At 67.9% G+C, this 57,671-nt stretch carries 44 protein-coding genes and 1 tRNA gene (2 of these 45 running past the window's edge); 19 read left to right on the top strand and 26 right to left on the bottom strand.

The features are described from left to right. Positions 1 to 551, top strand: partial view of a TetR/AcrR family transcriptional regulator gene (locus AC07UK_RS18245; protein ID WP_436222968.1) — the 3' portion only. Its footprint begins 82 nt before the window's first position; 551 of the gene's 633 nt are visible here — the last part of the coding sequence; its start codon lies beyond the left edge, outside the window; it ends in the stop codon at positions 549 to 551. On the opposite strand, the gene AC07UK_RS18240 is transcribed toward AC07UK_RS18245, so the two are convergent. Further along, positions 552 to 1,505 carry a delta(1)-pyrroline-2-carboxylate reductase family protein gene (locus tag AC07UK_RS18240; RefSeq protein ID WP_494686541.1) on the bottom strand — a complete coding sequence of 318 codons (954 nt, stop codon included), beginning with the start codon at positions 1,503 to 1,505 and terminating at the stop codon, positions 552 to 554. A 59-nt stretch (positions 1,506 to 1,564) separates the two neighbouring features. After that, positions 1,565 to 2,578, bottom strand: a complete 1,014-nt coding sequence (locus tag AC07UK_RS18235) for an aldo/keto reductase (RefSeq protein WP_494686542.1) — start codon at positions 2,576 to 2,578, stop codon at positions 1,565 to 1,567. Between the two features lie 100 nt (positions 2,579 to 2,678). Between AC07UK_RS18235 and AC07UK_RS18230 the strand changes: the two genes are divergently transcribed. After that, positions 2,679 to 3,602 carry a LysR family transcriptional regulator gene (locus AC07UK_RS18230; protein WP_436222971.1) on the top strand — a complete coding sequence of 308 codons (924 nt, stop codon included), beginning with the start codon at positions 2,679 to 2,681 and terminating at the stop codon, positions 3,600 to 3,602. On the opposite strand, the gene pbpC is transcribed toward AC07UK_RS18230, so the two are convergent. The 4 genes from pbpC to AC07UK_RS18210 all read right to left on the bottom strand — a co-directional run bounded on the left by pbpC (position 3,592) and on the right by AC07UK_RS18210 (position 13,181). Next, positions 3,592 to 5,817 (bottom strand): penicillin-binding protein 1C, encoded by a 2,226-nt coding sequence (gene pbpC, locus AC07UK_RS18225; protein WP_494686543.1) that lies wholly within the window; start codon positions 5,815 to 5,817, stop codon positions 3,592 to 3,594. The genes AC07UK_RS18230 and pbpC overlap by 11 nt on opposite strands. Next, positions 5,814 to 6,518: a lysoplasmalogenase gene (locus AC07UK_RS18220; RefSeq protein ID WP_436222973.1), complete on the bottom strand. Its 705-nt coding sequence runs from the start codon at positions 6,516 to 6,518 to the stop codon at positions 5,814 to 5,816. Before AC07UK_RS18220 ends, pbpC begins: the two co-directional genes overlap by 4 nt. Next, on the bottom strand, positions 6,515 to 12,586 hold the full coding sequence (locus AC07UK_RS18215) for an alpha-2-macroglobulin family protein (protein ID WP_494686544.1): 6,072 nt from the start codon (positions 12,584 to 12,586) through the stop codon (positions 6,515 to 6,517). Before AC07UK_RS18215 ends, AC07UK_RS18220 begins: the two co-directional genes overlap by 4 nt. Before the next feature lie 109 nt (positions 12,587 to 12,695). Next, positions 12,696 to 13,181 (bottom strand): Lrp/AsnC family transcriptional regulator, encoded by a 486-nt coding sequence (locus tag AC07UK_RS18210; protein ID WP_013958424.1) that lies wholly within the window; start codon positions 13,179 to 13,181, stop codon positions 12,696 to 12,698. 169 nt (positions 13,182 to 13,350) lie between these two features. On the opposite strand from AC07UK_RS18210, the gene phhA reads away from it, so the two are divergent. From phhA to AC07UK_RS18190, 4 genes are all read left to right on the top strand, one after another. Continuing rightward, positions 13,351 to 14,280: a phenylalanine 4-monooxygenase gene (phhA, locus tag AC07UK_RS18205; RefSeq protein ID WP_436222975.1), complete on the top strand. Its 930-nt coding sequence runs from the start codon at positions 13,351 to 13,353 to the stop codon at positions 14,278 to 14,280. 149 nt (positions 14,281 to 14,429) lie between these two features. Next, complete coding sequence (locus tag AC07UK_RS18200) at positions 14,430 to 14,729, top strand: 4a-hydroxytetrahydrobiopterin dehydratase (protein ID WP_010811305.1); 300 nt, start codon at positions 14,430 to 14,432, stop codon at positions 14,727 to 14,729. A 158-nt stretch (positions 14,730 to 14,887) separates the two neighbouring features. Next, a complete protein-coding gene (locus AC07UK_RS18195) occupies positions 14,888 to 15,592 on the top strand; it encodes a response regulator transcription factor (protein WP_013958427.1) in 705 nt (234 codons plus the stop codon). 128 nt (positions 15,593 to 15,720) lie between these two features. Then, positions 15,721 to 17,349, top strand: coding sequence for a sensor histidine kinase N-terminal domain-containing protein (locus AC07UK_RS18190; RefSeq protein ID WP_494686545.1), 1,629 nt, complete (start codon positions 15,721 to 15,723; stop codon positions 17,347 to 17,349). 43 nt (positions 17,350 to 17,392) lie between these two features. Here the strand turns inward: AC07UK_RS18190 and AC07UK_RS18185 are convergent, their stop codons facing one another. Next, positions 17,393 to 17,908, bottom strand: a complete 516-nt coding sequence (locus AC07UK_RS18185; protein WP_436222977.1) for an SET domain-containing protein — start codon at positions 17,906 to 17,908, stop codon at positions 17,393 to 17,395. Between the two features lie 1,175 nt (positions 17,909 to 19,083). On the opposite strand from AC07UK_RS18185, the gene AC07UK_RS18180 reads away from it, so the two are divergent. Next, positions 19,084 to 19,362 carry an HU family DNA-binding protein gene (locus AC07UK_RS18180; RefSeq protein WP_012354324.1) on the top strand — a complete coding sequence of 93 codons (279 nt, stop codon included), beginning with the start codon at positions 19,084 to 19,086 and terminating at the stop codon, positions 19,360 to 19,362. A 239-nt stretch (positions 19,363 to 19,601) separates the two neighbouring features. Continuing rightward, complete coding sequence (locus AC07UK_RS18175) at positions 19,602 to 20,621, top strand: DUF2272 domain-containing protein (RefSeq protein WP_494686546.1); 1,020 nt, start codon at positions 19,602 to 19,604, stop codon at positions 20,619 to 20,621. A 74-nt stretch (positions 20,622 to 20,695) separates the two neighbouring features. On the opposite strand, the gene dinB is transcribed toward AC07UK_RS18175, so the two are convergent. The 4 genes from dinB to ltrA all read right to left on the bottom strand — a co-directional run bounded on the left by dinB (position 20,696) and on the right by ltrA (position 26,016). Then, positions 20,696 to 21,775: a DNA polymerase IV gene (dinB, locus tag AC07UK_RS18170; protein ID WP_436222979.1), complete on the bottom strand. Its 1,080-nt coding sequence runs from the start codon at positions 21,773 to 21,775 to the stop codon at positions 20,696 to 20,698. Positions 21,776 to 21,828: 53 nt separating this feature from the next. After that, the gene (gene rarD / locus AC07UK_RS18165; RefSeq protein ID WP_436222980.1) at positions 21,829 to 22,734 is read right to left on the bottom strand and encodes an EamA family transporter RarD; all 906 of its coding nucleotides are present in this window, start codon (positions 22,732 to 22,734) and stop codon (positions 21,829 to 21,831) included. 152 nt (positions 22,735 to 22,886) lie between these two features. After that, positions 22,887 to 24,023, bottom strand: coding sequence for a TRAP transporter substrate-binding protein (locus tag AC07UK_RS18160; protein ID WP_436222981.1), 1,137 nt, complete (start codon positions 24,021 to 24,023; stop codon positions 22,887 to 22,889). Positions 24,024 to 24,306: 283 nt separating this feature from the next. Then, on the bottom strand, positions 24,307 to 26,016 hold the full coding sequence (gene ltrA / locus AC07UK_RS18155; protein WP_494686547.1) for a group II intron reverse transcriptase/maturase: 1,710 nt from the start codon (positions 26,014 to 26,016) through the stop codon (positions 24,307 to 24,309). Positions 26,017 to 27,321: 1,305 nt separating this feature from the next. Here ltrA and AC07UK_RS18150 point away from each other — a divergent pair. Then, positions 27,322 to 29,139 carry a carbohydrate porin gene (locus tag AC07UK_RS18150; RefSeq protein WP_494686548.1) on the top strand — a complete coding sequence of 606 codons (1,818 nt, stop codon included), beginning with the start codon at positions 27,322 to 27,324 and terminating at the stop codon, positions 29,137 to 29,139. Here the strand turns inward: AC07UK_RS18150 and AC07UK_RS18145 are convergent. The 10 genes from AC07UK_RS18145 to def form a co-directional block, all read right to left on the bottom strand. Then, positions 29,123 to 29,848: an aquaporin gene (locus AC07UK_RS18145; protein ID WP_494686549.1), complete on the bottom strand. Its 726-nt coding sequence runs from the start codon at positions 29,846 to 29,848 to the stop codon at positions 29,123 to 29,125. The genes AC07UK_RS18150 and AC07UK_RS18145 overlap by 17 nt on opposite strands. A gap of 276 nt (positions 29,849 to 30,124) precedes the next feature. Beyond that, positions 30,125 to 30,616 (bottom strand): hypothetical protein, encoded by a 492-nt coding sequence (locus tag AC07UK_RS18140; protein ID WP_494686550.1) that lies wholly within the window; start codon positions 30,614 to 30,616, stop codon positions 30,125 to 30,127. A 294-nt stretch (positions 30,617 to 30,910) separates the two neighbouring features. After that, positions 30,911 to 30,986, bottom strand: a tRNA-Phe gene (locus AC07UK_RS18135). A gap of 60 nt (positions 30,987 to 31,046) precedes the next feature. Next, positions 31,047 to 31,757 (bottom strand): response regulator, encoded by a 711-nt coding sequence (locus tag AC07UK_RS18130; protein WP_494686551.1) that lies wholly within the window; start codon positions 31,755 to 31,757, stop codon positions 31,047 to 31,049. A gap of 52 nt (positions 31,758 to 31,809) precedes the next feature. After that, positions 31,810 to 34,242: a sensor histidine kinase gene (locus AC07UK_RS18125; RefSeq protein WP_436222986.1), complete on the bottom strand. Its 2,433-nt coding sequence runs from the start codon at positions 34,240 to 34,242 to the stop codon at positions 31,810 to 31,812. Further along, positions 34,239 to 35,132, bottom strand: a complete 894-nt coding sequence (locus tag AC07UK_RS18120) for a DUF4390 domain-containing protein (protein WP_494686552.1) — start codon at positions 35,130 to 35,132, stop codon at positions 34,239 to 34,241. Before AC07UK_RS18120 ends, AC07UK_RS18125 begins: the two co-directional genes overlap by 4 nt. 9 nt (positions 35,133 to 35,141) lie before the next feature. Beyond that, positions 35,142 to 36,563 (bottom strand): 16S rRNA (cytosine(967)-C(5))-methyltransferase RsmB, encoded by a 1,422-nt coding sequence (gene rsmB, locus AC07UK_RS18115; protein WP_436222988.1) that lies wholly within the window; start codon positions 36,561 to 36,563, stop codon positions 35,142 to 35,144. A 132-nt stretch (positions 36,564 to 36,695) separates the two neighbouring features. Next, positions 36,696 to 37,556: a zinc metalloprotease HtpX gene (gene htpX / locus AC07UK_RS18110; protein WP_013958442.1), complete on the bottom strand. Its 861-nt coding sequence runs from the start codon at positions 37,554 to 37,556 to the stop codon at positions 36,696 to 36,698. 186 nt (positions 37,557 to 37,742) lie between these two features. Next, positions 37,743 to 38,756 carry a methionyl-tRNA formyltransferase gene (gene fmt / locus AC07UK_RS18105; RefSeq protein WP_494686553.1) on the bottom strand — a complete coding sequence of 338 codons (1,014 nt, stop codon included), beginning with the start codon at positions 38,754 to 38,756 and terminating at the stop codon, positions 37,743 to 37,745. A gap of 152 nt (positions 38,757 to 38,908) precedes the next feature. Continuing rightward, positions 38,909 to 39,415, bottom strand: coding sequence for a peptide deformylase (def, locus tag AC07UK_RS18100; RefSeq protein WP_013958444.1), 507 nt, complete (start codon positions 39,413 to 39,415; stop codon positions 38,909 to 38,911). A 160-nt stretch (positions 39,416 to 39,575) separates the two neighbouring features. Between def and AC07UK_RS18095 the strand changes: the two genes are divergently transcribed. The 4 genes from AC07UK_RS18095 (at position 39,576) to AC07UK_RS18080 (ending at position 45,272) form a co-directional block, all read left to right on the top strand. Next, a complete protein-coding gene (locus AC07UK_RS18095) occupies positions 39,576 to 40,757 on the top strand; it encodes a LysM peptidoglycan-binding domain-containing protein (RefSeq protein ID WP_494686554.1) in 1,182 nt (393 codons plus the stop codon). Between the two features lie 7 nt (positions 40,758 to 40,764). Beyond that, a complete protein-coding gene (gene dprA / locus AC07UK_RS18090) occupies positions 40,765 to 41,964 on the top strand; it encodes a DNA-processing protein DprA (protein ID WP_494686555.1) in 1,200 nt (399 codons plus the stop codon). 68 nt (positions 41,965 to 42,032) lie between these two features. After that, positions 42,033 to 42,437, top strand: a complete 405-nt coding sequence (locus AC07UK_RS18085) for a thioredoxin domain-containing protein (protein ID WP_018312051.1) — start codon at positions 42,033 to 42,035, stop codon at positions 42,435 to 42,437. Positions 42,438 to 42,584: 147 nt separating this feature from the next. Next, entirely contained in the window at positions 42,585 to 45,272 is a 2,688-nt protein-coding gene (locus AC07UK_RS18080) for a DNA topoisomerase III (protein ID WP_436222992.1), read from the top strand. A 73-nt stretch (positions 45,273 to 45,345) separates the two neighbouring features. On the opposite strand, the gene AC07UK_RS18075 is transcribed toward AC07UK_RS18080, so the two are convergent. Beyond that, positions 45,346 to 46,293, bottom strand: a complete 948-nt coding sequence (locus tag AC07UK_RS18075) for a LysR family transcriptional regulator (RefSeq protein ID WP_494686556.1) — start codon at positions 46,291 to 46,293, stop codon at positions 45,346 to 45,348. Positions 46,294 to 46,493: 200 nt separating this feature from the next. Between AC07UK_RS18075 and AC07UK_RS18070 the strand changes: the two genes are divergently transcribed. Continuing rightward, positions 46,494 to 46,748 carry a hypothetical protein gene (locus tag AC07UK_RS18070; protein WP_494686557.1) on the top strand — a complete coding sequence of 85 codons (255 nt, stop codon included), beginning with the start codon at positions 46,494 to 46,496 and terminating at the stop codon, positions 46,746 to 46,748. A 292-nt stretch (positions 46,749 to 47,040) separates the two neighbouring features. On the opposite strand, the gene AC07UK_RS18065 is transcribed toward AC07UK_RS18070, so the two are convergent. The 3 genes from AC07UK_RS18065 to AC07UK_RS18055 all read right to left on the bottom strand — a co-directional run bounded on the left by AC07UK_RS18065 (position 47,041) and on the right by AC07UK_RS18055 (position 50,004). Next, on the bottom strand, positions 47,041 to 47,493 hold the full coding sequence (locus AC07UK_RS18065; RefSeq protein ID WP_436222995.1) for a YMGG-like glycine zipper-containing protein: 453 nt from the start codon (positions 47,491 to 47,493) through the stop codon (positions 47,041 to 47,043). A gap of 223 nt (positions 47,494 to 47,716) precedes the next feature. Beyond that, a complete protein-coding gene (locus AC07UK_RS18060) occupies positions 47,717 to 47,911 on the bottom strand; it encodes a YbdD/YjiX family protein (RefSeq protein ID WP_013958452.1) in 195 nt (64 codons plus the stop codon). 23 nt (positions 47,912 to 47,934) lie between these two features. Continuing rightward, positions 47,935 to 50,004 (bottom strand): carbon starvation CstA family protein, encoded by a 2,070-nt coding sequence (locus AC07UK_RS18055; protein WP_436222996.1) that lies wholly within the window; start codon positions 50,002 to 50,004, stop codon positions 47,935 to 47,937. A gap of 408 nt (positions 50,005 to 50,412) precedes the next feature. Between AC07UK_RS18055 and AC07UK_RS18050 the strand changes: the two genes are divergently transcribed. Both AC07UK_RS18050 and AC07UK_RS18045 read left to right on the top strand, forming a co-directional pair. Beyond that, the gene (locus AC07UK_RS18050; RefSeq protein ID WP_494686558.1) at positions 50,413 to 51,819 is read left to right on the top strand and encodes a cache domain-containing protein; all 1,407 of its coding nucleotides are present in this window, start codon (positions 50,413 to 50,415) and stop codon (positions 51,817 to 51,819) included. Then, positions 51,816 to 52,493 (top strand): response regulator, encoded by a 678-nt coding sequence (locus tag AC07UK_RS18045; RefSeq protein WP_114135480.1) that lies wholly within the window; start codon positions 51,816 to 51,818, stop codon positions 52,491 to 52,493. Before AC07UK_RS18050 ends, AC07UK_RS18045 begins: the two co-directional genes overlap by 4 nt. A gap of 60 nt (positions 52,494 to 52,553) precedes the next feature. Here the strand turns inward: AC07UK_RS18045 and AC07UK_RS18040 are convergent, their stop codons facing one another. Continuing rightward, positions 52,554 to 54,410 (bottom strand): phosphoenolpyruvate carboxykinase (GTP), encoded by a 1,857-nt coding sequence (locus AC07UK_RS18040; protein ID WP_436222998.1) that lies wholly within the window; start codon positions 54,408 to 54,410, stop codon positions 52,554 to 52,556. 462 nt (positions 54,411 to 54,872) lie between these two features. Between AC07UK_RS18040 and AC07UK_RS18035 the strand changes: the two genes are divergently transcribed. The 3 genes from AC07UK_RS18035 to AC07UK_RS18025 all read left to right on the top strand — a co-directional run. Continuing rightward, complete coding sequence (locus AC07UK_RS18035) at positions 54,873 to 55,898, top strand: D-2-hydroxyacid dehydrogenase family protein (protein WP_494686559.1); 1,026 nt, start codon at positions 54,873 to 54,875, stop codon at positions 55,896 to 55,898. 225 nt (positions 55,899 to 56,123) lie between these two features. Then, positions 56,124 to 57,296: an MFS transporter gene (locus AC07UK_RS18030; protein WP_494686560.1), complete on the top strand. Its 1,173-nt coding sequence runs from the start codon at positions 56,124 to 56,126 to the stop codon at positions 57,294 to 57,296. 166 nt (positions 57,297 to 57,462) lie between these two features. Continuing rightward, on the top strand, positions 57,463 to 57,671 hold the start of the coding sequence (locus AC07UK_RS18025) for an MOSC domain-containing protein (protein WP_211982363.1). The gene runs 430 nt beyond the window's last position; 209 of the gene's 639 nt are visible here — the first part of the coding sequence; the start codon lies at positions 57,463 to 57,465; its stop codon lies off the right edge, out of view.

Genomic DNA, 57,671 nt, shown 5'->3' with positions numbered 1-57,671 from the left:
TCATTGCCGTGACGCGCGGGCTGATCAGCGCGCACGGCTACGCCGAGGTGACCCTCGACCAGATCTCCGCCGAGGCCGGCGTGGCCAAGAGCAGCCTGCTGTGGCATTTCGGCAGCAAGGAAATGCTGCTGGCGGAAGCCGCAACCAGCTTGTTCCGGGATATCGGCGAGGGGCTGAGCGCAGAGCCGCACCAGGGCAAGACCGCGGCGCGGCGGCTGGAAAACGCCTTCGACCGGGTGGCCGACTATTTCACGGCCAATCCGGAAGCCAAGGGGGTCGTGCTGGCCCTGCTGTTCTCAGGCAGCGTGCCGCCCAGCGTGCGCGAGGAGATCCGCCGCAGCTGGGACGCGCATGTGCAGGACCTGGTCGATGCGCTGTCCGCACCCGGGCGCCCACTGCCCGCGCCGATGGCGCGCCTGATGGTGGCGACCATCCATGGCTGCTACTGCCACTGGTATGCCAGCGACCGCAGCGAACCGATCGCCGGCTTCCTGGCGCCGGCGCGCGAGCTTTTCAGCGACTGGCTGCGCGCCAGGGACGGCGGCGAGTAATCAGCCGCGGCTGGCCAGCACGCAAGCGGCCAGGTCCCACAGCGCGTAGCCCACGCTCTTGAACACCAGCGGGCTGCCAGCCTGCGCACGGATGGCATCGGCCTGCAGGATCGCGGTCTCGAACGGCTGCACTTCGGCCCAGTCGATGCCGGCCTGCAGCAGGTCGCCGGCCTCGTCCTCGATTCCGAACAGGGTATCGGCCAGCAGCCGGCCGCTATCCGCGGCCGCATGGCATAGCGCCGGCGGCAGTTCGCACATGTCAGGCCGGAACGCACCGACCGCCGCAATGAAGTGATCGTCGCGCCAGAGGCCGCTGTCCAGGTCCGGCAGCACCGGGCTGCGGCTGGACGTGACCGTGGCCACCATCGATACACGCGGCAATACCGCCGCGACTGACTCGGCCACCTGCGCTTCCACGCCCAGCGTGCGCGCGTGCGCGGCCAGCGCGTCGGCCTTGTCGCGCGTGCGCGAATGCAGCCACACCTTGCGCACGCCCAGCCCGGCCACGAAGGCCTCCAGATGCGTCAACGCCTGCACCCCGGCACCGACCACCAGCAGCTCGCCGTCCGTGCGCGCGGCAAAACACTGCGCCGCCAGCAGCGACACGGCCGCGGTGCGCCGTCCCGTCACCGTGGGGCCGTCGAGCATGGCGATGCGCTCGCCGGTGTGCGCGTCGGCCACCACCACCTCGCCGAGGATATTGGGCAGCCCGCGCTGCGGGTTGCCGGGATGGACGGTGATGTTCTTGGTCATCACCAGGCTGCGGTTGCGCGCGGGCATCACCAGCAGCGTGCCTTCGCCACCTTGCGCATCGCCCACCGGCAGCGCAATGCGCGGCGGCGCCATGGCGGTGCCGTCGCGCAGCTCGGCCAGCATGCCGGCGATGGCATGCGCCAGTTCGGGATACGGCAGGCGCGCCGCCGTGCTGGCGGCATCGAGGGGGACGAGGGACATGCTCTGGCTCCGGCAAGATGTTGCGAAGCGCCATTATTGCGCATGCCCGGCCATGCGCTTCAGCGCGCCAGCAACGCCATCACCTGTGCGGCATAGCGCGTACCCGCCGCTGCGCCGGCCGGGAATACGGCGTCGATGCCGGCCAGGTCCTGCGCATCCAGCCGCACCGCCAGCGCACCGAGGTTGTCGTCCAGGTTGGCGATGCGGCGCGTGCCGGGAATCGGCACCACCTGCGGCCCGCGCGCCAGCACCCAGGCCAGCGCCAGCTGCGCCGGCGTGCAGCCCTTGTCCGCGGCCAGCTCGCCCACTTTGTCGACCAGTGCCAGGTTGCGCGCGAAATTCTCGCCCATGAAGCGCGGGTTGGTGCGGCGGAAGTCGTCCTCGTCGAAATCCTCCGGGCTGCGGATCGCGCCGGTCAGGAAGCCGCGGCCCAGCGGGCTGTACGGCACGAAGCCGATGCCCAGGCGCTCGCAGGCCGCAAGGATGCCGTCCTCGTCCGCGTCGCGGGTCCACAGCGAATACTCGCTCTGCAGCGCCGTGATCGGGTGCACCTGGTGGGCACGTTCAAGCGTGGCGGCACTGGCTTCGGACAATCCCAGCCAGCGTACCTTGCCGGCCTTCACCAGGTCCGCCATGGCCCCCACGGTCTCTTCGACCGGCACGGCCGGATCCACGCGATGCTGGTAGTACAGGTCGATATGGTCCGTGCCCAGCCGCTTCAGGCTGGCCTCGCAGCTGGCACGCACATAGTCGGGGCGGCCATTGACGCCACGCGTGGCCGGGTTAGCCGGGTCGCGCACCAGGCCGAACTTGGTCGCCAGCACGACCTGGCCGCGCCGCCCGGCGATGGCGCGGCCCACCAGTGCCTCGTTGGTGTGCGGGCCGTAGATATCGGCGGTGTCTAGCAGGTTGATGCCGCGTTCCAGCGCGTGGTGAATGGTGCGGATCGACTCGGCGTCGTCATGCGCGCCATAGAAGTCGCTCATGCCCATGCAGCCGAGGCCGAGCGGATAGACGCTGGGACCGGTCTTGCCCAGCTGGCGGAATGGAGTGGAAATGGCGTTCGCAGTCATCGAGGGCTCCTGTTGGCCGGTCGGGCACCGGCGGTGCATGGGATGGGGCAAGTATGGGCACTCGACCCGCGTGGAAACAGCGTGCTACGCTGCATGCATCATGAAGCCAGACTTCACAATCGATATCGATTCCCTGCCCGCGCTGGCCGCGTTCACGCGCGTGGCGCGGCTCGGCAGCTTTACCGCCGCCGCGGCTGCGCTGGCGGTCAGCCCCTCGGCGGTCTCGCAGACCATTCGCCAGCTGGAAGCGCGCCTGGGCGTGCGGCTGCTGCAGCGGACCACCCGCAGCGTCGGCCTGACCGAAGCCGGGGCCGCGTTGCTGGCGCGCGTGGAGCCGGCGCTGGCAGAGATCGGCGCCGCCACCGACGATATCCGCCAGCAGCGCGACATGCCCGCCGGCACGCTGCGGCTGACCACCCCGACCACCGCCGGCGCGCTGGTGCTGCGGCCGCTGCTGGCCGACTTCATGCGCGCCTGCCCCGGCATCACCGTCGACGTGGTCACCGACGACCGCTTCGCCGACCTGGTGGCCGAAGGCTTTGACGCGGGGCTGCGCCTGGGCGAGGCCCTGCAGCGCGACATGGTCGCGATCCCGGTCACCGGCCCGCTGCGCATGGTGGTGGCCGCCTCGCCCGATTACTTTGCCCGCCATGGCACGCCGCGCCATCCGCGCGAACTGCACGCGCATGCCGGCCTGCAGTACCGCTTTGGCCCGCACGGCAGCGTCTATCGCTGGGAGTTCGTCGAGGACGGCCGCACCGTTACCGTGGCCACGCGCCCCGCGCTGATCGCCAACGACAAGACCCTGCTGCATCAGGCGGCGCTCGACGGCATGGGGCTGATCTACGAATTCCCGGTCCATATCCAGCCGGCGCTGGACAGCGGCCGGCTGGTCACGGTGCTCGACGCCTGGCTGCCGCCGTTCGACGGCTTCTACCTGTACTACCCGGGCCGCGTGCTGATGCCGCCCAAGCTGCGCGTATTCGTCGATTTCCTGAAAGCGCGCGCCGGCCTCAGCGCTTAGCCGCAGGCACAGGCGCGCGCACCGACGCGCCGCGCACTTCGATGCCGATGCGGTCCACCACCTTGCCTGAGGCATCGAGCAGCTCCACCTGGTGCCGCCCCGGCCACGGCAGCCATGCCACCTCGCCGCCGCGCCCCAGCGGCTTGCCGTCCATGCGCCAGCTGACCGTGCGCGCGGTCTGGCCGGCCACGCCCTCGGCATGGAACCAGACACGCTGCGCCGCGGGCGGCATGTCGGGGTCCAGCGCAAACACGGTGCCGTCGGCGGGATTGGCGATCACGGGTGCGGTCGGGCGCGCCGCGGGTGCACTCACGCTGACGCGCCGGATCGCGGTACCAGCCAGAAAGACTTCATCGCGCGCTGGCTCCAGCCCGTCGCCGAAGCTCAGCGCCACGCGCTGCACGCCGGCGGGTATGGCGGGGGCCTGGCTGGCGCGCGTGCGGTGCAGCGCTTCCATGATGTCGTGCCAGACCGGCGCTGCGCCCGATACGCCCGAGACCTCGTGCATGCTGGCGCCGCTGGCATTGCCGACCCACACGCCCACGGTGTAATGCTGCGACCAGCCGATGCACCAGTTGTCGCGCATGTCCTTGCTGGTGCCGGTCTTCACCGCGGTCCAGAAGCGCGTGGTGAGCGGGCTGTCCAGACCGAAGGTGCGCGCGCGCGCATGACGGTCCGACAGGATGTCGGCGATCACGTAGCTCGCGCCAGGCTGCATCACCGCTGTCATCGATGCGGCCGCGGCCCCTTCCTGCAGCCGTGGCGGCGCGTAACGCCCGCCATTGGCCAGGGCGCGGTACGCATTGGTCAGCGCCAGCAGCGACACGTCGGCGCTGCCCAGCGCCAGGCTGAACCCGTAGTAGTCGCCGGCCTCGGTCAGCGGCAGCCCCAGCGCCACCAGCCGCTTGTGGAAGCGGTGCGGAGTCACCATCACCAGCGTGCGCACCGCGGGCACGTTCAGCGACGCGGCCAGTGCCGCGCGCAGGCTGACCCAGCCGGCATAGCGGTGATCGTAGTTCTGCGGCACGTAGAGCCCGCCGCCCACCGGCAGGTTCACCGGCCGGTCGTCCAGCAGCGAGGCCGCCGTCAGCCGCTTCTCTTCCAGCGCCTGCTCGTACAGGAAGGGCTTGAGCGTCGAGCCCGCCTGCCGCAGCGCCGCCGCGTGGTCCACCTGCGCGGCGCCTGACAGCGTGCCCGACGAGCCCACATAAGCCAGCACGTCGCCGCTGGCATTGTCGATCACCACCACCGCGCCGTCCTCGACATTGCGCCCGGCCAGTTCGCGCAGGTGCCGGTCCAGGCTGGTGGCAGCCGCGCGCTGCAGGCGGGCATCGAGCGTGGACGTGATGCGCGCAGGCATGGGTACGCCCGCAGCCAGCTGCGAGCGCGCCTCGCTGACCAGGCGCCGTGCCAGGTGCGGTGCCAGCTGCGGCGACGCCGCCGACGGCGCGGCCGCCGCGGCGCGCTGCGCCACCGGCCCGGTACGAAGCAGCGCCAGTTGCGCAAAGCCTTCCAGGCCATCGCACTCGCGCGGCAGGCGCATCTCGCGCAGGATGCCGCAGGCGCGGCTTGCCACCTGAGCGGCCTTGGCATTGGGCGCACGCACCAGCGCCACCGCCAGTGCCGATTCGCGCGCGTTGAGCCCTTCCGGGTACTTGCCGAACAGCACCTGCGACATCGCCGACAGGCCCACCAGCTCGCCGCGGAACGGCACCAGGTTCAGGTAGGCCTCCAGGATCTGATCCTTGCTCCAGCTGCGCTCGAGCGCCGCCGCGCCCGCGGCCTGCCCCAGCTTCTGCGTGAAGCTGCGGCCCTGCCCCGGCGCGCCCGGCCGGCGCAGGTCCTGATCGAGCAGGCCCGCCAGCTGCATGGTCAGCGTCGAGGCACCGCGCGTGCGCGTGTTCCACAGGTTGGCCCAGGCCGCGGCCGCCACGCCCTGCCAGTCGACCCCGCTATGGGCATAGAAGCGCCGGTCCTCCGACAGCACGATGGCAGTGCGCAGCGCGGGCGAGGTATCGGCCAGCGCGACCCAGTCGCCGCGGCGCGCGCGGAAGTTGTCGCGCACGCGGCCCACAGTGTCGCCGTGGCGGTCCAGCACCAGCACATCGGCACTGCGCCAGTCGGTACGGACTTGCTCGAAGGACGGCAGGGCCATGGCAGATGCGGACCAGGCCAGCGCCGTCACCAGCACCATGCGAATACAGCGCTGCTTCATGCCTGCCTGCGTCCCGCCACGATGCCCGCCACAAGCAGCACCTGGGCCGCGGCGTAGGTCCACCAGATGCCAAGCTGGAAGGATTCGAACGGCACCAGGAAGCGCGCGATGCCGATCATCATGTCCGAGGCGGCAAAGCACAGCGCCCCCAGCGCCGCCAGCGGCGTGGGCAGGCGCGCCACCAGCGCGCTGCAGGCCATCGCCGCAAGCACGCCCACGTAGATCGCCACCGGCACCGTCAGCGGGCCCATATTGGGCCAGAAGCGGCCCAGCATGGTGCCCGCCACGCCCAGCATGGCGCCGCACGCAATCAGCCGGTGCGGGCGCGTGTCGCCCGCCAGCGGCACCAGCACGCGCAGGTAGGCCAGGTGCGCGAGCAGGAAGGCGCCAAGCCCGCCCATGAACGAAAACGTCAGCGTCGGCAGCGCCAGCAGGAGGTCGCCCAGGGCTGAGAACAGCAGCGCCGTGACCAGCCAGCGGCGCTCCACAAGCGGCCGGTGAAACCACGCGGCGCGTGCCAGCAGCAGCGCCATCGCGGTCTTCCATGCGGGCTGCATGGCGATATGCCCGGTCAGCGGCGCGCCGTCAGGCAGCTCGATCGCCACCTGCACCAGCAACGCGCCGTAGATGATGCCGGCCAGCGTGCCCGCGATCCACCACTCGCGCACGCGTGCCGGCATCATCATCGACAGCCAGCTCATGGGCGCGCCCCCACCGCCAGTCGCGCATTGGGCGCCACGCCGAACACGTCGGGCGCATACATCGCCTCCACGCGCGTGGGCGGCAGAGCGAAGTCGCCGGCGTTGTTCAGCCGCACCGTGTATTCGACCGATACCGTGCCCTTGGGCAGATAGCCGAAGTACTCGCGGTAGGCTTGCGGCGTGCGCTCGGTGTAGGCCGGCCAGGCCGCGCCCTTGCGCCGCTCGCCGCGCGTCGCGATCTGGGAGTCACGGCCCAGGCCGCTGCCGAGGATGGTGGCGCCGGCAGGCACCGGATCGCTGACCACCACCCAGGTCATGTCGGCCTGCGCATCGATCTCCAGCTTGACGCGGTAGACATCGCCGCGCGACCACTTGTCCTTCACCGCCTGCTCCTGCGGCGTCACGGTGCGCTTGATGCGGTAGCCCGCGGCCAGCGGCGCGGTAACCGGCACCGCCGCCAGCGCCCGCACCGTGGCCCACGGATGGCCGGCGCCGGCGTGCTCCACCTGCAGCGTGCCGCCGTCGGCGCCGGTCGGCCACGGCAGGTCAACGCTGCCCTGGGCCACGCCGTCGGTGCGCTGCGCGCGCGCCCAGTCGAAACTGCGAGAGGCGTCGGCCGCGTTGCTCAGGCTCGCCCGCGTGGTGCCCGCCACCGGCGTCTTCTCGAACGCCTGCGAGAAGCGCGTCACCGCCAGCATGCCCCAGGCATTGGCAGTGGTGGTGCCCCAGGCACCATGCACCTGCCGGCCCAGCAGCCCGGTGGCCAGTTGCGGCGCATCTTCCTTCCAGCCCGGCAGTTCCGACGCCAGCGCCAGCAGGCGCGCGGCATTGGTGTCGCCGCCGGCCATCATCCACCACCAGTTGTCGTTGCGCTCGGTGGAGAACGCCAGGCGCGTGCCCTGCACCGTCAGGCGCGAGCGCAGCAGCTGCTGCGCCTCGGCCAGGCGTTGCTCGCGCTGCGGGATGTCCTGCATGCGCGTGAGCAGCAGGGTCCAGTCCAGCAGCGCAGAGGTCGGCCACTGCGCCGGCAGGATCTGGATCGAGCCCAGCATGCGCGCCTGCGCATGGCCGGTGCGCGACAGGGCCTCGAGCGCGGCCAGCTTGCGCGCTTCCAGGTACTGCGTGCCGGCCACCGGCGCCCAGCTGTCGCGGCGGATGCGGCCTTCGACGAAGTCGGTCAGCCCGCGCTCCATCTGCGTGCGCTGCGCGTCGGGGATGCGCAGCGCCAGCCCGGCGCGCGCGGCCTCGTCGGTGACTGCCAGCAGGTAGGCGGTGAGCACTTCGCTGCCGAAGTCGCCATCGGCGTTCAGCGGGAAGTACGAGGCCAGCCCGTTGGCATCGAGATAGGACGGCAGCTGCGTCATCAGCGCGTCCCACGCGGCGGTGTCGTTCAGGCCGATGGCTTTCGATGCGCGCTGCTCCAGGCAGGTGAACGGGTAGTTGCGGAACCACTCGCGCACGCCCGGCATGCCGCCCGCCAGCGACGACTGGAAGTTCACCTGCAGCCCGCCGCGCACCTTGCCCGCCGGATCCGCCAGCGCACCCGGCGGCGCCTTGATTGGCACCGACAGCGACGGCGACACCTGCGCCAGCGTGCCCTGCTGCACCGTCACCGGCACCGCCGGCACGATCTGCTGCGACACCTTGATGCGGTCGGCCGCGCCACCCGTGCCCTGCTCGCTCGCCTGCACTTCCCACGTCACCGTGCCGCTGCGCGAGTACGCCAGCAGCGCGGGCGCGGTCACGTCCCAGCCGATCTCGCGCGCTTCGCCGGCAGGGATCTGCACGGTCTGCGCCGGCAGGCTGGTCTCATTGCCGAGCAGCGTGCCGCGCGCGCTGGCCTGCACCGTCATCGCGCGCCTGGTGGTATTGCGCAGCGTGAACATGGCGCGGTAGCGGTCGTCCTCGCGCACCAGCAGCGGCAGGCCGGAAATCACCTGCAGGTCCTGCGTGGCGGCGATGGTGGCGCTGCCCGTGCCGAAGCGGCCGAGGCCGAGGTCCGCCACCGCGACGATGCGGAAGCTGGTCAGCGAATCGTTGAGCGGCACTTCGATACTGGCGCGGCCCTCGGCATCGAGCTGCACGCGCGGGTTCCATACCAGCAGTGTGTCGAACAGCTCGCGCGTGGGGCTCTTGCCGCCGCCGCCGCCCGCCGGCACCGCCTTGCGCCCGTAGTGGCGGCGCCCGATGATTTCCATCTGCGCGGTCGACGTCTCCACGCCGTAGCCGCGCCGCTGCAGCATCGCATCGAGCAGGTCCCAGCTGGTGTTGGGCATCAGTTCCAGCAGCGCCTGGTCCACCGCGGCCAGCGCCACTTCGCCGTTGGCGGCGGGCTTGCCGTCTGGCAGCTTCACCTGGATCGCCACGCGCGCCTTGCCGCGCACCGGATAACTGGCCTTGTCCGGCGTCACGGTAACGTCGAGCCGGTGGCCCGCATTGCCGACGCGGATCTCGGCCAGCCCCAACCGGAAGGCCGGCTTGGACAGGTCCACCAGCGCCGTCGGCGCGGCGTATTCGCGGCCCTCGCTGCGGAACGCGCGCCACCACTCTCCCGGCTGGCGCCAGCCCCAGGTGAAGAACGAATACCAGGGCACCTCATGCAGGCGCCCGCGCAAGGCCAGCACCGACACGTAGACATTGGGCCCCCACTCCGGCTTCACCTGCACGCGCACGGTGGGATCGCTGCCATGCAGCTCGACCACCTGCGTCTGGTAGATGCCCTCGCGCTCCACCGCTACCAGCGCGGTGGCATGGCGGAACGGCATGCGCACCTGGAACACCGCGGTGTCGCCCGGCGCATAGGACTTCTTCTCCGGCAGCAGGTCGATGCGGTCATGGTTCTCGCCGCCGAACCAGAGCTCGCCCTGGCGCGTGACCCAGACTGTCGACGCCGCCTGCGCGGTGCGCCCGTCCTTGTCGCGCGCGCTTGCCACCAGTTCGATCTGGCCGGCCTGCTCAAGCGCCACGTCGCAGCGCGCACGGCCCTGCGCATCGGTGCGGGTCTCGCACACGGTGCCGAGGTCGCGCGTCTCGGAGCGGTTGTCATAGCGGTAGAAGCCGCCCACCACGCGCTTGCGCGCCGAGGTGGTGATGCGTGCCCTCGCGTTGATCTTGACCGGCGCATCCGCCACCGGCTTGCCGTTGACGTCCAGCACCACGCCGTGCACGGCCAGCTTCTGCTTGACCGAGACCCAGCCATCGGTGCGGATGCCGGCCACCACCGCCGCCGGCCACACCGGCACGGTCTGGCGCAGCGTCTGGATCTCGCCGTTGGGGTCGGCAAAGCCGGCTTCGAGCAGCAGGTCGCGCGGGGTTTCAATCTTGGGCAGCTTGCGCAGCGTCACGGTGCCGTTGCCGTTCTTGTCGAGCGTCACCGGCAGCTTGTCGGCGACCAGCTTCTGGCCGTCGGCACTGGCATCGCTCTGCTGGTCCTCATCCATCTCCTCGTCGCCGCTGGCGCTTTCGCGCTGGGCACGCGGCGGATTGAACGAGAACTCGTCATAGCCAGGGAAGCTGACGTATTTGTCGCGCAGCAGCGCGGACACGCGCACGGGCAGCCCGGCCGCGCCGCCGCCGGACAGGTAGTGGATCTCCACGCCGACCGGCAGTTCGGCAGGCGCGACCACGGCCCCCGCCTTGCCAGCCACCTGCAGCGTGCCGGCCAGCACCGGCAAGCGGAATGCCTCGACGCGGAAACTGCCGCTGGTGTAGCTGCGCGCGCCGCCATTGTCCTGCGCGCCATCGCCCTTCTGCGTTTCCAGCTCCACGCTGTAGACCCCCAGCTTGGCCGCCGGCGGCACCTGGAAGGTGCTCTCCGCGCTGCGCCCGCCGGTCGCGGTCTGGCGCCATTGCAGCGGCAGCTCGTAGGTCTGGCCGCTGCCTTCATGGCGGATCACCACGCGCGTGGGCAGCGGGCGGCTGGCTGGCGGCAGGGCAAAGCCCTGCGCGGTCTCGGCACGGATCAGGTGCTTCATCGACACGGTCTCGCCGGCGCGCAGCAGCGTGCGGTCGAAGATGGTGTGGGCGCGCACCGTGGGTGCGGTGCTGGTGTCGGTCGGCACATTGAAGCGCCAGGTCTCGATGCCACGGTTCCAGTCTGACATCACGAAGGCCATGTCGGCCTTGCCGCGCGCCTGCGGATGGCCGACGCCGATGCGGGCCGAGACGAAATAGCCCGACAGCCCGTTCTGGTCGCAGGCGCCTTCGGGCGCGGCCGCCAGCCTGGCAAAGCGCGCCACGCCGCTGGCGTCGGTACGGCCTTCGCCCAGCAGGCGGCCGCTGCAGTCGCGCACCGCCACGGCGGCATCGGCAACCGGCTTGCCGTCGTCCAGCGCGGTGACCCAGGCCAGCCCGCTGCGGCTGCCATCGTCTTCATTGCCGGCACTGCGGCCCAGCTTGAAATGCACGCCCAGGTTGGTAACCAGCGCCGCGGTGCGCACGTACATCGGCGCGCGCTTGCCCAGCAGCGACTCGCCCAGCATCGGCGAGGCGATCTCCACCACATGGAAGCCCGGTTCCGGCAGCGGGATGCCCACCACCTCGAACGGCCGCGGCGCATCGCCCGAAGGCTTGGGCACGGCCAGCTTCTGCACGCCGGGGGCGCGCTCGAGCAGGGACACCGAGCGCGTCTCGATCGACACCGCATTGCGCGGGTTGTTGACGCGATACGGCGAGCGGCCCGCCAGCACGGCGTCGAGCTCGGGCCGGGTATAGCTAGCCTCATGCATGCGGCGCACCAGGCCAAACCATTGCATCACGGCCGTGTCGTCGTCCACGCGCAGCTTCATCACGGTGCCGGCCCTGGCCTGCACGCCGCGCACGGCGAGGTCAGCCTCGACGTTGCGCAGCGTCACCGGCAGCAGCGGCGGGTAGTCGGCCGGCGCCTTGCCGCGCGGCAGCTCGCCGAAGCGTTCCACCACGCCAAACGGCGCCGCGGCAAACTTGGCCAGCGGCGGCATCGATGCGGTCGCCACCTTGAGCGGGAACAGGTCGGCATTGGCCAGCGTGCGGCCGCTGTCGTCCTTCAGGTTGCGCGGCACTTCGATGGTGAACTGGGCCTTCTCCGCGAACGGCGCGGCAAAGGTCAGCGCGCTGACGCTGGCGTCCGGCGCCAGGTTGGGATCGAATTGCGGGGCGCGCGGGCCGGACGGCGTCTTCAGCACCACGCTCTCGGCCAGTTTGCGCGGCACCGGCGAGGAGAAGCTGACCGACATCGGCCGCAGCGGCGTGCACGGCGACTGCGCGTGTTCACGCTCGCAGCTGAAGCTGGCGGTGAAGGGCTCGCGCACGGTGTAGTCAAAGCGGCGCTCGTCGCGCGTAGCCACGCCGGAGGGCGTGGCAATGCCCGCGCCCAGCACCAGCTGCACCCGCGCCGCGGCCGGCAGCCGCTGCTGGCAGGCAAGCAGGTGCACGGCATCTGGCGCCTGCTTGGCAATGCGTTCCCAGTGGATGGCATCGAGCACGGCATCGCGCTCCTTGCCGGCGAGCAGGCGCACCGGGATGCGCTCGCCCAGCCCCTGCGCCTGGCACCAGGCATGTTCGCGCACCGAGGCCGCGGTGGCGGCGCCATTGAAGCGTAGCGCAAAGACCTGGTCTTCCTCGATCTCGCCGCCCGCAGGCCGGCTGGAGACGACCGTCGGGCCGCCGGTCTCGAACCGGTACTCCGGGCGGCCGGCATAGGCGGTGCCGGCCACGCTGCGCAGGCCGGTACGCATGCGCACGGTGCAGCGCACCCCCGGCGGCAGGTCGCTGGCAAAGTCGTAGACCCAGTTCTTCGCATCGATCCAGCGCGCCTGCCCGCCGGTGCCGGCACCGGTGCAGGAAACCGCCGCGGGCGCGGTGGCCTGGACGTCGCCCATCGGCACCATGGCCTCGTCGAAGCGGATCGCCACCTGCCTGACCTGCCCGACCGTGCCTTCGGGGGAGAAGCGCGTCACCTGCGCGGCCTGCGCGCCGCCGGCTGCCAGGACTCCAAGCGTGGCCACCAGGGCCAGGACTGCACGCGGCGCATGCGATTGCATTGGCAACCTGCCAAGACCCCGATCGGCTCGGGCGACGATTCCCTTCATCCTGCCATCCTCCGTTCCCGCCACGTTTGCGGCACCCGGCGAGGGTGACACGCACGCCACAGGAGCGCAAGACCGGCACGCAAACCTGCAACGCGCCGCAGGAAAAGTTTTAGCGCAGGTGCGACAGCGGCAAGGGCCCGTCGCATTTGATGGCGGTCAGCACGATATTCGAACGCACGCTTTCCACACCGGGCACGCGCATCAGCCGCTTCATGGTGAATTCGGCCAGCGTGGGCAGGTCTGGCACGACCACGCGGATCAGGTAGTCAGCCTCGCCGGCCACCGAATAGCACTCCTGCACCTCTTCCAGCAACAGGATCTCTTCGCGGAAGCGTTCGATGATGGTGTCGGCATGGTGGGCCAGCTTGACGCTGATAAAGACCATCACCCCCAGGCCCAGCGCCTGCGAGGACAGGTTGACGCGGTAGCCGGTGATGACGCCGTCGGCTTCCAGCCGCGCCAGCCGGCGCCCGACCTGGCTGGGCGACAGGTGCACGCGTTCGGCCAGTTGCTGGTGAGTGGTGCGGCCGTCGGCCTGCAGGACGGCCAGCAGCGCGAGGTCGAAGGGGTCCAGGGAGACGCCGGAGGCAGCCATACACAAATCCCGCAATCTTTATTGGAACGATGCACATTATATGCGCCACCACACCAAAACAAGCGGATTTTGCGGCCTTTCTGCGCGCTCGGCTGTCTAAACTACGCAGTAAATCCGCATTCATGCTGCCGCCGATGCAGCAAGCACGCATTACAAGGAGACGCGCACCATGTCCATCGCCACGGCCACCGAAGCCCCCGGCGCCTTTCAGGGCACCCTGACCGACAAGCTCAAGGAACAGTTCGACGCCGGCCTGCTGTCCGGCCAGGAACTGCGCCCGGACTTCACCATCGCCCAGCCGGTGCACCGCTACACCAGCACCGACCACGCCATCTGGCGCAAGCTGTACGAGCGCCAGGCCGCGATGCTGCAGGGCCGTGTCAGCGATGAATTCCTGCAGGGCCTGGCCACGCTGGGCATGGACAAGGACCGCGTCCCCGATTTCGACCAGCTCAACGAAACCCTGATGCGCGCCACCGGCTGGCAAGTCGTGGCCGTGCCCGGCCTGGTGCCGGACCAGGTGTTCTTCGAGCACCTGGCCAACCGCCGCTTCCCGGCCAGCTGGTGGATGCGCAAGCCCGAGCAGCTGGACTACCTGCAGGAGCCGGACTGCTTCCACGACGTGTTCGGCCATGTGCCGCTCTTGATCAACCCGGTCTTTGCCGACTATATGGAGGCCTACGGCAAGGGCGGCCTGAAGGCGGCCGGGCTGGGCGCGCTGGACATGCTGTCGCGGCTGTACTGGTACACGGTGGAATTCGGCCTGATCCGCACCCCGCAGGGCCTGCGCATCTACGGCGCGGGCATCCTGTCGAGCCAGGGCGAGTCGATCTACAGCCTGGATTCGGCCAGCCCCAACCGGATCGGCTTCGATGTGCGCCGCATCATGCGCACGCGCTACCGCATCGACACCTTCCAGAAGACCTACTTCGTGATCGACAGTTTCGAACAGCTGTTCGACGCCACCCGGCCGGACTTTGCGCCGCTGTACGAAGAACTGCGTGCGCTGCCGACGCTGGGCGCGGGCGACGTGGCGCCGGGCGACCAGGTGCTCAATGTCGGCACCCGCGAAGGCTGGGCCGACACCGAAGACATCTGATCCGGCCCTCGCCGGCAAACCCGGCGCGCCCTGCCCCGCTTCCCGCTTTGTGAAACAATGCCGGCATGCCCGCCGCCACGGCGCGGGCGGGCCGGCTGTCCGCATTGATTTGCGGCCTTCGTTTTCGTTACGACCAGATCGAGCCCCCTATGACTCCGCTTTCCCCGCAAGCCCGTGCCACGCTGCTGGCAGACCTGCCCGGCTGGACCACCGTCCCGGACCGCGACGCGATCTTCAAGCGCTTCACCTTCCATGACTTCAATGCCGCCTTCGGCTTCATGACCCGCGTGGCGATCCAGGCCGAGAAGGCCGACCACCACCCGGAATGGTTCAACGTCTACAACCGGGTCGACATCACGCTGTCCACGCACGATGCCAACGGCCTGACCCAGCGCGACATCGACCTGGCCCACTTCATCGAGCGCGCCGCCGACGCGGTGACCGACTAAGCGCGGGCGCGGCGGCAGCGCCGTATCGGCCAGCTGTAGGCAATCCGTAAGGAACCGGGGGCCCGCGCCTAGTACAATCTGCGGCAGGCCCGCACCTTCCGTGTGCGCCAAGAGGCCTTCCCTCCAGCCATGCCCAACTTCCTGCCCGAGCTGCCGCCATGCGTATCCTGCTGATCGAGGACGACCGCCAGATTGCCAGCGGCGTCGAAGCCGGCCTGTCCCGTGCCGGCCACCAGGTGCGCGTCGTCCACGACGGCGTCTATGCCACCGAACACCTGCTGCGCGAGCAGCACGACCTGGTCATCCTGGACCTGGGCCTGCCCGGCATCGACGGCATGACCCTGCTGGCGCGCTACCGCGCCCGCAACCGCACCACCCCGGTCATCATCCTGACCGCGCGCGACGAGCTGGAAGACAAGCTCTCGGGGCTGAACGCCGGCGCCGACGACTACCTGATCAAACCCTTCGCCCTGCCCGAGCTGGAAGCCCGCGTGCGCGTGCTGCTGCGCCGCAGCCAGCAGGGCGAGGCCGCACCCGAGCGCGACGTGCGCCTGGGGCGCCTGCGGCTGTCGGGCAACGACCGCCGCATGTTTATCGACGCCCGCCCGCTGGAGCTGTCGCCGCGCGAGTTCGCGGTGCTGGAACTGCTGCTGCAGCGCCAGGGCCGCGTGGTCAGCAAGGCGCAGCTCCAGGACCACCTGGCCACCTTTGCCCACCCCGCCGGCGAAGGCGGCGATACTGTGGGCGACACCGCGATCGAGGTCTATGTGCACCGCGTGCGCAAGAAGCTCGAGGACAGCGATGTCGAGATCGTCACCGTGCGCGGCTTCGGCTACCTGCTGCAGATCCGCGCCGGACAATGAAACCGCTCCGGCCGCCGCGGTTATCCGACACGCGGCCCTGTCCTTCGGCCTAGCCGGCAATGTGGCCTCGCTCCCGCACCTCCTCCCGGATTTCCTGGCGCACGGCCTCCCGCATCGCCACGCGGAACGTGCCCCCATCTTCCGCCACGGCTGACGCCGCGGGCGCCACCCCTGCGCCTGCAGCGACGCGCCAGGCCTCCCGCCCCGGCTCCAACATCAGCCTGCGCGCGCACCTGCTGCGCGCACTGGCCACGCCACTGTTTGCGCTGGTGCTGACCAGCGGCTCGCTGTCGTACTGGCTGGCGGCGCACTACACCACGCAGGTGTTCGACCGCGCGCTGTATGGCGTGGCCAACAATATCGCCCAGCAGATCCGCATCGCCGGCCCGCGCCTGGAGCAGGACATCCCGATGATCGCGCAGACGCTGGTCGAGGCCGAGGGCACCGACCGCATCTACTGGCGCATCCACGGCCCCGACGGGCTGATCGGCGGCATGGACACCTGGCTGGGCTACGGCACCGGCCAGACCACGCTGCACGACGCGCGCCTGTTCTACGCCTGGTTCAGCGGCCGCCAGGTGCGCGCGGTGCGGCTGCCGGTGATGCTGCCCAGCGCCGCGGTGGACGAACTCGGCACCAGCGAGGCCGGCAAAGCCGCGCGCGGGCCCATCGTGGTGGAGGTGGCGGAGCTGCTGGACCGGCGCGAGACCGCCGCCAACGAGATCCTGCTGTCGGTGTCGGTGCCGCTGATCCTGCTGCTGCTGGTCGGCAGCCTGATCCTGTCGCACGTGCTCAAGGAAGAGCTGGTGCCGCTGCAGATCCTGGCCGACAAGCTCAACCGGCAGACTGCCCGCTCGCTCGCCGCGCTGGACGAGACCCAAGTCCCGGCCGAGGTGGCGCCACTGATCCGCGGCCTCAATGCGCTGCTGGCGCGGCTGCGCGACGCGCTCGACGCGCAGCGCAAGTTCATTGCCGATGCGGCGCACCAGCTGCGCACGCCGCTGACCGCGGTCAAGCTGCATGCCGACCGGGCCCAGGAAGCCGATTCGCTGGAAGTCGCCCGGCATGCGCTGCGCGAGGTGCAGACCGCCGCTGACCGCGCGGTGCGGCTGTCCAACCAGCTGCTGTCGCTGGCGCGCGCCGAGCCCGGGCTGTCGCTGGAGCGTCTCGGTCCGGTGGAACACTTCGACCTGGCCGAGCTGGCCTTCGAGATCGGCGCCGAATGGGTGCCGCAGGCGCTGGCGCAACGCATCGACCTGGGCTTCGAGATCCTGCCCGGCCCCACCTTCACCGGCGGCGCGCCCGCCGTGGTGCGCGGCAACCGGCTGCTGATGCGCGAGGCCCTGTCCAACCTGATCGACAACGCGGTGAAGTACGTGCCCGCGGGCGGGCGCATCACGGTGCGCGCCGGCGGCGAGGCCATGGGTCACCGCGGCATGGCGGTGGTGATGGTGGAAGACAATGGCCCCGGCATCCCGCCGCAGCGGCGCGAGGAAGTCTTCAAGCGCTTCTTCCGCGGCGACCGCGCCCCCGAGCCGGGCGGCGGGCGGGCGGCCCACAGCGGCGGCGCCGGGCTGGGGCTGGCCATCGTCCATGAGATCGTGACGCTGCACCAGGGCACTATCCGCATCGAGGACGTGCCGCCGGTGCCGGGTGCGGCTGGCGATGCACCGGCCGCGGGCGGCGCGCCGGAACGGCGGCCGACCATGCGCTTCGTGATCCGGATCCCCTGCGAACCGCCAGGATCGGTGGCCTGAACCCGCTGCTGCGCTGGCGGCGGCGCGGGTCGAGACGCGCGCTTTACTTGTCCTTCTTCTTCTTTTCCTTCGGCGCCAGCATGGTGCCGCGGCATTGCGGGCTGCCGCAGCGGCACTCGAACTCTTTCTTCAGCTTGGCCGTATAGCGCGCGTCAATGACCAGGCCGTAGTCATAGAACAGTTCCTCGCCCTGGGCGATATCGCGCAGCGCGTGGATAAACACGCGGCCCTTCTTCTCGCGCGCCTCGCAGTTGGGTTCGCAGGCATGGTTGATCCAGCGCGCGCGGTTGCCGCCGTACTTGGCGTCGATCACGCTGCCGTCGTCCAGGCTGAAGTAGAAAGTGTGGTTGGGATCGCTGGGATCGTGCGGATGACGCTCCAGCGCCTTCTTCCACGAAATGTGCTCGCCCTTGTACTCGATCACGCGTTCGCCTTCGGTAATCGGGCCGATCGCATAGACGCCCTTGCCGTGCACGCCTGACTGGCGCACCTCGATCCGGTCGCTCGCCGTCTTCTTCCTGCCCTCGCCTGCTGCCTTGCGCTTTGCCTTGTCCGCCATTTGCCTTTCCGTGCTCGTCGCCTGTTGTGCCTGAGTGGCCCGCCGTGCCGGCCGTTCCGGCGCGATCGGGGATGATACCGGTGCAACCGTGACACGTATACGCAACGCCCTTTTTCCGGCGCCCGCACCGTATACGCCTTTGGGTGCAGTCGACAGGTATACGCCCCCCCCCCGTTTACACCCCAGCCGCGACGCGCGTTTACCTGCGCGTATGTGGATAACCCCGCCCGGAACTGTGGACAAGCACGCGGAATGGATGTGGGCTGCCTGGGGCTGGCATGGGGATGCCTCAGGCATAAGTCGGAGGGGGTTCGGCGCCGGCCTCGCCCATCGGGCTGAGTCATCCACCTCGGCCAACATTGGATACGACCACTTCTCGTTTACGTAAACCTTTGAAGCGAAAGACGTTTACGCGGTTTTCCACAGCGGTGGCGGGTGTTTACCTACTACTACTATTTGTATACATGAAAGAAAAAGGTAAACCGAAAGAACGAGCCAGGCACGTCAGCGAAAGAAGGCCCCGAAAGGCTTCATCCGAATGGCCGGGGCCGTAAACGTCGCGATAGCGCGAGACTTGGTGGTTTTGGATTGGATCGGGGGCGTATACCTTGGGCGTATACGCCCAATCACACCAGCTTGCGCGTATACGCTGGCGACAGGATCTGGAGCCGGGCCGTAAATGATCCCCAAGGCGCCATGCATGCGCCGAATAGCCGCGAGCTTCGCCGCCAGGCCCGTGATCCGACAGCATGCAACATAGTGCAGTTTGCGCATCCGAGGCTCCCAGAACGCCTGCAAGCGCTTCTGGCCGACGCTGGCTCTCCAGCCCTGTCCAATACGCCTGAGCGTGCACAGAGGGCCTCTGAGAGCCTCTGGCGAGGGATGGGCAAGGGAATGTCCTCAGTCGCGTTGCACGAACCCCGGTGCCCTGCCCTGTCACCTTAGGGCGTTTTCGTCACCTTCCGCCACTAGCCATGGCTGCACCCGGCTGCGTCGATTTGCCGCGAAGCCCAGCCTGGCGCGGCCTCGCGGAAACTGCCAGGTAACAATCTGTTCCCGGTGCGCCTTGTCCGACACGGTATCATGTGGCCCGCGGCGTCTTTGCCGGAGCGGTGCCAGCCAGGCCGCCCGGCATGCGGACGCCTGTGTTTTATCAACTCGATACGGAGTGAAGCATGACGAAAACCGAACTGATCGACGCTATCGCAGCCGGGGTGGACGGTCTGACCAAGGCCAAGGCAGAACAGGCACTGAACGTGACCCTGTCGGCCATCATGGACGCAGTGGCCAAGGGCGACACGCTGAGCCTCATCGGCTTTGGCACGTTCAGCAAGGGCGAGCGTGGCGAGCGCATGGCGCGCAACCCGCGTACCGGCGAAGAAATCAAGGTCGAAGCAGCCAAGACCGTGAAGTTCAAGGCTGGCCAGAAGTTCAAGGACGCTGTCAACCAGTGAGCCTGACGGGCTGCACTGCAGGGCCCGAATTGTCAGACCCCGCCATGCCGCCGCCCGGTGCCCGAGGGCGCAGGCGAGCGCCAGGCGGGGGACGTTATCCACAGCGGTAAGCTGATCTTCTGCAGTATCCGCCGCATCGCTGAATCCGCCATCGGGGCGATCGCGCGCGAAGTCTTCCAACAGGCGTCCAGCCGTGGCCTTGACAGGTCGGACCGGGTGCCGTGCCACATGGGGCCTCCATGCTCGCCCATCCGCCGCGCAGCAGATCTCCACAGCGTTATGCACAGCGCTTTCCACAGTTGGTTCCACAGCTTTCTCCACAGGCTGCGGGCACCATGCGCGCGGCTTGCGTCGCCGTGGCGCTGGCATTGCTGAGTGCCTGCACCACCGTCAGCGAGCCGGTGCGGCCGCAGGCGCACGCCCTGCCCGACACCGAAAGGCCGGTGACGCGCCCGGGCGCCACGCCGCGCGAACGCATCGTCGAGATCGCCACGCAGGAATGGGCCCGCTGGGGCGGGCAGGTGGTGCGGCTGGGCCGGGACGACACGTCCTGCGTCACCTACAGCCCGGTGCCCGCGCCGGAGCTGCCTGCGCCACTGCCAGGGATCCCGGAGGCCCAGCCAGCGTCCACCGCAGAGGCAGCCGGGGCACCCGCTGCCGCCACCACCGACACCGAATCAAAAACCAACGGCAATCCGCCACCCGCTGCCAGCTGCCTGTCCTTTCCGGACGGCACCGGCATGGAAGCCACGCCCCTGGGCTGCTCGCTGGCGCGCCGCTACTGGGGCATCGTCGGCGAAGCGCCCAGTTGCCGGCAGGTGACGCAGGGGTCCTGGGCCTGGTCGGCGGTGTTTATCTCATGGGTGCTGCGCAAGGCGGGGCTGGACGAGCGCCAGTTCCTGACCGGGCAGTCGCACTCGATGTATGTGGTCGATGCCCGCGACGGCATCCTGCCCAGGCCGGCCTTCCATATCGAGCCCGTCCCCGCCATGCCCCGCCCCGGCGATATCATTTGCGCCGGGCGCGGGCGCGACCGCTATCTCGAGGACATCGCCGAAATCGGCTTCGGCACCACGCCCATGCACTGCGACATCGTGGTCGGCGTGGATCCGGCCACGCGCACGGTGCGTGCCATCGGCGGCAATGTCCAGCAGTCGGTGTCGATGGAGGAGATCGAGCTGGGCGATTCGGGCCGGCTCGACGGCGTCACCAATTCGCATATGCCGTGGCTGCTGGTGATGCGCAACGATCTGCAGTAGCTGGTTTATTGATGCCATTTATCAAGACATCATTATCTCAAGCTGCTTGATTATTCGCAGGAATAGTCCTGCGATCAGTCGAACAGTTCCAGCTGCGACGTGTTCCGGTCGCTGGTCCCTACCCCCACCCCCAGCAGCCGCACCGGCAAGCCCCGGCGCGCATGGCCCTCGGCCAGCAGGCGCGCGTAGACGGCGCGGTCCGGCGCGTGGCCGCGGCATTCCACCGTGGTCTGGCGGAAGTCAGAGAAGCGTAGCTTCACGGTCAGCTTGTCGATGGTGTCGTGTGCCTGTGCCCGGTCAATGCGGGCTTCGAGCATGGCGACGAGCGGTTCCAGCTCGGCCATGCAGGCCTGCAGGTCGGGCAGGTCGTCGGCATAGGTCTCTTCCACGCTGATCGACTTGCGCTCGCGCTCGGGCGTGACCTCGCGCTCGTCGACGCCGCGGCACAGCTTGTAGAGCCGCGCCCCGAAGACACCGAACTCGCGGTGCAGCCGGTCCGGCGACCACGGCCGCAGGTCGCCGCAGGTCTCGGCACCCAGGCGCCGCAGCTTGGCCGCGGTGACCTTGCCCACGCCGTGGATGCGCTCCACCGGCAGCGCGGCGACAAAGCCATCGACCGCCGCCGGCTTGACCACGAACAGCCCGTCGGGCTTGTTCCAGTCGCTGGCGATCTTGGCCACGAACTTGCTCGGCCCCACCCCGGCCGATACCGTCACGCCCACTTCATCGCGCACACGCTGGCGGATTTCCTCGGCGATGCGGGTGGCGCTGCCGGCGTGGCGGGTGCACAGGCTCACGTCCAGGTAGGCCTCGTCCAGCGACAGCGGTTCGACCAGCGCGGTGTATTCGCGATAGATCGCGAAGATCTGGCGCGAGACCTCGCGGTACTTGTCCATTGCCGGGCGCACGATCAGCAGGTCCGGGCAACGCTTGAGCGCCTGTGCCGATGGCATCGCCGAACGCACGCCAAAGGCGCGCGCTTCATAGTTGCAGGTGGCAATCACCCCGCGCCGGTCGGGCGAGCCGCCCACGGCCATCGGGCGGCCGCGCAGCGACGGCTCGTCGCGCATCTCGACCGAGGCGTAGAAACAGTCGCAGTCGCAATGAATGATCTTGCGCTGGACCGCGGGCGTGGCATCAGGCGGGGCAGACATGGTGGCCAGGCACCGTATCGGTTATCCGTGCGATGAATGAAATCGTTTGATTTTCAGCTGGCTTCATTGATGGACTGGATGGCTGCGGGCTTCTGCCGCGTATTCATCCATAGCCCCTCGGCCGCATATAAGGCCAGCGACAGCCAGATCAGCGCGTAGCCGACCTGCTTCTGCACCGGGAACGGTTCGTTCCACAGCCATACGCCCAGCAGCAGCTGCAGCGTCGGCCCGGTGTACTGCAGCAGGCCCAGCAGCGACAGCGGAATGCGCCGCGCGCCGGCGGCAAAGAACAGCAGCGGCACCGCCGTCACCGGCCCGGCCAGCAGCAGCAGCCACTGCGTACCCGGCGCTGCGTGGGTGAAGCTGTCCTGGCCGGTGGCGAACAGCCAGGCCAGCGCCGCCGCGGCCAGCGGGAACAGCAGCAGCGTCTCCAGCGACAGCCCTTCCAACGCACCCAGCGCACCGGTCTTGCGCAGCAGGCCATAGCCGCCGAAGCTGGCCGCCAGCCCCAGCGCGATCCACGGCAGCTGGCCTGCTGCCACCGTCAGCCAGGCCACCCCGGCCGCGGCGACCGCGATCGACAGCCATTGCACCAGGCGCAGCCGCTCGTGCAGGAACACCACGCCCAGCAGCACGCTGAACAGCGGGTTGATGAAGTAGCCCAGGCTGGCATCGACCACGCGGTTGGCCGACACCGCCCAGATATAGAGAAACCAGTTGCCGCACAGCAGCGCCGCGCTGGCCGCAAACGACAGCAGCAGGCGCCGGTCGTGCAACACCTTGCCGAGCCATCCCCACTGGCGCCGCCAGGTCAGGATCAGCCCGAGGAAGACCAGCGACCACACCATCCGGTGCAGCAGGATCTCCAGCGGCGCAATACCGGGCAGCGATTTGATATAGAGCGGGAGCAGCCCCCAGATGACGTAGGCCAGGAGGGCGTAGAGAATGCCGAGTTGCATAGGGATTTCCGGTAGATGCCGGCGATTCTACCGGCGCCGCGCGATCCCCGCCCGGCGGGCGCCCGCCTGCGGTGGCGAACAAAAAACCCCATGCTCCCGAGGGAACATGGGGCTTGCGGCAGACCCCGGGCGGCCCGGGGCGGGCGTCCCGCTTACAGCTTGCGTGCGAAGCTGAACTGCGAGAAGGCCTGCTCGGCCACGTTGAACCAGGCGGCCTCGTTGTTGCGGAACACGCGCCAGTCGTCGTAGATCTTCTTGAACGATGGGTTCTTGGCGGTTTCGTCGGCGAAGGCTTCCTGGGTCGCCTTGAAGCACGCTTCCATGATTTCCTTGGAGAACGGGCGCAGCTTGACGCCGTTTTCCAGCAGGCGGGCCAGCGCCTGCGGGTTGACCGTGTCGTACTTGGCCATCATGTTGGTGTGCGCCTCGATGGTGGCAGTTTCCAGCGCGCGCTTGTACAGCGCCGGCAGCTTCGCGTATTCGGTGGCCGAGGCGTAGAACGACAGCTGCGCGCTGCCTTCCCACCAGCCCGGGTAGTAGTAGTACGGCGCCACCTTGTAGAAGCCCAGCTTCTCGTCATCGTACGGGCCCACCCACTCGGCCGCGTCGATGGTGCCTTTTTCCAGCGCGGGGTAGATGTCGCCGCCGGCGATCTGCTGCGGCACCACGCCCAGGCGCGACAGCACCACGCCGGCAAAGCCGGCGATGCGGTACTTCAGGCCCTGCAGGTCGGCCACGGTCTTGATTTCCTTGCGGAACCAGCCGCCCATCTGCGCATTGGTGTTGCCGCCCAGGAAGTTGACGACGTTGTATTCCTTGAAGAACTCGCGCATCAGCTTCATGCCGTTGCCCTGCAGCATCCAGGCGTTCTGCTGGCGTGCGGTCAGGCCGAACGGGACGGTGGTGTCAAAGCACAGCGTCGGGTTCTTGCCGAAGTAGTAGTAGCCGGCGGTGTGGCCGATCTGCACGGTGTTGTTCTGCACCGCATCCAGCACCTGCAGGCCCGGCACGACTTCACCGGCGGCAAAGACCTTGATGTTGAACTTGCCGTCGGTCAGTTCCTTGACGCGGGCCGACAGCAGTTCGGCACCGCCGAAGATGGTGTCGAGCGACTTGGGGAAGCTCGAGGCCAGGCGCCATTCCACGGCCGGGTTGCTGCCGACCACGGCCGGCGCTGCCGGGCCGCTGGCGGCGGCAGGCGCTGCCTTCTCTTCACCCTTGCCGCACGCGGCCAGTGCCCCGGTGGCGGCCACGGCCGACGCTTTCAACAGAAAGGAACGACGTTCCATCTCCACTTCTCCTCTTATAGATATTGATTCGGATGCAGGCTCGCGGCTTGCATGATGCCGCGCGCCGGACCGTGACGCACCAGCCGCCGGGGTACGGCGGCCTGCGCAACGCTGTGCCTGTTACGAACGGGCACGGCGGCGTGCCCCGCATGCCGGGCGCCGGACGCGGGCCACGGTAAAGGTGTCTTACCCGAAAGAGTAGGGTAGGGACGAAGGTCATTGCTGACCTGTCCCCCCCTAGGAACCGTACGTGCGAGTTTCCCCGCATACGGCTCGGATCGCACTAAATGCCCCTCTCGGACACCGGCTTCACAACAGTTCTACCTTGGTAATGCACTTGCCTGTGACAGTTCGGATGCAACAGTACGCGATTCCCTAGTGCATCGGAACCCCCGAGTATGCGAGGTTCGATGTGATGATCTTCCCATCCTGTTTCCTTGGTTATCTTGCACTGACACACCGCGCACAAGCCTTGCTGGGATAAATACAACTTGATCCACTGCTTACGGTGCGCCATGTTTTCCAACATACGCTCTTGCCGCAGCTTCTCGCCGTACCGCTCCTGCATTGGATCGAAGGGATTGTAGTCCCCCCGAATCTTCTTGTGCCGCCGAATTGGCGTGCTGGACAGCGAATACAACTCCGTCCAACCTTCACTGCCTTTGCCGCTCACGAACTTGGTACCAAACACCCAATTTCGTTCGCCGACGGTAGCGAAGTATTTCTTCCGCACCCATTCGACGGACTTATGTGGATGTCGCCGCTTTGCCCACCGTCGTAGAGCGTTGAATATTTCATGCTCCACGCGGGCGAACATCGCTTTTGCCACCACTGGACTGTGATACTGAGCCCAGCCCCTTAGCATCGGGTTTAACAGTCGTATTAGATCCGACTGCTCCGCCGTCTTGTTGGTGCTGATGACCGCCTTCACCTCGCGATAGAACGCTTGCGCGTTTTTCTTGCTTGGCTTGATGAGCAGTGTTCCCGAGTACTTCCGGAAATTCCACCCTAGGAAGTCAAAGCCCTCAGCGATGCTGACGATCCGCGTTTTCTCCGTCGATAGCGTCAGCCCCCGTACTGCAAGGAACTGTTCTACCCACGGCTTCACCTCGTTCGCTAGGATCTCCGGCGTATCGCCGGTGATGACGAAGTCGTCCGCGTAACGCACAACGTTCACTTTAAGCCTCTTCGCCTTGGTCGCTCCCCGCTTCGCTCCGAGGAACTTATTGAGTTGCGTTTCCAAGCCGTTCAGCGCCACATTTGCCAGAGTCGGGGAAATGATGCCTCCCTGTGGTGTTCCGGCTTCGGTCGCCTGAAGCTGGCCTTGAAATACCACGCCAGCTTTCAACCACTTCCGAAGGATTGCTTTGTCCATAGGGACATTGCTCTCCAGCCAGTCGTGACTGATATGGTCAAAGCATCCTTTGATGTCTGCTTCCAGTACCCATTGGGCCGAGGTCCGCTGGGATAGGGATACAAACAACTGGGACATGGCATCCGCCGTGGATCGATTAATCCGGAACCCATAAGAATTCGGATCACTCGTCCCTTCGGACACCGGCTCCAGTGCCAGCAGATACAGCGCCTGCATGGCTCTATCCAACATGGTTGGGATGCCCAGAGGCCGTTCCTTCCCGTTGGCTTTTGGGATATAGACCCTCCGTAATGGCAGTGGCCTGTACCCTCGACGCTTCAACCTCCCAATGGCTTCCCATCGGGCTTCAGACGTTTTCCACTTTTCGCGATCGACACCGGCCGTTCGCTTACCTTGGTTCATTGTCACTCGTCGTACCGCCAATGCTTTTGCGGAAAACGAGCGGGTTAGGGACCGTTGCAGGGCTTTCACCCTTCGCCAATCCCCGTCCTGTGTTGCCTTCGCAATTCGAATCTGCATCTCTCGGACGTTCCGCTCCACGCGGCGCCAATCAATGGCGCCCCAGGTTTGCGGCACGCCGGAGAGCGCAGATTCATCCTTGCGGATCAATGCTTCCATGCTGCTCTCCTATCTTGGGGATCTTCCCCAACATCAAGAGACAGCACGCCCCTTGAGGGACGTGTTGCCCCTCAAGGGAAGAAAAATTTAAACAAGCGAGATCAGTCAGCCGTCCTGCGACGTTTGACCAGTTGGAAGTCTGCCCGCTTTCGCGTGGGATGATGTTTCAATCCCTATCCGAGCCATTACAGTCCGGCGTTCGCTTTTTCCAACATCCCATACCCGCACAGCCAACAGCGTTCCTTACGGTTCGCCTGCCTGAGCCAAAAACTTCGCTCCGGCAGCCATACGGGCTTACCACGTTCCCCGCGCATTACACGACTGGGTTAGGGTCTGCCTTTCCGCCGGTGGTCATCGTGGCGACGTGTCCCAAGGCTTGAGTAGGACAACCGACCACACACCTTTTGGTTAATGCCTAGCAGCAGCTTTGGCATCTCAATCGTTACGACGTTTATCAGCAGTTCACTTACGTTACCCATGCCAGTCAGCCTAGCGCCTCAACCCCGTTGCTGCTCGGAGCATCTACCGTCCTGTCTCACGACCTGATGGCACCCTTTCGGGGGCTACATTGTCAGGAGAGCTTCACACCCCACCGTTACCAGTGACGCATGTCTCCCTAGGCTACTGCTAGTCGCATAGCAGGTTCTCTATCGTGTAACCCTTTCGGGCATATCCGACCGAACCATAATGCACGGAGCTACCGCTCCGGGACCTCACTTACCTACCACTGTGCTCCTATGCAAGCGAGCGCTTGACGGCATCGGTCGCTCTTGCGAGCGCTGGCTGCCGTCCCAAAGAACGTAGCGCCGTTCTATCCAGAACGGTTTGAACGCTATGTTGCGGCGATACAACGGGTTTTCCGCTGTTTGACCGCATACACCCTCCGTTAGGGGGATGTCTACAGAGAACTCGCCCAAAGGCGAGCGTCCCCGCCCTTGGGCAATGGCTGGAAATCCATCCAGCAGAAAGCAAGCCGCGAGTTGGCCACTGTTCCGGCTTCCTCACAACACATCGGACTCCCCTAGCCGTTCGGCCGGGTTTGTCTAAGCAAGTAATGGTCGAGATTGGACGGTTCGGGCCGAGGCCCTCTCCTTGTCTCGACAAGGTCGATGCTCCTTACGTTGGAGCTACCCGGACACGAGAATGCGTGTCGCACCAAGCCAGCCGATTATAGCGGTGGCTCTTTCGCCACGGGGTACCGTGCAAGTGCGGGTTTTCGCTAGTCAATCGCGCCATATCCGGGGGTTTTTCGCATTGTGAGACAGCGCACGGTGTGATGGATTTTGTAACCCGGCTTGCGGTCAAATGGGTCGGCTGATAAAAAACAGTCCCGCCTCCGGAGCCCTTGCCTGCTCCGGCCATCATTGTTGCTTGCCTGAATTGCTGTCCGAATTGCCGCCAGTCTCCCGTCTGATCCCCGCCACACCGCCTTGTCCCGGCCCTGCCGGACGCGGTGGCCTGCCCCTGCGCCGCCTCGGTTTTGCCGTGCTGGCCGCGTGGGGGCTGGTCGCGTGCGCGCAGACCGGGGATGCGACCACCAGTGCCGCCACGCCGCCGCCCCGCATCGAACCGCGGCCGGCGGTGCCGCCGGTGGTGACCGCGGGTCCGGCGCAAGCCGCCCGGCCTGCCACGCTGGCCACAGCAGGCACGGAGGACCCGCTGGCGGCGCTGATCGCCGGCAACGCAGCATCCGCGGCCAGCGTGACCGTGCCAGCGGCACCGGCGCCAGGCATCACGGGCGAGCCGGCGGCCCAGCGTGCCGTGCAGCCTGACGGCAGCGCGTCGGCGACCCTGGCCGGTACCAGCCCGGCTGCCGACCCCGACTTCGTCGGCCCGCCCGAACCGCCACCCCAGCCGCCGCCGCCACTGGTGCTGTTCCCGCCCCGGCTCGGCCAGTTCCAGGCCGAGGCGCCCGCCCAGCCGGCGGACAGCGCCACCGGTGACACACCGCCGGATGCCCCGCCGGTACTGCACTCGCAGCTGCCCGCCGAAGACCCCGCCGGGGATTCGGTGTGGCGCCTCGGCTACAGCGGCCGCGCCGCGGCCGAGGAACGTCCGGCCACCATGCGCGCCTGCCCCGGCGGCGCGCTCTCCACCGGCATCGGCAACGGCCTGGCCTGCCGCAGCGCCGGCGAGGTCAAGATCCGCGAATCGGTGCTGGACCTGGACGGCGGCGCGCAGGTGATGCTGATCGCGCAGGCGCGCGGCACCGACGCCACCACGGTCAATGGCCGCCCCGCGGCGATCGATCCCTATGCCCTGGTGCCGCAGTTCTATACCGCCGTCAGCGGCCTGGCGGTGCTGGACGGCGCCACCATGTGGGCTGGCCGGCGCGACAATGCGCCGTTCCTGCTGTCGTCCGGCCTGCTGCCGCCCAATTCCACGGCGATGCGCTTCGGCGTGGACAACGCCAAGGTGATCGGCGATATCGGCCTGAGCTACCAGTACACCGCGCGCGCCGACCAGAACGGCCAGAACCTGCCCAGCTACCACTCGCTGCGCACCGCGCCCATCAACACCAATGAACAGGGTTCGATCCAGATTGGCTTCACGCGGGTGGAGGCGCAGCCGCTGGTGCAAGACCCCGGCGGTGCATGGTGGGCGTCTGCATTGCACGAGCAGAAAGGCGTGCTGTTCGGCACCAACCGGCTCGGGGTGCAGTTCGGATCGGGATCGCGCAACGCCATGGCCGGCTACACCGGCATGGGACCGGCGCTGTCGCGCACGCGCGTGGCAGAATCGATGGAATGGAAGGGCCGTTCAGGGCTGAGCGGCGCGGTGGAGCAAAGCCTGCAGTTTGACCGGTCGCCGGTCGGCACGCTGCAGTGGGCCACCACGCGCTTGCGTCCTGCTTACATAGCGAGCAACCAGTTCCGCCTGAATTTCGAGGTCTCGCACGACCAGATCTCGTCCGGCTTCGGCGTCGGCGGCCAGCGCACCGCGCTGACCGTGGCGCCCACGCTGACACTGGGCAAATCGGCCGGCAATGCCAACCTGCGCGCCTTCTACACCTATAGCCGTGCCAGCGACGTCGACGGCATCGGCTACACCGCGCCGGCCGACGCGTGGGCCTCGCAGGCGAGCGGCTCGATCTTCGGCGTGCAGCTCAATCGGCGCTGGTAGGGGCGCTGGCGGGCGCAGCGCGCCAGTCGGCCTGCGCTGTGGCGGCCGCAGCGGGTTTGCGGCACAGCCAGTGGAACAGCAGCGTGGCAGTCAGCCCACCGCCGATCTGGGCCAGCACGAAGCCCGGCACGTCCTGCGGCCGGATCCCGGTAAAGGTATCGGTCAGCGCGCAGGCGATGGTCAGCGCCGGATTGGCAAACGAGGTCGACGACGTGAACCAGTAGCCCGCGGTGATATAGCCTGCCACCACGAACGGCACCAGCTGCGGCCGGCTGCGCAGCGTGCCGATGCCCACGCCGACCAGGCCGAAGGTGGCCACGCACTCGCTCCACCACATCGCCGCGCCGGTGCGGCTCTGCGCCGACCAGGCCAGCGCCGGCTCGCCGAACATCGCATGGGCGGCCAGCACGCCGCAGACTCCGCCCGCCACCTGCACCAGCACATAGCGCAGCGCATCGCGCGGCGGCAGCGTGCCCTGCAGCAGCGCTGACAGGCTGACCACCGGATTGAAATGTCCGCCAGAAACCGGGCCCAGCGACACCAGCAAGGCCACCAGCCCGGCACCGGTCGCCAGCGAATTGGCCAGCAGCGCCAGCGCGGTATCACCGGCGGCGAGGCGCTCGGCACGGATGCCCGAACCCACCACGATTGCCACCAGCAGGGCGGTGCCGAGACCTTCCGCCACCAGGCGGCGTGCCAGCGTACTCATCGCTGCGCTGTGCCGGCGCTGTGCAGCGGCGCACGGACGTGGCAAGGGACCGGCCGCAAGCGTGCGGAAAAACCGGCGGCAAAAATGGCAGGGAGAAGGTGCAGCGGCAAGATGGACAACGTCGCCTGAGACGACGCCTCGAACGGTGGCGGAACAGTGGCAAGACTAGCGCGCAGGGGGTGCGCGCGCCTCGCGACAGTGTTCCGTCCGGGCCCGGGTGCGTCAATGCGCGGCGACTTTGTTGTGTGCTGACACAGGGTTTCGAATCGCTGCGTCTCAGCGCAGCAGGAACGCGATGTCCTCGACGCGGATCTGTGCCACCGGAATGCCCTTGCGGCGCTGGAACAGGATGTGCTGCTGCACGCGGCTGCGCTGCTCGGCAAATACCGCGGGATCGATCGGCGTGCCCAGGCGCATGTAGTGCTGCACCAGCAGCTTGTAGGCGCGGTGGCGCACCTGCATGGCCTCGGTCTCTGCACGCAGCCGCCGGATCTCTGCCGGGCTGCGGTCAATCGCCTGGTGCAGCTCCTCGACCGTGCGCGCATGCAGCTCGCGGTAGACGTCGCGCTCGGCCTCCACCTGGTGCAGCTCGTCGCGCAGCGCGCGGATCTTGTGCTGCAGCTTCAGCGTCTGCGAGACCGCCTGCTGCACCCGCCCCGCCGCCCCCAGCGCGTGGCTGGCCGCGGCCATGGTGCTCTTCCACAAGCCGCGCTCGTCGCCCGCAGTCTGCGGCGGCCAGCGGTTGTCTGTCCCGATCAACGTATCCATCAGACCCCCCGGTAAGAAAGCGATAGCCCTGGACCGGATGTCCGCGTTATGGGTGCGGCTTGGCCGGCTCGGTCCGCGCCGCCGGGCGGCAGCGCATCAGGGCATCGTAGAGATACTTATATCGGCTGCCAAGTAGAAGATATTTACTTCTGGGTTGGCTGTTGCGCGTTGCTGGCGTTGAGCCGGGAAGTGTTTCGCCGTTGCAGCGACAGCGCGGGGACGAGAGTCCGGGCGTTTATGACACTGCGCCCCAATGCAAAAAGCCCGGCTGCGGGAGCCGGGCTTTTCTTGTTCTGGTGGCCTGGGACGGAATCGAACCGCCGACACAAGGATTTTCAATCCTCTGCTCTACCGACTGAGCTACCGGGCCAAAGAAGCGAAACTATAACTGGACTTTTTTGCTCAGTCAAGCGTCATGTGCGTCACTGCCTCATTGCTCGGCCGGCTCGGGCTTGTTGCGGCCCAGTTCGACGCCGAGCTGCTTGAGCTTGCGGTACAGGTGGGTACGCTCCAGCCCAGTCTTCTCGGCCACGCGGGTCATGCTGCCGTGTTCGCGCAGCAGGTGGTATTCGAAGTAGGCGCGCTCGAACAGGTCGCGCGCTTCGCGCAGCGGCATGTCGAAGGAGAACTGCATCTCGGCCTCGGGCACGCGCGCGGGGCTGCCGTTGGGGGCGGCCTCGGCGGTGGCCTCGGGCACGGCGTCGGCCAAACCGGGTTCGGCCGACGGCGCCGCGACGGGCGCGGCGGTGGCGGCCGTGCTGCTGCGCGGGCGTTCGATGCCGCGGGCCAGGCCCTGCTCGACCGCGGACAGCAGCTTCTGCAGTGCGATCGGCTTCTCAAGGAAATTGAGCGCGCCGATCTTGGTCGCCTCGACCGCCGTGTCGATGGTGGCGTGGCCCGACATCATGATGACGGGCATCGTCAGCTGTCCCTGCGCGGACCATTCCTTGAGCAGGGTCACGCCATCGGTATCGGGCATCCAGATATCGAGCAGCACGAGGTCGGGCGTACCCGCCGCGCGGAATTCGCGCGCTTGCAGCGCGTTCTCCGCGAGTTCAACCACGTGGCCTTCGTCGCTGAGGATCTCCGAGAGCAGTTCCCGGATTCCCATTTCGTCATCGACTACGAGGATCGTTGCCATACTTCCCCTCTTAACCCCACCGCAGCGTTCCGGGACCGGACGCCATTATTGACTATGTCAGTTTAACGAACAGGATCGAGATCTGTGCACCGACGATCTCCGCACCTTCCATGCGATTGCGCAACTCGATTCGCGCGCCGTGTTCGTCAATGATCTTCTTTACCATCGCGAGCCCCAGGCCCGTGCCCTTGGCTTTCGTGGTCACGTAGGGCTCGAACGCACGGCTCAGGATTCGTGGTGCAAAACCGGGACCATTGTCCGCAATGGTGAGCTTGACGGCCTGGCGGTTTTCGCCGGCAGAATCTTTGTATTCTACAGTCTCGGTGTGCAGAGTGATATGGGGCGCCGCCCTACCGGCCGCGACGTTCTCGGTGGCGGCATCCTGTGCGTTCTGCAGCAGGTTGTGGATGACCTGGCGCAACTGCGTCGGATCGCCCTTGATCTCGGGCAGCGCGGTGCCCAGCGTCGGATGGATCACCGGATGCTCGTGCACTGCGGGATCATCGATGCCGTACAGGTGCAGCACCTCCGCCACCAGGCTGTTGAGCTGCAGCGACTGCAGCACCGCTGGCGGCGTGCGCGCGTAGTCGCGGAAGTCATCGACCATGCGCTTCATCGCGGACACCTGGTTGACGATGGTGGCGGCGCCACGCTTGAGCACATCGGCGTCGGTGCCCTCGAGCTTGGGCGAGAGCTTCATCTGCAGGCGCTCGGCCGAGAGCTGGATCGGCGTCAGCGGGTTCTTGATCTCGTGCGCAAGGCGCCGTGCCACCTCGCCCCAGGCCACTGAGCGTTGAGCGGAAATCACATCGGAGATATCGTCGAACACGATCACGTAGCCGGGCTCATCGCGCTCGCCGCCGGGCAGGCGTGCGCCGCGCACCAGCAGCGTAAGCGGCTGCTCTTCGCCCTGCGGCAGTTCGATCTGCTTCTGCCAGTGCTCGGCGCCGCCCAGCACCTCGCTGGTGTTCTGGTCCGAGAAGGCCTGGCGCACGATCTCGCCGAACGGCCCCATGCCAGGGATCTGCTCAACCGGCAGGCCCAGCACCGCGCCGAGCGGCTGGCGGAAGATGCGCTCCGCGCCGGGATTGGCGGTAATCAGCACAAAACGGCGGTCGAACACCAGCACGCCGGCGGTCAGGTTCTGCAGCACGCTTTCCAGGTAGGCCTTCGATTGCTCCAGCGCGGTGCGGTTCTCTTCCACCGCCAGCCGCGCCTCGGCCAGCTGGCGCGTCATCTGGTTGAACTGCTGCGTGAGCATGCCGAGCTCGTCGCGGCTTTTCAGTTCGCGCTTGGGCGAGAGGTCGCCCTCGGCCACTTCCTTGGTCCCCTGCAGCAGCATCAGCAGCGGCCGCGCCAGTTGCCCGCCCAGCAGCAGCGCCAGCATCACCGCGATGAAGACGGCCAGGAACAGCGTCAGCGTCAGCGTGCCGATATACATCTTGCGCAGGCCGGTGCGGCCCAGCGCCTTCTCCTGGTATTCCTGGTACGCGCGCTGGACCTCGTCGGCATTGCGCGCGAGCACCGCCGGCACCGGGTGCAGCACCTGCAGGTAGCGCTCTTCGCGCACGGTCTCGCCGACCAGCCCGAAGCCGCTCGACGGCGATTCCTCCGGGCGGCGCTCCACGGACAGGCCGGAGCCGGCCCAGCGCGGCGGCTTGGCCAGCGCGCGCGGGGCGCTGCCGCCTGCCGCTTCATTCTGTGCGGTGGTTGGGCTTGCGCCCAGTGGAATGATCACGCGCAGCCGGTACAGGTGGCTGCTGTCGGCGCGCTCGGTGCTCGGGCTGCCGTCGCCCGACGGGTCGGTGCCGCCCTCCACCGCCGCGTAGCCACCGGCCAGCCGTGCCTGTTCGGCCAGCACGCCGGAAGGCAGGTCCGGCACCAGCGACGCATAGCTGCTGGACGCCGTGGCCAGCACGCGGCCGCTGCCGGTGAAGATGGCGGCTTCCTGGACGCCATACTGCTCGCGCAGGCGGTTCAGCTGCAGCGAGGTGGCCACGCCGGAGGCGCCGGCGAGCTGCTCGGCCATCAGGCGTGCCTTGACCTGCAGGTCGGCGAGCGAGCTGTCGATGGTGGCGCGGCCCAGGTTCAGGCCGGCCTCGAGCGCGGTTTCCACGCGCACGTCGAACCAGGACTCGATGCTGCGCGAGACGAACTGCAGCGAGACCAGGTAGATCAGCACGCCGGGCAGCACGCCCACCACGCCGAAGAACACGGCGAGCTTGGTCATCAGCCGCGTGCCGAACTTGCCGCGGCGATAGCGCAGCCACAGCGTCAGCGCCAGCGCACCCACGATCAGCACCAGCAGGGCGCCGATCACCAGGTTCACCTTGAACAGCAGCGTGAAATAGCGATCGAAGAATTCGGTGTTGGCCGATGCCCCGGCCAGCAGGCCCACCAGCACCAGCGCCAGGAAGACGATGATGCCGGCCACGACGCGGTACAGCACGCGCCGGAACCGGCTGTCCCACAGCGAGTTGTTCATGGCTGGCTCGATGCGGGCTGCACCAGCAGTGCGGGCGACAGTCCATACGACACCGTCTGCATGGTCAGGCCGCGCGAGTCAATGGCAGCGGCCGGCGCCGACGCAGGCGCGGGTACGGCGGGCGATGCCGGCAGCGCCGGCGATGCGGGGCCTGGGGCCGGCGCGGGCGGCGGCGGTGCTGCGGGCGGTGGCGGTGGCGGCGGTGGGTTCAGGTCCGTCGGCACCGTATAGACAAAGCGCCGCCAGTCGGAGGCCAGGTTCCATTCACGCGTGTTGACGGCGTTGATCTGGAACGGCTTGGGCAGTTGCGACAGGTCCAGCCGCATGCGCACTTCGGCGTGGTAGGTCTCGCCCGGCTTGACCGCATTGCGCTCGAACACGCGCCAGCCGCGCACGCGCTGGATGAACTGCAGCGCGCTCTTCAAGCGCGTGAATGGCAGCTGCAGGCCGCCGGTGGAGACACGGTACTGGCGCGTCAGCGGCTGGTACGACAGGCGCACGCTGCGGCTGGTGTTGACCGGCTTGTCGTCGAACCAGTACCAGCGCGAACGCGAGAGCTGGAAGTCGACCGCGAAATAGAGGGAGATGCCCTTGTGCAATGCGTCTTCCAGCACGGGCGGCAGGTCGAAGTCGAAGCTGGCGGCAAGCTCGAAGCCGCCATCCTGGAATTCGATGCGCGCGTCGGTGGCCTCGATGACCTGTGCGCGCGCAGCGGGCGGCAACCACAGTAGCGAGGCGAGCGCCAGCACCAGTGCAAACCACCACCGCGCCAGCAGGCCACGCCTGCCCGCGCTGCCGGGGCGCAGACTCGGGCACGCCTGGTCCGCGGCAGTGTCCACGTTCGTGTTCAACATGACGCGGAAGTCTGACAGGCGCGGCGTGCTCAGCATCGGATCAGATCAGGCGCGTTTCTGGAAGCGGGCGTAGAAGAAGCCATCGTGATCCGACGGCAGGCTGGTGCCGGCAGTGGCGTCCTCTTCGCCATTGGCACCGGCTGCTTGCGTGGTATGAGTGCCGGGCAGCAGCTGCCCCGGCGCCTGCAATCGTATCGCATCTGCCAGCTGTGCACCAAACCAGCGCGCCTGCTCCTCGCCTTCCGTTGGGAAAATAGAACAGGTGACATAGACCAGGATGCCGCCCGGTTTGAGCAGCGGCCACAGTTGCGAGACGATGCGGCGCTGCTCGGTGATGAGCTTGGCAATATCGGTCTCGCGGCGCAGCCAGCGGATATCGGGATGGCGCCGCACAATGCCCGAAGCGGAGCACGGCACGTCGGCCAGGATGCGGTCAAAGAGCTGGCCGTCCCACCAGTCGGCGGGCCGGCTGGCATCGCCGACCACGATCCTGGCCTGCTTGCCCAGGCGCGCCAGGTTCTCGCCGATGCGGGTGGTGCGCTGCGGGTCGCTTTCCACCGCGGTGACGTCGATATCGGCCAGTTCCAGCAGGTGCCCGGTCTTGCCGCCGGGCGCCGCGCAGGCATCCAGCACGCGCATGCCGTCGGCCACCTCGAGCAGCGGCGCGGCCAGCTGCGCGCCGGCATCCTGCACTGAGACCACGCCTTCGGCAAAGCCCGGCAACTGCGTCACCGGCACCGCGCGCACCAGGCGCACCGCCTGCGGGCCGACCACATGGCCAGCCAGGCCGGCGTTGGCAAGATCGGTCTGGTACTGCTGCACGGACACGCGCGCGGTGTTGACGCGCACCGTCATCGGCGGGCGCACGTTGGCGCTGGCGGCCAGGGCCATCCACTGGTCCGGGTAGGCCTCGCGCAGCATGCGCAGCCACCACGGCGGCAGGTTCCAGCGCGCCTGCTCGTCGCGGTTGACCTCGGCCAGCAGCGCCTTGCGTTCGCGCAGGAAACGGCGCAGCACCGCGTTGACCAGGCCGCGCGCATGCGCAGTCTTGGGTTCGGAGGCGGCGGCGCTGACCGCCTGGTCGACCACCGTGAAGGTGCTGTAGCCCGGGCGGCCGGAGTCCGCATCCTGGCGCGACTTGTCCGCGCTGTCCTGCTTGTCGCGCGGACCCGGCGCGTGCTCCAGCAGCAGCGCCAGCGCCACGGCCAGCAGCGAATCGACCTGCGCGCCCGGCGGGCGCGTGACCAGCTTCGTCACCAGTGCGCGTGCCGTGCCGAACTGACGCATGGTGCGATAGGCGATGTCCTGCAGCGCGCCGCGCGTGGCGGCATCGCGCACGCGGTCCAGGCGCAGCTGTGCGGCGGCGTCCTCGATCGCCTGGGGCAAGGCTGTGCCTTCGCTGACGGCGCGCACCGCGGTGGCGGCGCCAAGCATCTGGAAGGCAAGCGAATCGGGAGGCAGGCGCATATCGGTCAGGCAGCGGGTCAGGCGTTGGAATCGGGAAGCAGGCCGGCGCGGGCACAAAAAAAGCCCGCCGGTCCGTGCGGAACAGCGGGCAGTTTACCCTGTGCGGGGGCCCTGCCCCGGATTTCCGGCCGCTCAGGCGGGATAGGTGCCGGTCTGGGCCATCTGCATCAGGCGCGCGATGCGCTCCTCGGTGGCCGGGTGGGTCGAGAACAGGTTGGCAATGGCGCCGCCCGAGAGCGGGTTCATGATCATCATCTGCGCCGTGGCCGGATGTTCTTCGGCCGCCTGGAACGGGATGCCCTGGGCGTAGCGGTGGATCTTGTCCAGTGCGCTGGCCAGCGCCTGCGGGTCGCCGCTGATCTCGGCGCCGCCGCGGTCGGCCTCGAACTCACGTGCGCGCGAGATCGCCATCTGGATCAGCGATGCCGCCAGCGGGGCCAGGATTGCCACGGCAATGCTGGCGATCGGGTTGCTGCGGTTGCCGTTCTCGTCGCGCCCGCCGAAGAACATCGCCATATTGGCCAGCGCCGAGATCGCACCGGCCATGGTAGCGGCGATGGTCGAGGTCAGGATGTCGCGGTGGCGCACGTGCGCCAGCTCATGCGCCATCACGCCGCGCAGTTCGCGCTCGGACAGCACCCGCAGGATGCCGGTGGTGGCCGCCACCGCGGCGTGCTCCGGGTTGCGGCCGGTGGCAAAGGCGTTGGGCGCGTCTTCGTTGATCAGGTACACGCGCGGCATCGGCAGGCCGGCGCGCTGCGCCAGTTCCTGCACCATGCCGTAGAACTGCGGCGCGCTGCCGGCGTCGACTTCCTGCGCGTTGTACATGCGCAGGACCATCTTGTCCGAGAACCAGTAGGAGAAGAAGTTCATGCCCAGCGCAAGCAGCAGCGCCATCATCATGCCGCTGCGCCCGCCGATCATGCCGCCGATGACGATGAACAGCGCCGTGATGGCCGCCATCAGCATGAAGGTCTTGACCCAGTTGAACATTGCGGTGATCTCCGTGTAATCGTGAGCCGCGTCCCGGGGGAAAAGCGGACGCGATGACCGTTAGATAGGGGGCGATACCCGAAAATTCAACGGCTGTTCAACGGTTTCAGGGGGAGCCGTGGCCGGTCGCGCCCGCCGGGCGGTTCCGCCGGCACTTATGTTGCCATGTGCGGCAAAGGCCCCCGATCATGCCTGCTCGGCGCCGTTGCCGGGTACCGCGCAGCGCGTGCCCGGCGGCAGCGGCAGGCCCTGCAGGAACTGCTGCGCGGGCTGGCGGCGCCCGCCCGGCTTCTGTAGCTCGGTGACCTGCAGTGCGCTGCCGTCGCCGCAGGCGATGAGGACGCCGGCGGCGTCGGCCGCCAGCACCGTGCCGGGCGGATGCGGCAGGCTGCTGGCGGCGGCCAGCGGCACGGCCTGCCAGCACTTGATCACGGTATCGCCGACCTGCACCGTCGCGCCCGGGAACGGGTTGAACGCGCGCACCTGGTTGGCCAGCGCCGCGGCCGGGCGGCGCAGGTCCAGCGGCGCCTCGTCCTTGGCGATCTTCTCGGCGTAGGTGACGCCTTCGGCCGGCTGCGGCGTGGCGGCCAGCGCGCGGCCGGCGGCCAGTTCCTGCAGCGCTGCCACGGTCATGCGCGCGCCCAGCGCGGCCAGGGTGTCATGCAGCTTGCCGGTGGTGTCGTCCAGGCCGATCGGCACGGCCTCGCGCGTGAGCATGTCGCCGGTGTCCAGGCCTTCGTCCATCTGCATCAGCGTGATGCCGGTCTCGGCATCGCCCGCTTCGATGGCGCGGTGGATCGGCGCTGCGCCGCGCCAGCGCGGCAGCAGCGAGCCGTGGATATTCAGGCAGCCCAGGCGCGGCAGGGTCAGCACCTCGGCCGGCAGGATCAGGCCGTAGGCGGCCACCACCATCACGTCGGGGGCGGTGCCGGCGAGCGCGTCGATGGCCGCGGCGGCGTCTTCCGGGTACTTGCCCTGGCGGCGCAGCGAGCGCGGCTGCAGCACTGGCCCAAGGCCGCTGGCGGCGGCGAACTGCTTCACCGGGCTGGCCTGCAGCTGCATGCCGCGGCCGGCGGGGCGGTCAGGCTGCGTCAGCACCGCCACGACGGGAAAACCGGCGGCGTGGATGGCTTCCAGCGCGACGCGCGCGAACTCGGGCGTGCCGGCAAAGGCGACACGCAGGGGTCTGGCTTGGGACATGGCAGATTCCGTGGCCTGAAACAGAACCGGCCGCTATCGCGGCCGGTACTTTTGTTCTTCGGAAGTCATAAAGATAACAGACCCCGCGCGGGTGCCGCGCGCTGGCGCCGGGATTCCGGGCGGGCTGTTACATCTTTGTGGCAGGACGCCGCTTACATGCGGGTGCGCTCGCGCTTCTGCAGCCTGCTCTTGATGCGGTTGAGCTTGAGCGGCGACAGGTACTCGACAAAGACCTTGCCGCGCAGGTGATCGATCTCGTGCTGGATGCAGACCGCCAGCAGGTCGTCGGCTTCGAGCTCGAAGCTTTCGCCCTTCTCGTTGAGCGCGCGCACGCGCACCCGGTCGGGGCGCTCGACGCGGTCATAGACCTCGGGCACCGACAGGCAGCCCTCTTCCCACACCTTGCGGTTGTCGCTGGCCCAGATGATCTCCGGGTTGATAAAGACCTGGAGCTGGTCGCGCGTTTCCGAGACGTCGATCACCACCACCTGCTCGTGCACGTTGACCTGCGTGGCGGCGAGCCCGATGCCGGGCGCTTCGTACATGGTTTCAGCCATGTCCTTCACCAGCTGGCGGATACGGTCGTCCACCGCCGCAACGGGTTTGGCAACGGTGTGCAGGCGGGGATCGGGGTAGGTCAGGATATCGAGTTTTGCCATGATGCTCAGGCGCAACGCCGGCTGCTGCCGGCAACCGGACCGCGTTGCGGCGGCCGGTGTTTACATGCAGAATCGGGGCGCAAGTACAAAAATTCAAGGCGCGCCGCAACAGGCGCGCTCTCCCGGGTCAATCCGGCCGAACCACCGGCCGGTCAGGAAAATGCGCGATCTTACCAAAGAACACCAGGCGGCGTCGGGCCGCAGGCTGCACGCGTTCATCCCTAAGTTTGCTTGTGCGCTGCTGAGTGCCGCTGGCTTCACAGCCGCGGCCACGCTTCCGGCCCTGGCCGCGGACCTGACGGTCACGCCGGCACAGCAGGCCGAAGCCCAGCGCACGGCCCAACAGGGCATTCCCGTTTCAGAACTGTCTCCCAATGCGCCGTCGCAGTACACCGTGCGCATGGGTGACACGCTGTGGGGGATCTCGGGCCGCTTCCTGCGCCAGCCATGGCGCTGGCCTGAGCTATGGGGCATGAACCGGCAACAGATCCGCAACCCGCACCTGATCTATCCGGGACAGATCCTGTACCTGATCCAGCGCGACGGCCGTGCCTGGCTGTCGACCACGCCGGGCGGCAGCGGCACGGTGCGCCTGTCGCCGCAGATGCGCGGCGGCGCCACCGACGGCGCCGCCATCCAGAGCATCGCGGCTTCCGATATCGAGCCCTTCCTGATCCGCCCGCTGGTGGTCGACCAGGACACGCTGGCCACCTCAGCGCGCATCGTCGCCGTGTCCGAGTCGCGCGTCATCCTTGGCCGCGACGACACCGGCTACGCGCGCGGCATCCCCGCCGACGCGCCGCAAGGCAGCGACTGGCAGGCCTACCGCCCGGTCACCCCGGTGCGCGACCCCGTCACCAATGCCGTGCTCGGCTACGAGGCCGAATACGAAGGCAACGTGCGCCTGGCGCGGGGCGCTCAGGGCCCGGACGCGGTCTCGACCATGCAGGTCACGCAGGCCAGGCAAGAGATGGGCGTGGGCACGCTGCTGATGCCGCAGCCCGCGCGCGAAGCGCTGCGCTACGTGCCGCACGCGCCCGATACGCAGTTCGACGGCCGCGTGGCCAAGGTCTATGGCGGGGTCGAGTTCGGCGGCGCCAGGCAGGTGGTGGTGCTCAACCTCGGCAGCCAGGCCGGGGTGGAGCCCGGGCATGTGCTGGCGCTGTCGCGCACCGGCGAGACCGTGGCCGACAAGACCGACAGCAACCGCGCCATCCGCCTGCCTGACGAACGCTACGGCCTGGCCTTCGTCTTCCGCGTGTTCCCGGGGGTGTCGTATGCGCTGGTCACCGACGCCTCCAACGTGATCTCGGTCGGCGACCGGGCGACCTCGCCGCGCTGAGCCGGCCTTGGCGACATCGCAGGCGGCCCCGGCGGCCGCCGCTTCCCTTTGCCATGCCGGCGCTGCCGGGCAGGCCAACACGCGCGATCCCGACGAGCTGAAGGCGTGGCTGCAGCTCGCCTGTGCGCCCGGGGTCGGTCCGGTCACGGTGCGCCTGCTGCTGGCCGCATTCGGGCTGCCGCAACAGATCCTGGCGCAGAGCGCGGCAGCGCTGTCGTCCGTGGTCCCCAAGAAACACGCCCGCGCGGTGCTGGCCAGGCCCGGCACCGGGCTGCCGGCACTGGTCGAACGCACCCTCGCCTGGCTCGGCACACCCGGCAACCATGTGGTCACGTTCGGCGACGACACCTACCCTGCCCGCCTGCTCGACCTGCCCGACCCGCCGCCGCTGCTATATATCAAAGGCGATCCCGCGCTGCTGGCGCGTCCTTCGGTGGCCATCGTCGGCGCGCGCGGCGCCACCGAGCAGGGCAAGCGCGATGCGCAGGCCTTCGGGCGGGCGCTGTCCGAGTCGGGGCTGGCGGTGGTTTCGGGGCTGGCGCTGGGCGTCGATGCCGCCGCCCATGCCGGCGGACTGCAGGGCTGTGGCGGTACCGTCGCTGTTACGGGTACGGGGGCGGACCGGGTCTATCCGGCCGAGAACCTGGCGCTGGCGCACGAAGTGGCCGCGCGCGGCGCCATCGTCACCGAATTCCCGCTCGGCATGCAGGGCCTGCCCGCCAACTTCCCGCGTCGCAACCGCATCATCGCGGCCCTGGCGCGCGGGGTGCTGGTGGTGGAGGCCGCGGCGCGCTCAGGCTCGCTGATCACCGCACGGCTGGCGGCCGACCTGGGGCGCGAGGTATTTGCGGTCCCGGGCTCGATCCACGCGCCGCTGTCAGCAGGCTGCCACCTGCTGATCCGGCAAGGCGCGAAGCTGGTGGAGCGCGTCGAGGACGTGCTGGAAGAGATCAACCTGCTGCCGGCACCTGCCCGCCCTGCTGCCACGCGCGTTCCCGCGGCCGCGCCGGAGCAACCAGATCTTTCTGACTTTGCTGGCCACGCCGACCCCCTGCTGGCCGCTCTCGGCTACGATCCGGTTACGCTGGATGCGCTGTGCGAGCGCAGCGGCCAGCCCCCGGAAGCCGCCGCGGCGCGCCTGCTGGAACTGGAACTGGCCGGGCACGCCGAGCGTCTACCGGGAAACCTGTTCCGGCGGCTTGGGTGAGCCGCAGCGCAATACCGATACAATCGCCGGCAGCCCGCGTGCCGCGGGCGCCTCATGTTTCCGATGCCATGACCGTTTACTTTCCAGAACGTGACGCCGGCGCCATTGCAGCGTGCCTGGCGGCGCGGCCGCAGGGTCGCCTGGTGGCCTGCCTGTGCGCGCAGTGGTGCGGCACGTGCCGGGACTACCTGGCGGCGCTGACCGCGCTGGCCGCGCGCCATCCGGAGGATTGCTTCGTCTGGATCGACATCGAGACGCACGCGGATGCGCTTGGCGATATCGATATTGAGAATTTCCCGACGCTGCTGGTGCAGCCTGCGTCGGGGGGCACGCCCCAGTTCTATGGCACCCTGCTGCCGCACATCGAGGTGCTGGAACGCATGCTGAGCCGCGGTGCGGCGATGCCGGCGAGTGCCGAAGACGTCCCGCAGGTGCTGGACTGGTTGCTTGCCGGGGGGAGCAGCGCCGCGTAGGCGGCGCCAAGGGCGGCGGCGGAGCTTGCTTGCACCGCCGTTGAAAGCGCGCTTATTATTGGCGCCTCATAGCCCCCCGGCGTTCTGATTACTTCGTTTGTAGTGCAATTCGCGGGTTGCCGGATGCAGCTCGCAAGGACCCTTCCCATGTCAAAAGCCCTCATCATCGCGGAAAAGCCGTCGGTCGCGGCGGATATCGCCCGTGCCCTCGGGGGGTTTACCAAGCACGACGAGTATTTCGAGAGCGACGACTACGTGCTGTCCTCTGCCGTCGGCCACCTGGTCGAGATCGCCGCGCCGGACGAATACGAGGTCAAGCGCGGCAAGTGGAGCTTCGCCAACCTGCCGGTGATCCCGCCGCATTTCGACCTGCGCCCGATCGCCAAGACCGAGTCGCGCCTGAAGGTGCTGAACCGGCTGATCAAGCGCAAGGACGTCACCGCCCTGATCAACGCCTGTGACGCGGGGCGCGAAGGGGAACTGATCTTCCGGCTGATCGCGCAACAGGCCAAGGCCAAGCAGCCGGTGCGCCGGCTGTGGCTGCAGTCGATGACGCAGCAGGCGATCCGCGATGGCTTTGCCAGCCTGCGTGAAGACGAAGACATGCTGCCGCTGGCCGACGCCGCGCGCTGCCGGTCGGAGGCCGACTGGCTGGTCGGCATCAACGGCACCCGCGCCATGACCGCCTTCAACAGCAAGGGCGGCGGCTTCTTCCTGACCACCGTGGGCCGCGTGCAGACGCCGACGCTGTCGATCGTGGTGGAGCGTGAAGAGAAGATCAAGCACTTCGTGCCGCGCGACTACTGGGAAGTGCGGGCCGAGTTCATCGCCGCCGCCGGCCTGTATGAAGGCCGCTGGTTCGACCCCAAGTTCAAGAAGAGCGAGTTCGATCCCGAGGCGCGCGAATCGCGCCTGTGGAGCGAGGCCGAGGCCAAGAGCATCGTCGCCGCCTGCCGCGACAAGACCGGCACGGTCACCGAGGAATCCAAGCCGTCGACGCAGCAGTCGCCGGCGCTGTTCGACCTGACCACCCTGCAGCGCGAGGCCAACTCGCGCTTCGGCTTCTCGGCCAAGAACACGCTGGGCCTGGCGCAGGCCCTGTATGAAAAGCACAAGGTCCTGACCTACCCGCGTACCGATGCGCGCGCGCTGCCCGAGGACTACCTGGACACGGTCAAGCAGACCATGGACATGCTGGCCGACAGCTCGCCCAACTACCTGCCGCACGCCAAGAAGATCCTGGCGCAGGGCTGGGTCAAGCCGAACAAGAAGATCTTCGACAACAGCAAGATCAGCGACCACTTCGCCATCATCCCGACCCTGCAGGCGCCCAAGAACCTGTCCGAGCCCGAGCAGAAGCTGTACGACCTGGTGGTGCGCCGCTTCCTGGCGGTGTTCTTCCCGGCGGCCGAGTTCCAGGTCACCACCCGCATCACCGAAGTCGCCGGCCACCACTTCAAGACCGAAGGCAAGGTGCTGGTCAACCCGGGCTGGCTGGTGATATACGGCCGCGAGGCGCAGGGCGACAAGGACGCCGCCAACCTGGTGCCGGTGGCCAAGGACGAGAAGGTCAAGACCGACAAGGTCGAGAGCGTCGGCCTGACCACCAAGCCGCCCGCGCGCTACAACGAAGCCACGCTGCTGTCGGCGATGGAAGGCGCCGGCAAGCTGGTGGACGACGACGCGCTGCGCGAAGCCATGGCCGGCAAGGGCCTGGGCACGCCGGCGACGCGCGCGGCCATCATCGAAGGCCTGCTGACGGAAAAATACCTCGTGCGCGAAGGCCGTGAGCTGATCCCGACCGCCAAGGCGTTCCAGCTGATGACGCTGTTGCGCGGCCTGGGCGTGCTGGAACTGACGCAGGCCGAGCTGACCGGCGAATGGGAGCACAAGCTCTCGCAGATCGAGCGCGGACGCATGAAGCGCGACGAGTTCATGCTCGAGATCGCGCAGATGACGCAGCAGATCGTCAAGCGCGCCAAGGAATACGACAGCGACACCATCCCGGGCGACTACGCCACGCTGGACACGCCGTGCCCGCAATGCGGCGGGCAGGTCAAGGAGAACTACCGCCGCTTTGCCTGCACCGCGTGCGAGTTCTCGATCAGCAAGATCCCGGGCGGGCGCCAGTTCGAGATCGAAGAGGTCGAAGAGCTGCTGCTGAAGAAGGAAATCGGTCCGCTGCAGGGCTTCCGCAGCAAGATGGGCCGTCCGTTCGCCGCCATCCTCAAGCTGGGCAAGGACGACGAAGGCCATTACAAGATGGAATTCGACTTCGGCCAGAATGACGACGACAACGACGGCGAGCCGGTCGACTTCAGCGGCCAGGAGCCGGTGGGCACCTGCCCGAAGTGCGGCGGCTCGGTGTTCGAGCACGGCATGAAGTACGTCTGCGAGAACAGCACGACCAGTCCCAAGAGCTGCGACTTCACCACCGGCAAGATCATCCTGCAGCAGGAAATCAGCCGCGAGCAGATCGGCAAGCTGCTCACCGACGGCAAGACCGACCTGCTGACGGGGTTCAAGTCGTCGCGCACCGGCCGCAACTTCAAGGCCTTCCTGGTCAAGCAGCCGGACGGCAAGATCGGCTTCGAGTTCGAGGCGCGCGAGCCCAAGGCGGGCGCCAAGACGGCGGCCAAGACCACGGCCAAGGCGGCATCGAATGGCACGGCCGAGGCGGCGCCGGCAACCAAGACGGCAGCGAAGACCGCGGCCAAGACGCCAGCCACCAAGACGCCAGCCACCAAGGCACCGGCCAAGAAGGCGGCGGCCAAGAAGGCCCCCGCCAAGACCGCTGCGGCCAAGAAGTCGCGCGCGGCAGCCGCCGGCGAGTAAGCGTCAGCGCGTCACGGCAAAACGCCCGGCATCGCCGGGCGTTTTGCTTTGGGTGGCTCGGCCAGGCGGGCGCTCAGGTGCGCACGGCTTGCGCGCCGTGGCTGGCGGATGGCGCCGGCTGCGCTTCCTTGCCCCGTACCTGCCCTTCTTCGAGCAGGAAGTCGATAAAGGCGCGCACCTTGGTCGGCAAGAACTTGCGGCTCGGGTAGACCACGCTGACATCGCGCCGCGGCAGCTGGTATTGCGGCAGCACGTGCACCAGCTTGCCGGATTCGATATTGGGGCGCGCCAGGTAGGACGACAGCATGGCCACGCCCATGTCGGCCAGCGCCGCCTGGTGGGCCAGCTCGGCATTGCTGCACAGCAGCCCGGGGCGGATCGGCACGGTCACCTCGCCTTCCGGGCCCAGCAGCGTCCATTCGTGCTCGGCGCTGGGCAGGCGCATGGCGATGCAGCGATGGTTGCTAAGTTCGTGGGCATGGCGGATTGTCGCGTGCGCCGCCACATAGCCGGGCGACGCGCACAGGATCACTTCGGCCGACAGCAGCGGGCGCGCCACCAGGTGCGAGCCCAGGCCCAGGTCGGACAGCATCACGGCGACGTCGCGGCCTTCCTCGACGATATCGACGTTGCGGTCCGACAGGATCACGTCGAACACCACGTCCGGGTACAGCTGCTGGAAGCGCACCAGCAATTCCGGCAGCAGGTGCAGGCCGAACATCACCGGGGTGACCAGCCGCAGCGTGCCGGACAGCGACTGGCTGCGCGCCGTGACTACGCTTTCGGCTTCTTCCACGTCTTCCAGGATCTGCTGGCAGCGCTGCAGGTAGGTTTCGCCGGCGTCGGTCAGCGACAGGCTGCGGGTGGTGCGGTTGAGCAGGCGCGTGCCCAGATGACTCTCCAGGTCGGCCACGTAGCGCGTCACCACTGCGTTGGACATTTCCAGCTGCTGCGCTGCACGCGCGAAGCTTCCCAGTTCCACCACCTTGGAAAACACACGCATCGATTGCAGGCGATCCATGACACAGTCTCCTGGTTCTGCGCTGAATTCTTACGTAATCAGCCTATTTTATTGTTCGAATCAAAACTAATCATTGTGGATCCTGATATTTATTGATATGAGGGAAATGCCTAATATCTAGCCATCGGATGCCGCAATGCAACATAGTCTTTCGTCGAAGTGACGGCTCAGGCATCCACGCAATAGAGAAAGCCTGAATCATGAAAACCAACCGCTACGCCCTGATCGCTGTCGCCACCCTCGCCGCCGCCCTGTCGGCCGCACCGGCCTTTGCCAAGAACGGCAAGTTCGATGTGTTCACCGACGGCGCCAAGGTAGCCAAGTTCGATCCGTACACCGATGGTGCCCGCGCCGGCAAGTTCGACACCTACGCCGAAGGCGCCCGCGCCGGCAAGTTCGATACCTACGCCGAAGGTGCCAAGTACGACACCACTACCGATCGCGCGCCGCTGTAAGGCCGCCTGGCTGCCTCAGGCTCGCCTCCCCGGGCGGCCTGGCAGCGCGATCCCGGGGCCGCTTCCTCCCCTTGTGCGGCCCCGCCTGCTTCAAACCTGGTCTCCACAGGTCCTTGGGGGAGCGCCTTGCAGCCTCTCCGCCTTTATTGGAGAAGAAGCCCGCACCGATTCCGGTTGCGGGCTTCTTTGTTTCTGCATCCGGCGGGTTTGCGACCACTGGCTAATGATTATGCCAGACGCCGCAAAGGAAAAACGGGCCATGACGGCCCGTTTTGCTGACCCCTACGACTTCTTAGTCGTCGTAGTGGTGGTGATGGTGCTTGTGCTTCTTGCGCTTGTAGCTGCTGTTGTAATAGCGGCGGTCATTGTCGTACGAGTTGCTGCGCGAGACGTTGCCGCCCAGCGCCGCACCCGCGCCGCCGCCCAGGCCGGCGCCGATCAGGCCACCGGTGCGGCCGCCCATGGCGTTGCCAGCCGCGGTGCCGGCACCGCCGCCCAGCGCGCCGCCGATGATGGCACCGGTGCGCTCGCGGCGGTTGGAGGTCACTGCGCCACCGGCGCCGCCGCCTACTGCACCACCGATCACTGCGCCGGTGCTGCCGCCCAGCGCGCCGCCCACCGCGGCACCGGCGACGCCGCCGAGTGCGCCGCCCAGGGCGTTGTTCATGTCGCTCGCGACGGCCGGCAGCGCGCAGGCCGCCAGGGCGAGGGCAATGGTCAGGTTGCGAACGGGATGGCGAGTCATATCTTTTTTCCTCGAATTGCCATGATGTGTCGCAAGTGTAGAGAAGGAGCCGCACCCTTGCTGTAACCACCTGTAAAGCCCTGTAACCCACTACAGAAACGGTATCCGTGCATGACAAAAGCGCGGCAAACACGCAACACTTCATAAAAAGACAGGCGATCATGTGATCGCCTGTCTGCTTTTTACGCCGCCGGCCCGCAGGACGGTGGCGTTCAGCGTGTGCTCAGCAGCACTTGCCCTGCCCGCCGCCGTAGCGTGCCTCCTGGCGCTCGCGGAAGAAGGCCTCGTAGCTCATCGGCTCGCGGTCCGGGTGGGTGCTTTCCATGTGCGCGACATAGGTCTGGTAGTCGGGCAGCCCGACCATCAGCCGCAGCGACTGCCCAAGGTAGCGTCCCATGGTTCCGAGTTGTTCCAGCATGGCGGGCTCCTGTGATCCCTGGGTTACTGGGCCGAGGCGCCCGAAGGCAGCGGCTCGAACGGCGTTTCCCTGGCCGTCGGGCGGGCGGCGGCGCGTGCCTGCATCGCGGTCTTGAAACCGTAGAACACGATCGACAGCACCACCAGCATGAACAGCGCGCAAAGGCCGGCGTCCAGGTAGTCGTTGAAGACCACGCGGTGCATCTGCTCCATCGACTTGGCCGGGGCCAGCACCTTGCCTTCGGCAATGGCGGCGCTGAACTTGGCGGCGTGGGTCAGGAAGCTGACCTTGGGGTCGGCGTGGAACAGCTTCTGCCAGCCGGCGGTCAGCGTGCAGATCAGCAGCCAGACGGTCGGCACCAGCGTGACCCAGGCGTACTGGCCGCGCTTCATCTTGACCAGCACGCAGGTGCCCAGCACCAGCGCCACCGCGGCCAGCATCTGGTTGGAGATGCCGAACAGCGGCCACAGCGTGTTGATGCCGCCCAGCGGATCGACCACGCCCTGGTACAGGAAGTAGCCCCAGGCCGCCACGCACAGCGCGGTGGCGGTCAGGTTGGCGACCAGCGAGTCGGTCTTGCGCATCGACGGGATAAAGCTGCCCAGCAGGTCCTGCAGCATGAAGCGGCCGGCGCGGGTGCCCGCGTCGACGGCGGTCAGGATGAACAGCGCCTCGAACAGGATGGCAAAGTGGTACCAGAACGCCATCATGGCCTGGCCGCCCACCACCTGGTGCAGGATGTGGGCGATGCCCACCGCCAGCGTGGGCGCGCCGCCGGCGCGCGAGATGATGGTGTTCTCGCCGACATCCTTGGCGGTCTGCACCAGCACGTCCGGGGTGACCACGAAGCCCCAGGTCGAGACCGCCTGCGCCACCGCTTCCGGCGTGGTGCCGATCACGGCGGCCGGGCTGTTCATGGCGAAGTACACGCCCGGCTCGATTACCGAGGCGGCCACCAGCGCCATGATGGCGACGAAGGACTCTGCCAGCATCGCGCCGTAGCCGATAAAGCGCGCGTGCGACTCATTCTCCAGCAGCTTGGGCGTGGTGCCCGACGAGATCAGCGCGTGGAAGCCCGAGACCGCGCCGCAGGCGATGGTGATGAACAGGAACGGGAACAGGTTGCCCGACCACACCGGCCCGCCACCCTTGGCGAACTGGGTGAAGGCCGGCATCTTCAGCTCCGGCGCGACGATCAGGATGCCGACGGCCAGCGCGATGATGGTGCCGATCTTCAGGAAGGTCGACAGGTAGTCGCGCGGCGCCAGCAGCAGCCACACCGGCAGCACGGCGGCGATAAAGCCGTAGATGATCAGCATCCAGGTCAGCGCCTTGCCGTCGTAGGTGAACAGCGGCGCCAGCGTGGCGCTTTCATGCACGTACTGGCCGCCGATGATGGCCAGCATCAGCAGTACGAAGCCGATTACCGAGACCTCGCCGATGCGGCCCGGGCGGATGTAGCGCGTATAGATGCCCATGAACAGCGCGATCGGGATCGTCACCGCCACCGTGAAGGTGCCCCACGGCGAATCGGCCAGCGCCTTCACCACGATCAGCGCCAGCACCGCCAGGATGATGATCATGATCATGAAGCAGCCGAACAGCGCGATCATGCCCGGGATCGTACCCATCTCGGACTTGACCAGGTCGCCCAGCGAGCGGCCGTCGCGGCGCGTGGAGATGAACAGGACCATGAAGTCCTGCACCGCGCCGGCAAACACCACGCCGGCCAGGATCCACAGCATGCCCGGCATATAGCCCATCTGCGCGGCCAGCACCGGGCCAACCAGCGGGCCGGCGCCGGCGATGGCGGCGAAGTGGTGGCCGAACAGCACCGCCTTGTTGGTCGGCACGTAGTCCAGGCCGTCGTTGTGGCGCCAGGCGGGCGTCATGCGTTTGGGATCGAGCTGCATCACCTTGTCGGCGATAAAGCGGCTGTAGTAGCGGTAGGCGATCAGGTAGATGCAGAGCGCGGCAACCACGATCCACAGCGCGCTGACGGCTTCGCCGCGCGCCAGCGCGACGGTGCCGAAGGCAAACGCGCCGAGTACGGCGACGGCCAGCCACACCAGGTGTTCTCCGATGCGATTCATAGTGAAGGTCTCCTCAGACCGGATTTCTTGGATAGCCTGCGGCGGCGAAGGACTGGTAACAAGCAACTGGCAGGATCGGCAGCGGGGGGTGCGCCGACGGCGGGCAGCGGGGGCAATCCGGCGGTGAGGGTGTCTCCTGGGATAGCTGCTGCGCGCCCGGTTGTGTCGTCGTTTCCGGATCTCGTCTTGCAGGCAGGCGATGCACCGTCCGGGTGTGTCCGGTGCACCAACTGCGTCGACACGCGCGCCCTGCTGGGGCGGTGGCGTGTCCGGCGTGTAGTATTGACACCCGCCAAACCCCGCACAAGCGCGTAACTACGCAGCACTTCTGCGTAGTACTACGCAAATCGACGGTGGCATGCCGCCTGCGCGGCATCGGTGTTTACCCCCGGGTCCTCCCGCTCCTGTATGAAACTCCGCCAGAAGATCCTGTTGCTAGCCGTGGCGCCACTTGCGGTCGCCATGCTGGGCATCGCGCTTGCCGTGCGCTTCCAGGCCACGCAGCTCGCGCAGCATGAACGCGCGCTGGTCGAGGCCGCCTACCTGCAGAGCAAGGAAACCGAGCTGCGCCACTACGTAGAACTGGCACAGAGCGCGATCGCGCCGCTGGTGCGCTCCGGGCGCAGCGACGCCACCACCCGGCAGGCTGCGATGGAAGCACTTGCGCGCCTGGACTACGGCCCCGACGGCTACTTCTTCCTGTACGACCTGCAGGGCCGCAACCTGATGCATCCGCGCCAGCCCGAGCTGGTCGGCCAGGACCTGTGGACCATGCGCGACCCCCAGGGCGCGCTGACCATCCAGCAGCTGATCGCCGCGGCCAGGAATGGCGGCGGCGCGGTGCGCTACCTGTGGAAAAAGCCCTCGTCGCAGCAGCTTGCCCCCAAGCTCGGCTACGTCGTGGCGGTGCCCGAATGGGGCTGGATGCTCGGCACCGGCATCTACCTGGATGACGTGGAAAGCACGCTGCGCCAGCTGGATGCGCGCGCCGAGACCGATATCCGCGCGACCATGGCCTGGATCGGCATGATCGCCGGCATCAGCATCCTGCTGGTCGCCGCCAGCGGCCTGGCGCTGAACGTCAGTGAGCACCGCGAGGCCGACGCCAAGCTGCGCCAGCTGGCGCAGCGCGTGGTGCAGTCGCAGGAAGAAGAGCGCGCCCGGCTCTCGCGCGAGTTGCACGACGGCATCAGCCAGCTGCTGGTGTCGGTCAAGCTGGTGCTGGAAACCGCCACCAACCGCCTGCGCCTGGCCCCGGCCGAAGGCGCCGCGGTGGCGCCGGTGCTGGGCATGGCGCTGAACCGGCTCGATACCGTCTTCAATGAAGTGCGCCGCGTGGCGCGCAACCTGCGCCCCGCCCTGCTCGACGACCTGGGCCTGTACGCCGCGCTGCAGCACCTGGCGCGCGAGATGCAGGGCGGCAGCGGGCTGGAGATTGCGGTGACCCAGAGCGGCACCCCGCGTGAACTGCCCGACGAGCAGGCCACGGCGCTGTTCCGCATCGCCCAGGAAGCCTTGACCAACGTCGAGCGCCATGCGGGCGCGCGCCGGGTCGCGGTGGCGCTGGCCTTTGATGCCGATGCCACGCGCCTCACCGTGCGCGACGACGGGCATGGCTTCGACGTGGCGCGCATGCAGGAGGACCCGCAGCGCGGCATCGGCCTGCGCAACCTGCGCGAGCGCATCGCCGCGCTGTGCGGGCAGTTCGACATCGTTTCGGGCATGGGCGGCACCCAGCTGGTCGCTTCACTGCCGCTGTCCAGGCCTGCGGCCATTGCGCACGATCCCGTTTCCGCAGGACCCTCGCCGTCATGACCCAGTCTTTTGCCGATTCCATGGAAGTACCCGCCCGCGTATTGCTGATCGATGACCACGCGCTGGTGCGCGACGGCATGCGCATGCACCTGGCGCTGCAGCCCGGCCTGCGCGTGGTGGGCGAGGCCGACGACGGCGAAGCCGCGCTGGCGTGGCTGGACCGCGCCGGTGCCGCCGAGCTGCCCGACCTGGTCATCACCGATATCGGCATGCGCGGCATGGGCGGCATTGCCCTGGCCGCGGCGCTGCATGACCGCTATCCGGAACTGGCGGTGCTGATCGTGTCGATGCACGACAACCTGGAGTATGTGCGCCAGGCGGTGCGCGCCGGCGCGCGCGGCTACGTGCTCAAGGACGCGCCCGCCGACGAGCTGATGGCGGCGATCCAGTCCGTGCTGGCCGGACGGGTCTTCTACAGCGCCCGCATTGCACGCGGCATGGCCGAGCAGAGCCCCGCCGCAGGGCCGCTGGATGCGCTGACGCCGCGCGAGCGCGACATCCTGCGCGGTATCGGGCGTGGCCTGGCCAACAAGGAGATCGCCGCGCAGCTGGGGGTATCCGTGCGCACGGTGGAAACGCACCGGCTGAACCTGAAGCGCAAGCTTGGGATCGAGGGGCGGGCGGGTCTGGTGAAGTATGCGGTGGAGACGCTGGGGGATAGCGAGAGGGAATAAAAAAACGCCCGTCTCTGCAGAGACGGGCGTTTTTATCGCAAGCTGCGCGAACCGTGGCGATCAGCCGTCCAGCCGCTTGCCCAGCGCCGCGCGCACTTCGGCCAGCGCCTGCGGCAGCCGATGCCGCAACTTGGTGAACAGCTCGTCATGCAGCGCCAGCTCCTGCTGCCACGCATCGCGATCGATCGAAGTCACCTGCGTGAACTGCGCCGGCGTGAAGTCCACGCCATTCCAGTTCAGGTCCTCGTAGCGCGGGGTGGTGCCGAACACGTGCTCGGCGCCCTGCCCCTTGCCTTCCACGCGGTCGATCATCCACGACAGCACGCGCATATTGTCGCCAAAGCCCGGCCACACGAAGTTGCCGTCGGCGTCCTTGCGGAACCAGTTGACGCAGTAGATCTTCGGCAGCTTCGCGCCCGCGGCTTCCAGCTTCTGGCCGAGTTGCAGCCAGTGGCCGAAGTAATCGCTCATGTTGTAGCCGCAGAACGGCAGCATGGCGAACGGGTCGCGGCGCACCACGCCCTGCTGGCCGGCGGCTGCGGCGGTGGTTTCCGAACCCATGGTGGCGGCCATGTAGACGCCTTCGGTCCAGTTGCGGGCCTCGGTCACCAGCGGCACGGTGGTCGAGCGGCGGCCGCCGAAGATGAACGCATCAATGGGTACGCCGGCCGGGTTGTCCCAGTTCTCGTCGATCGACGGGCACTGCGAGGCCGGCGCGGTGAAGCGGGCGTTCGGGTGCGCGGCCTTGGCGCCGGTGGCCTTGGCGATTTCCGGGGTCCAGTCCTTGCCCTGCCAGTCGACCAGGTGCGCGGGCGCTTCCTTGGTCATGCCTTCCCACCATACGTCGCCGTCATCGGTCAGCGCCACGTTGGTGAAGATGACGTTTTCCTTGAGCGTCGCCATCGCGTTGAAGTTGGTCTTCTCGCTGGTGCCCGGGGCCACGCCGAAGTAGCCGGCTTCCGGGTTGATGGCGTACAGGCGGCCGTCCTGGCCCGGCTTGATCCAGGCGATGTCGTCGCCGATGGTGGTGACCTTCCAGCCCTCGAAGCCCTTGGGCGGGATCAGCATGGCGAAGTTGGTCTTGCCGCAGGCCGACGGGAAGGCCGCTGCCACGTGGTACTTCTTGCCCTCGGGCGAGGTCACGCCCAGGATCAGCATATGCTCGGCCAGCCAGCCTTCATCGCGGCCCATGGTCGAGGCAATGCGCAGCGCGAAGCACTTCTTGCCCAGCAGCGCGTTGCCGCCGTAGCCCGAGCCGAACGACCAGATCTCGCGCGTTTCCGGGAAATGGACGATGTACTTGGTCGGGTTGCACGGCCAGGCCACGTCCTGCTCGCCGGCGGCCAGCGGCTTGCCCACGGTGTGCACGCACGGCACGAACTCGCCATTGGTGCCCAGGACGTCGTACACCGCGCGGCCCATGCGCGTCATGATGCGCATATTGACCGCCACGTACGGCGAATCGGACAGTTCCACGCCAATATGGGCGATCGGCGAGCCCAGCGGGCCCATCGAGAACGGCACCACGTACAGCGTGCGGCCGCGCATGCAGCCCTCGAACAGGCCGTTCAGCGTCTGGCGCATCTCGGCGGGTTCGGTCCAGTTGTTGGTGGGGCCGGCGTCTTCCTGCTTTTCGGAGCAGATAAAGGTGCGATCTTCCACCCGCGCCACGTCCGACGGGTCCGACAGTGCCAGGAAGGAATTCTTGCGCTTGGCCGGGTTCAGCCGCTTCATGGTGCCGGCGGCGACCATCTGCTCGCACAGGCGGTCATACTCTTCCTGCGAGCCGTCGCACCAATAGATATGGTCGGGCTTGGTCAGGGCGGCGATTTCAGCGACCCAGGCCACCAGCCTGGGGTGCTTGACCCAGGCCGGCGCATTGACGGGCGCCGTACCTTGCATCGTGGGGTGGTTCATACTGCAGACTCCAGATTCGTAAAGGGAAGGAAGGGAAGGAATCCTTGCAAAGCCTGGCCAGCGGGCAGATGGGGCCGTCACGCGCCCGGAGTGATGGTCGCACTCGGATCGACACATCCCGTTACAACTCCGCGGCGGCCCCGTTTATGCAAAAGGTCGCGGCGGTCCCTGCGGCTGCGCTACAGTTGCGCTTCGCGCGCGCAGGGGTGGCTGCACGTGCTGGCCGGACTTTGTCCGTGTGCGATCGCGTGACGGGAGCAAAGCTCGACCGACAATCCGCGGCGGCACCGGAACGGGCAAGGATACCACTGGCGCACCCCCCTGTTTTTTGCTATGCAACAATCGCTGCCACCGGCCGGCGTGGGGTTTTTCGATATTTCTCAACAATACTGTTGGCCGGCGCGCAGCTTGGTGGCCGCGCGCACCAACCGGCACAAGACCGTTAGACAACCAGAGTTGCCGATGAAGATTGCCGTACTCGACGATTACCAGGATGCCGTGCGCAAGCTGCCTTGCTTCAGCTTGCTGGCGGGGCACGACGTCAAGGTGTTCAACAACACCGTCAAGGGCGTGGGCCAGCTGGCCGCACGCCTGTCAGACGTCGAAGCCGTGGTGCTGATCCGCGAACGCACTCGCATCACCCGGCAACTGCTGGAAAAACTGCCCAAACTCAAGATCATCAGCCAGACCGGCCGGGTCGGCGCCGGCCCCGGCAGCCATATCGACCTGGACGCCTGCACCGACCGCGGCGTGGCCGTGCTCGAAGGCGTGGGTTCGCCGGTGGCGCCGGCCGAGCTGACCTGGGCGCTGATCATGGCCGCCCAGCGCCGCATCCCCCAGTATGTCGCCAGCCTGAAGCACGGCGCCTGGCAGCAGTCGGGGCTGAAATCGACGACGATGCCGCCCAATTTCGGCCTGGGCCAGGTGCTGCGCGGCCAGACCCTGGGGATCTGGGGCTATGGCAAGATCGGCCGGCTGCTGGCTGGCTACGGCCGGGCCTTCGGCATGAAGGTGCTGGTCTGGGGCCGCGAGGCATCGCTGGAAGGCGCCCGTGCCGACGGGCTGGGCGTGGCCGAATCCAAGGAGCAGTTGTTTGCCGACAGCGATGTGCTGTCGCTGCAGCTGCGCCTGAACGACGACACCCGCGGCATCGTCAAGCAGACTGACCTGACGCGGATGAAGCCCACGGCACTGTTCGTCAACACCAGCCGTGCCGAGCTGCTGGAAGAGAACGCGCTGGTCACCGCGCTGAACCGCGGCCGCCCCGGCATGGCCGCGATCGACGTGTTCGAGTCCGAGCCGATCCTGCAGGGCCACGCGCTGCTGCGCATGGAAAACTGCATCTGCACGCCGCACCTGGGCTATGTGGAGCGCGACAGCTACGAGCTGTACTTCCGCACCGCGTTCCAGAACATCCTGGACGTGCTGGCCGGCAACCATGACTGCATCGTCAACCCGAAGGCGCTGGCGCCGGTGCTGACGCGCTGAGTCACCAGCGGCCGGATTGCCTCCGGACAGCCCGCCCAGACACCCCTGTTCCGCCATGCGGGACAGGGGTGTTTCACATCTGGCCGGGCATTTCCTCTGGGAAACGCGAATTCCACGAAACCGCTACACTCCGGACTTCCCTTACCGCCCGGCCCGCCACGGCCCGCGGCAGCCCAGACAACAACAAGGCGCCCTCCTGCGCCAACCCCTATTCCCAAGGCCGGCATGGACCCCAGGCTAGTGACGCTCTGCGTCGGCAACTTCGTCATTGGCACCGGTGCGATGATCGTTACCGGCATGTTGAACGACATTGCCGGTGATTTCGGGCTGGGCGCGGCTAGCGCCGGGCAGCTGATCTCGGTATTCGCGCTGGCCACCTGCATCGGCGCCCCGCTGTTTGCCACGCTGGGCTCGCGCATCGACCGCCGGCTGCTGCTGGCCGGGTCGCTGCTGGTCTATGGGGTGATGCACCTGGCCGCCGCGTTCGCGCCCAGCTTTGCGGCGCTGATGGCGATCCGCTTCCTGACCGCGATCGGCGCGGCCATCTATACGCCCCAGACCGCCGCCACGCTGCCGCTGCTGGTCAACGCGCAGACGCGCGGGCGCGCCATCAGCTTCGTGTTTCTTGGCTGGAGCATCGCCAGCGTGGTGGGCGTGCCGCTGGGCACGTGGATTTCCAGCACACTGGGCTGGCGCGTCAGCATGGCGCTGGTCGGTGCCCTGGCGCTGCTGGTGTCGGCGGCGGTCTGGCGCGCGCTGCCGCGCGGGCTGATCGTGCCGCCGGCCGGGCGCGAGGCCTGGGGCGCGGTGCTGCGCCACAAGCCGATCATGCTGGTGGTGCTGACCACCATGATCTCGTCGGCGGGCATGTTCACCGTGTTTACCTATATCGCCCCGCTGATGCGCGACGTGTACGGCATCAGCGGCGGCGCGCTCAGCCTGATGTTCCTGGCCTACGGCGCCTGCGGCGTGTTCGGCAATGCCATGGCGGCGTCGCGCATGGACCGGGTCACGCCCAGCCGGATCGTGCAGGTCACGCTGCTGACCTCGATCACGGCCATGGTGCTGTGGCCGCTGGCCGGGCTGGGCAGCGTGGCGCTGGTGCTGCTGTTCATGCTGTGGGGCGTGGGCGGGTTTGCCACCAACAGCGCGCAGCAAGCGCGGCTGGTGCTGCTGGCGCCTGAGCGGGCATCGGTGTCGATCTCGCTGAATTCTTCGTCGATCTACCTGGGCCAGGCGGCCGGCGCCATGGCCGGGGCTGCCATCTATACGCTTGCCGGCGCCGACACGCTGCACTGGGGTGCGGCGGCGCTGATGCTGGTGGCGCTGGCGGTATCGCAGCGCGCCCGGGCGCTGGGCTGCCAGTGGCAGCGGCCGCAGGCGGCGCAGCAGGCGTGATGCCGGGCTGAACCCCGAGGGCGGCTCCCCGCCGCCGGGTTCCTTGTGAGGGACCGCACCAAGCACTTGTCCACAGTGTTATCCGCCCCGTTATCCTCAGGCATATCCGCAGCTTATCCACAGCCCTTTCCACAACCGGATGCACAACCACGAAGCGGGGGCGCACGTGAGCGAATCCAGACCTCGGCCGGGCCTTGCGCGTGTGCTGGCGGTCAGCATGGCCAAGGCCATCCCGCTGGTGGTGGCCGGGGCGGGCACCGAGGCGGTGGTGCTGTCGGGCATTCGCAAGCACCCTGTCAGCACCCTGCTGCACCCGTTGCGGGTACAGGTGCAGCCGCTGGGCCTGGCCGGCGACGAACAGGGCGACCTGACCGT

The sequence above is a fragment of the Cupriavidus sp. GW821-FHT07C08 genome (assembly GCF_059419025.1).
This window is presented reverse-complemented; position numbering and strand designations above follow the sequence as displayed.

Coding starts and splice junctions, on each gene's coding strand:
- AC07UK_RS18150 (WP_494686548.1), top strand. CDS start 27,322: ATGGGTCGGCTGATAAAAAACAGTCCCGCCTCCGGAGCCCTTGCCTGC.
- AC07UK_RS18070 (WP_494686557.1), top strand. CDS start 46,494: ATGAAAACCAACCGCTACGCCCTGATCGCTGTCGCCACCCTCGCCGCC.
- htpX (WP_013958442.1), bottom strand. CDS start 37,556: ATGTTCAACTGGGTCAAGACCTTCATGCTGATGGCGGCCATCACGGCG.
- AC07UK_RS18175 (WP_494686546.1), top strand. CDS start 19,602: ATGCTCGCCCATCCGCCGCGCAGCAGATCTCCACAGCGTTATGCACAG.
- AC07UK_RS18240 (WP_494686541.1), bottom strand. CDS start 1,505: ATGTCCCTCGTCCCCCTCGATGCCGCCAGCACGGCGGCGCGCCTGCCG.
- AC07UK_RS18045 (WP_114135480.1), top strand. CDS start 51,816: ATGACCCAGTCTTTTGCCGATTCCATGGAAGTACCCGCCCGCGTATTG.
- AC07UK_RS18030 (WP_494686560.1), top strand. CDS start 56,124: ATGGACCCCAGGCTAGTGACGCTCTGCGTCGGCAACTTCGTCATTGGC.
- AC07UK_RS18065 (WP_436222995.1), bottom strand. CDS start 47,493: ATGACTCGCCATCCCGTTCGCAACCTGACCATTGCCCTCGCCCTGGCG.
- AC07UK_RS18185 (WP_436222977.1), bottom strand. CDS start 17,908: ATGGCGGACAAGGCAAAGCGCAAGGCAGCAGGCGAGGGCAGGAAGAAG.
- AC07UK_RS18120 (WP_494686552.1), bottom strand. CDS start 35,132: ATGCTGAGCACGCCGCGCCTGTCAGACTTCCGCGTCATGTTGAACACG.
- rsmB (WP_436222988.1), bottom strand. CDS start 36,563: ATGCGCCTGCCTCCCGATTCGCTTGCCTTCCAGATGCTTGGCGCCGCC.
- AC07UK_RS18145 (WP_494686549.1), bottom strand. CDS start 29,848: ATGAGTACGCTGGCACGCCGCCTGGTGGCGGAAGGTCTCGGCACCGCC.
- AC07UK_RS18180 (WP_012354324.1), top strand. CDS start 19,084: ATGACGAAAACCGAACTGATCGACGCTATCGCAGCCGGGGTGGACGGT.
- AC07UK_RS18055 (WP_436222996.1), bottom strand. CDS start 50,004: ATGAATCGCATCGGAGAACACCTGGTGTGGCTGGCCGTCGCCGTACTC.
- rarD (WP_436222980.1), bottom strand. CDS start 22,734: ATGCAACTCGGCATTCTCTACGCCCTCCTGGCCTACGTCATCTGGGGG.
- AC07UK_RS18130 (WP_494686551.1), bottom strand. CDS start 31,757: ATGGCAACGATCCTCGTAGTCGATGACGAAATGGGAATCCGGGAACTG.
- AC07UK_RS18200 (WP_010811305.1), top strand. CDS start 14,430: ATGACTCCGCTTTCCCCGCAAGCCCGTGCCACGCTGCTGGCAGACCTG.
- AC07UK_RS18095 (WP_494686554.1), top strand. CDS start 39,576: ATGCGCGATCTTACCAAAGAACACCAGGCGGCGTCGGGCCGCAGGCTG.
- AC07UK_RS18230 (WP_436222971.1), top strand. CDS start 2,679: ATGAAGCCAGACTTCACAATCGATATCGATTCCCTGCCCGCGCTGGCC.
- AC07UK_RS18035 (WP_494686559.1), top strand. CDS start 54,873: ATGAAGATTGCCGTACTCGACGATTACCAGGATGCCGTGCGCAAGCTG.
- AC07UK_RS18210 (WP_013958424.1), bottom strand. CDS start 13,181: ATGGCTGCCTCCGGCGTCTCCCTGGACCCCTTCGACCTCGCGCTGCTG.
- AC07UK_RS18085 (WP_018312051.1), top strand. CDS start 42,033: ATGACCGTTTACTTTCCAGAACGTGACGCCGGCGCCATTGCAGCGTGC.
- AC07UK_RS18040 (WP_436222998.1), bottom strand. CDS start 54,410: ATGAACCACCCCACGATGCAAGGTACGGCGCCCGTCAATGCGCCGGCC.
- ltrA (WP_494686547.1), bottom strand. CDS start 26,016: ATGGAAGCATTGATCCGCAAGGATGAATCTGCGCTCTCCGGCGTGCCG.
- AC07UK_RS18080 (WP_436222992.1), top strand. CDS start 42,585: ATGTCAAAAGCCCTCATCATCGCGGAAAAGCCGTCGGTCGCGGCGGAT.
- AC07UK_RS18235 (WP_494686542.1), bottom strand. CDS start 2,578: ATGACTGCGAACGCCATTTCCACTCCATTCCGCCAGCTGGGCAAGACC.
- pbpC (WP_494686543.1), bottom strand. CDS start 5,817: ATGAAGCAGCGCTGTATTCGCATGGTGCTGGTGACGGCGCTGGCCTGG.
- AC07UK_RS18195 (WP_013958427.1), top strand. CDS start 14,888: ATGCGTATCCTGCTGATCGAGGACGACCGCCAGATTGCCAGCGGCGTC.
- AC07UK_RS18050 (WP_494686558.1), top strand. CDS start 50,413: ATGAAACTCCGCCAGAAGATCCTGTTGCTAGCCGTGGCGCCACTTGCG.
- AC07UK_RS18220 (WP_436222973.1), bottom strand. CDS start 6,518: ATGAGCTGGCTGTCGATGATGATGCCGGCACGCGTGCGCGAGTGGTGG.
- def (WP_013958444.1), bottom strand. CDS start 39,415: ATGGCAAAACTCGATATCCTGACCTACCCCGATCCCCGCCTGCACACC.
- AC07UK_RS18060 (WP_013958452.1), bottom strand. CDS start 47,911: ATGCTGGAACAACTCGGAACCATGGGACGCTACCTTGGGCAGTCGCTG.
- AC07UK_RS18075 (WP_494686556.1), bottom strand. CDS start 46,293: ATGGATCGCCTGCAATCGATGCGTGTGTTTTCCAAGGTGGTGGAACTG.
- dinB (WP_436222979.1), bottom strand. CDS start 21,775: ATGTCTGCCCCGCCTGATGCCACGCCCGCGGTCCAGCGCAAGATCATT.
- AC07UK_RS18140 (WP_494686550.1), bottom strand. CDS start 30,616: ATGGATACGTTGATCGGGACAGACAACCGCTGGCCGCCGCAGACTGCG.
- phhA (WP_436222975.1), top strand. CDS start 13,351: ATGTCCATCGCCACGGCCACCGAAGCCCCCGGCGCCTTTCAGGGCACC.
- fmt (WP_494686553.1), bottom strand. CDS start 38,756: ATGTCCCAAGCCAGACCCCTGCGTGTCGCCTTTGCCGGCACGCCCGAG.
- AC07UK_RS18160 (WP_436222981.1), bottom strand. CDS start 24,023: ATGGAACGTCGTTCCTTTCTGTTGAAAGCGTCGGCCGTGGCCGCCACC.
- AC07UK_RS18125 (WP_436222986.1), bottom strand. CDS start 34,242: ATGAACAACTCGCTGTGGGACAGCCGGTTCCGGCGCGTGCTGTACCGC.
- AC07UK_RS18215 (WP_494686544.1), bottom strand. CDS start 12,586: ATGAAGGGAATCGTCGCCCGAGCCGATCGGGGTCTTGGCAGGTTGCCA.